We start from the raw sequence: 52,170 nt of genomic DNA on the forward strand, positions 1-52,170 counted from the left end.
GGCGGCGCGCTCGTACGGGAGGGGACGGCGGAGGGCCCGGCTCCCTTCGCGGCCTTCGCGTTCCCGGTCGGCGGCGGGAAGGCCGGTGGGGTGCTCGCGGCCGGATCGGCGTACGGACGCGGCCGGTTGGCGTCCCCGGCCGCTGACGTGGCGGACGGGTCGGGCGCGGTGGGCGCGGTGAGCACGGACGGCCGCTGTACGGGGACGCGCGGACGGTCCGCGGCGGCCGGCGGGGTGTGCGCCGCCGGGTGGGCGCACGAGGTCAGGACCGCGGTCAGCGCGGTGGCCGCGGTCAGCAGCGCGGGTACGCACGGGCGGCGCCGGGGGCTGCGGCGAGGTCGCACGGGGCGCCGCCGCTCAGCCGAACCGGCCGTTGACGTAGTCCGAAGTGCGTGGGTCCTGCGGGCGGTTGAACATGTCGTCGGTCGGGCCGTGCTCCACGATGACGCCGGGCGTGCCCTGTTCGGCGAGGAAGAAGGCGCAGGAGTCCGAGACGCGCGCGGCCTGCTGCATGTTGTGGGTGACGATGACGATGGTCACGTCGTCGGACAGCTCCCCGATGGTCTGCTCGATGCGCCGCGTGGAGGTCGGGTCGAGCGCGGAGCACGGCTCGTCCATCAGCAGCACGCGCGGCCGTACCGCCAACGACCGGGCGATGCACAGGCGTTGCTGCTGCCCGCCGGACAAGGCGCCGCCGGGCTGCCGCAGCCGGTCGCGTACTTCCTTCCAGAGTCCGGCCTTGGTCAGGCACTCCTCGACCAGGTCGTCGCGGTCGCCGCGCCCGGCCTTGACGCCGTTCATCTTCAGTCCGGCCAGCACGTTGTCGTAGATCGACATCGCGGGGAACGGGTTCGGCTTCTGGAAGACCATGCCGATCTCGCGGCGGGCGTGGGTGATCCGGCGGCCCCGGTCGTAGATGTCCTCGCCGTCGAGCAGGACCTGCCCGGCGAGCGAGGCGGTGCCGATCAGTTCGTGCATGCGGTTGAGGATGCGCAGGAAGGTGGACTTGCCGCAGCCGGAGGGGCCGATCAGCGCGGTGACGCGCTGCGCGGGCATGGTGAGCGACACCCGGTCGAGCACCTTGTGGTCGCCGAACCAGGCCGACACCTCACGGGCGTCGAGGGAGGCGGAACGGGAGACGGAACGGGAATCGGAGCGGGAGTCGGTGCGGGAATCGGTGCGGGAATCGGTGCGGGAGTCGCCGCCGGCCGGCGGGTCGCCGGGGACGGGCGGCAGTACGACGGTCTCGTCAGTCGCTGACATCGTGTTCCTCATATGCGTCGGGTATGCGTCGGGGCGGTTCGTGGCGGCCTCGGTCCGGAAGCGGCTCAAGCGGTCCGGTACCAGGCGGTCCGGTACAAAGCGGTCCGGTACCAGGCGGTCCGGTCGCCGCCACGCCGGTCCCGAGTACGCCGGTCTCACAGCAGGTTGGGCAGCAGGCGGGTGGCCTCGCCGGACAGGGCGACCACGACGGCGGCGAGCACGGGGACCGCGCAGATCCACGTCTGCCAGCGCCCCCAGCGGCGGTAGGCCCAGGTGACGGCGACCGCGACGAGCAGCAGCCCCTGCGTCCACAGCAGGATCGGCAGCCAGGCGGCCGGGTCACCGGCCAGCGGCTGCTCGGCCGACGAGATGCCGCCGCCCGCGGCCGGGCCCGGCTGGACGTCGCTGACCAGTTCCGCGTCCACCCGCAGCACGCCGTGCGGGGTGTAGAGGCCGCCGGTCGCGGTCATCAGGATCAGTCGGCCCTGCCCGGTGCCGGGCAGCGTCGGCGCCGGGTCGCCCGCGTGCCGCACTCCGGTCACCTGGTACCGCTGCTGACCCTGGCCCGTCGTGACGGTGATCGGGTCACCGGCCTTCAGCTCGTCGATGTGGTTGAACGGGCTGCCGTAGCCCCACTGCCGGCCCATCACGATGCTGGTGCCCGGCTGGCCCGGCAGCGGGGTGTCCCTGCGGTGCCCAGGACCCGACCTGAGCACACCGGACGTCGTGCCCTGGAAGACGACCTCCTTGAGGCCGATCGCCTTGATGTGCAGCACCGCGACCGGCGAACCCAGCGGCACGGGCTCGCCCTTGTCGTCCAGGCGTCCCACCGGGGCCGTGCCCTTGGCGAGTTGGGCGCGCAGGTCGGCGTAACCGGTCTGCTGGGCGCGGGCGTGCTCGACGTGGCCGAGCAGCGTGAGATTGACGACGAATCCGAGCAGCAGCGCGGCCAGCAGGGTCAGCGCCGCGCCCGGAATGACGAACCAGGCGGCGGGCCGCAGTTCGGCCGCCCGCCCTTGCTGCGGCTCGGCCGGTTCCGGCGGCGGCCCGGCGGCCTCGCGGGACGGTGACAGTACGGCCACGGGTGGCGCTCCTTCGCGTGCGTGCGTTTCGCTGACGTGCTCGGACTGGGGGTCGGCGCCGCGGTCTCGTACGCGACCCCAACGGCGGCCCCAACGGCGGTCGTGGGGGCCGGTCGTACGGCGGCAGTACGGCCGGTCGCCGGGCGGAGGACGGTCGGAACCGCCCGCCGCCCGGCGTACCGCGTACCGCGTACCGCGTACGGTCAGTCGCGCGGCGTGGGACCGAAGGTGAGCAACTTGCCGTCCCTGCGCACCCGGTACGCGGCATAGCCGCCGCCGGTCACCATCAGGAACGCCAGCACGCTCAGCGGGACGACACCGGTGGCTCCGGTGGCCGCCAGCGGACCGTTGTTGCCGCCGGAGCCGCCCGACGTACCGGACGAACCGCCGCTGGACAGACCGCCGTTGGACGCGCCGCCGTCGGTCGACGTACCTCCGCCGTCCGCGCCGCCGGTGTCGGTGGGCGTGTCCGTGGGGGTGTCGGTCGGGGTGTCCGTGGGCTCGTCGGTCGGCGTGCCGGTCGGATCGTCGGTCGGCGAGGCGCCCGCGCCGACCTTGAACGCGAACGTCTGCTTGATGCCGCTGGTCGCGCCGGTCAGTACCAGCGAGTGGCTGCCGTCGGCGAGGTCGGCGGGCAGGGTCACCGCGTAGTTGGTGATCTTGCCGTTGTTGTCGGCGGTCGCGTCGTCGGCCGCCGGGGACCCGTCGAGCGCGAAGGCGATCTTCTCGCCGTTCCCGCCCGTGGGGCCCGGCAGGAACCCCTCCGCGGTGACCTTGATCTGCTGGCCCTTGGTGAGCGCCGGGGTGTCGTGCAGTTCGGTCCCGGATTCGTCGAGCACGGTCAGGTCGGGCTCGGCCACCACGGGATACGACACCCCGTTCTGGCTGGCGGCGAACTTGAGCGGGTCGCTGGGCGTGAACTCCGCCGAGAGCGCGATGACGGAGGGGTTGCCGATCCCTGGGATGCTCGCCGTCGCCACGCCGTTGACCAGCGGAATCATGTTCCCGCCGGTGACGGGCACGGCGCCCTGCTTGAAGGTGACCGTGCCTTCCGCGGTGTCCGGCGTGACGGTCGCCTTGAGGGTGATCTTCTTGTCCGCCACGGCCCGGCCCGCCGGGTCGACGGTGAGAGCGACGGAGGTCGACGTCGGCGGGGTGACCGTCTTCACCGCCCAGTCGGAGCCGGTGATCTCGATGAACGTGGTGAAGGTCGGCAGGTCCGCGGCGGACTGGTCGGCGGACTTGCAGACCACGTCGATCGGATAGGTGCCGTCGGCGAGGTCCACGCTCGAGGCGTCGAACGCGGAGCTGACCGACCGGAGGATCGTGCCGTTGCCCCCAGAGGCCGGGAGCTGCGCGGTGATGGGGGCGGTCGAGAACGGGGCGCCGTTGGTCAAGTGGGTCGCCAGGAGCGACTCCGCGCCGTCGAGGACGATGTACACGCTCACGGCGTCCTGGTAGTTCGTGGGGCATGCCTGGTCGACCGAGACCGACGTGAAGGCCGGGGAGTCGTCGACGGTGCCGGCGGCGGGTGACAGCGTCACGTTCCCGGCCAGATCCGCGTTCGCGGTCCCCGCGGTGGTGAGGACCAGGGCCCCGGTGCCCAGGACCAGTGCGAGCACGCTCAGCAGCGCCGCGTGCATTCTTCGTTTCATGTCTCCTCGTCCCCTCGGGGATATGCGTCGGTCGTACGTGTCGTACGTGTCGTGTGTGTCCTGCGTGTCGTGCGTGTCCTGCGTGTCGTACGTGTCCTGCGGTGGTCACCTGCCGGTTCCGCCGTGTCACGGCGGCAGCCGGGCATCTGGACGATGCCCGGCCGGTGGTACGTCTGTGCTGGTCAGCGCTGTTTCGCGGTCACTTCGTGGTGAAGGTGAAGGAGACCTGGACGAAGCTGCACAGACCGGTGAGGGTCAGGGTGTGGGAGCCGCGGGCGATCAGCTTCGGCACCGTCAGGTCGTAGCCGGTGACCGAGCCCTGCGCGTCGGTCGCCACCGGGGCGAAGAGCGCGAGGGCGTTGGACACGAACGGCAGCACCTGCTCCTGGCTCTGCGGCAGGAAGCCCTGCGCGGAGACCTTGATGTGCTGTCCCGGGGTCAACTGCGGGCTGTTCCCCAGGGCGTTGCCGTCCGCGTCGGTCACCGTGACCGACGGCGCGTTGACGAACGAGTAGCTGAGGACCGAGTAGTCCTGCGCGTAGGCGAGTTGGTCGGCGGGGATGAAGACCGCGATGTAACTGCGGACGTTCGGCGCGGTGTTGGCCGGCGGCTGGAAGGTGGCCACGCCGTTGACGACCGGCACCGGGGTGTCGTACACGGTGACGCCGTTGTCCGCCTCGAACTGCACGGCTCCGGGCACGCCGCCCGCGACCTTCGCGGTGAGCGTGAAGGGCTTGCCGACCTGGACGTGGTTGGCCGGGGCGGCGCTGAGCCTGACGCTGGTGGCGACCGGGGCGGCGTGGCCCGACACCTGCCAGGTGTCACCGGTCACGTCGATGAAGCCGGTGAACGTCGGGTGCTCGGGGAAGTTCGCCCGGTCGGCGTTCGCGCAGGTCACGTGGATCGGGTACGTGCCGTCCGCCACCGGGACACTGGCGACGTCGAAGGCGGTGGCGATCGACCGGACGATGGTGCCGTTGCCCGACGCCTCCGGGACCTGAGCCGCGACCGGGGCCTTGGTGTACGGGGCGCCGCTGGTCAGGTGGGAGGCCAGGAGCGACTCCCGGCCGTCCGGGACCACGAGCGACACCGTGAGGGCGTCCTGGTAGTTCGCCGGGCACGCCTTGTCGACCGACACCCGCGCAAACGGCGAGTCGTCGTCGATGCCGGTGCCGCGCGCGGTGAGGGTGACCGTGCCCGAAGTCGCCTTCGCGGTACCGGTGGTGGCGCCGGCGGTGCCCGCCCCCGCGAGCAGCGCGCCCGTGCCCATGCCCAGTGCGAGCGCGCCGACCAGAACGCCGCGCAGTCTTCGTCTCGTCATTGTTTTCTCTCCCCCTGAAGGAGTCCGGTGTGTACGTGGCACCGCGTCGCGGTGCCGGGAGCGGCCGGGCGCCCACGAGGGACGCCCGGCCCGGCGGACGGTGGTCCGCCGCTGTGACGGGTCAGACGAGGTCGCGGCTGACCAGCGTGGTCGCGTTGCCGCAGTTGGCGTCGGTGCCGAAGCCGTACTTGTTGATCACCGTGGTGGTGGAGTCGTACTTGGCGGTGCAGACCTTGGAGGCGCTGCCGACGAAGGTGTTCTTGATGAGCGTCTCGCCGGTGACCCGGCTGTCCGGGATGACGTTGTAGACCTCACGCGTGACCGGGAACGCGGTGTTCAGGTTCCCGCTCGCGTTCAGCGGCGCGGTGGAGTTGACGGTCTTGAGCACCGCGCCGTTGCGACGGTCGGTCACGCCCGGCAGGGAGCGGCCCTGCGCGATGTGCTGGGCGATCGAGAACGGCATGAGGTCGTTCGGGCCCTGGAGGGCGCTGCCGTTGTGCTCCTGGACGGCGGCGCCGTTCGCGGCGGTGTCCTTGACGCAGGACGGCAGGGTGGTGGCGTTGAAGCCCAGCGTCGAGGCCCAGAACTTGCGGGTGCCGGAACCGGCCTGCGGCACCAGCGGGTGGACGGTGACGCCGCCGATGGTCGGGTACGTGCCGGCCGGCAGCGGGTTGCCCGCCGTGTCCAGGCAGTTGTAGGCCCGGGTGAGGTCGGAGGTGGCCTTCTGGGCGTTCGTCAGGGAGGAACCGCCGGCCAGGTAGGTGAAGTTGGCGGGCAGGCTGGTGGTGGTCGCCGTCGCCGCCGTCACCGCGTCCACGGCGAACGGGATGAAGGTGAACTGGCCCGTGGCGTTGGGCGTGGAGGAGGAACGGGCGAAGTCGATGCAGTGGCTGCCGGCCGCGATGTCGGCGCGCAGCGCGTTGACACCGGCGCCCGAGCCGTCGGGGCGGGTGACCGACGCACAGGTGGTGTCCCGCGTCGAGATCGTGGAGGAACCGGTGGCGTCGTAGGACGCGATCAGGTTGCCGTCCGAGGAACCGGTCGGGTTCGGGTCGGCGATCTTGTTGCCCAGGCCGTTGAGCACGTCCTGCGTGGTGTCGGAGCCGACCGCGACGAGCGTGCGGTGGACACCGGCCGCCGGGTCGGCCTGAGCCGTACCGGCCACGATGGTGACGCCGAGGGTCGCGGTACCGACCACGATCGCCGCCCGCTTGGCGAATTTCACGTTCACTGTATTTCCTCCGAGTTGATGCGGATGGAATTTCCAGACGTGTGACACGCAAGGAGAATTTATAATTCCCCCCAAAAGACCTGACCTGTCGGTCCGGCCATGAATTATCCTGCCGATCGCTTCAAGAAGTGGCAACCAAAATTACCGCCCCGTGAAAGTGAACAACGGGTATTCCAAATTCTCTTTTATTTTCCTTCCAAGGGGCGCCCAAGTACCCGTCACACCGGTTTCCTGCCGCGGACGACGCCCGCGCGCATCAGCAGGGGTCCGGCCAGGGAACCCGCGATGCCCGCGATGAGGACGATCAGCAGCACCCAGCGGATGGCGCCGAGAATCGCCTGGGGGGTGGTGCCGCCGGTCTGGGCGACGTTGCTGACGGGGGGTGAGGCGGCGGGTCCTGCGGTGGAGCCCTTGGTCGTACCGGCCGCGGGGGCCGACGACGAAGGGGACGCGGGCGGTGCGCCGCCCGGACCCGGTCCCCCGCCGGCCGCACCGTTGTTGGCGCCGCCGCCCGTACCGCCGCCGGCCGTTCCCATGCCGCCGGAACCGGAGCCGGAGCCGCCGCTGGAGGACGTGTCACCCGGTCCCGTGGCCGGGGGCACACCGGCGAGCAGCGCGGACGCGGCCGTGAGTGCCTGTTCGCGCAGGGTGGCGGTCAGGGGCGCGTAGCCGAGCGGCAACAGGCCGAAGCCGATGCCCTGTTGCTGGCCGGAGCCCGCCGCGTAACGGATCAGCGCGGCGTAGGTCTTGCGGTCGGCGGCGTCCAGCGAGGTGGAGGCGGCGGCGTAGGTGACGGTGGTGAGCGGGTAGGCGCCCGGTGTCTTCAGGGACGGGTCCGCGTTCAGGACGCCCGGGGCCTTGCCCGCCTTCATCCCGTTCACCGCCTTGGTCATCGAGTCGACCGTCGGGGCGACGAACTGGCCGTCGGCGTTGAGGAGTTCGGCGGTGCCGAGCCGGTAGCGGGCGGCGCTGGCCGCGTCGGTCAGACCCATGATGAAGTTCGAGCCGGCCGGCTGCGTCTCGGCCTTCGTCAGCGCCGGGGGCGTGGACGTGGGGTTGAAGCCGGTGATGCCGCCGTTGTTGGCCTTGCGGACCGTCCTGGCGTCATCGCTCAGACCGCTGCCGTACGGATTCACGCCGACGGCCGTCAGCCGGATGTCGGGGAAGCGGCTGTCGGGCGCCCACACCGTGGGGTCCGGCTTGTCGAAGCCGGACGGCGGGGTACTGACCGGTTCCAGCTCCAGGAAATACGGATTGATGACCGTGCCCCACGGGTCGGGCTTTCCGGAAAGGAAGCTCCGCGCGTCGGGGTCGGAGAGCAGCCATTTCCACAACTGCCCGGCCGAATCGCTCGCGCCCTGCGGGACCCCGATACCGAATCCGCAGGAACTGCCTACGGGGTAGGGGACACCGGCGTTGAGTTGCGCGAATTCGGGGTCGCGCTCGATACCGAACGGGTTCTTCGCGGGAAGTCTGCCGCGGGGGAAGTCGTTGCCCGGCAGGTCGCACTGGTAGGACTCGGTGAGCATCTTCGCCACGAGCCGCGCGTTCAGCCGTATCCGGGGCACCTGTTGGGACGATCCGGCCACCTGGACGCTGTAGCCGATGACGAGTCCGGAGACCGCCACCGGCGCGTGGACGACCGGTGCCGTGTCCGGCTGGGGCAGCACCGGGTTCTCGATGAAGGCGAGTCCGGCCGAGCCCGTGCCGGGGCTGGTGACCTGCGTACGGGAGAAGTCCTCGAGCTGCGGAACGTATCCGTAGGTGACCTTCTGCGAGGTGCACAGGGTCGGCGCCCAGGAGCTCATCGCCTCGAAGATCATCTCGGAGCCGATGGTGGGCTGTTCGTCCTGGCCGATCGGGCAGGGCGAGTCGGTCGGGGCGAAGTCGAGCCGGAACACGATGCGTTGGGCCCAGTTCCCCGCGGACAGCGGGGAGCTGATCAGCCCGTTGGGCGGCGGCGCCTCTGAGCCGTCGGGTTCGTGGGTGCCGCGGGGCACGACCACGAGCCAGCACGGCTCGGGCGCCTGACCGGTCTTCGCCACCGTGCCGCACCCCAGGATCGGCGAGGTGTCCGCGTCCTCGGCCTGGAAGATCGTCTGGCCGCTGCCGTCGACGCCCGTCGTGGCGAGATCCTGCTCATTGGTCGCGTACTGCGTGAAGAACTGGTTGACGTCGGTCGAACTGGCGCCCTTCACCGTGGTGAAGGGCACGGTGCGCCGCTCCGGTTCCAGCGGGTCCAGATTGCCCACGCTCCGCCCGACGTTGAGGACGCCCGTGTTCGGCGGCGGGTTCCCGTACTCGCACTGCTCCGGGGTCGGGCCGGTCGCCGCGTCACCCCAGCACTGCATGAGCTGGAGGTAGTTGCCCGCGTTGTTGGGTGAACTCTTCACCCCGCCCGCCCACGAGACCTTCAGCCCCTGCGTGCGCAGCTTGCTGGTCTGCTCGACCGTCACCTTCAGGTCCGAGAAGTCGTCGTAGGGTCCCTTGGTTCCGGACTTGGTGACGGCGGAGCCGGTGTCCGTGCCGGTGTCCGCCTGGGCCTGGCCGCCGCCCGCCGACGGCGGCAGCAGGGTCAGGCCGACGGCGGCGAGCGTCGCGGTGAGGAGCGCGCCGAGGCGGACCGACAGGACGCGGCCTCGGGCGGCTGTGGGGTGGTTACGCGCGGCCATCACGCCTCCCGTTCCTGGTCAGCCGCCTGGCGAGGGTGGGCGGGGCGAGGACGACCAGCAGCAGCGCCAGGGCGGAGAGCCCCATGAGCCAGGTCCGCATGCCCCAGAAGGTCTCGTTGCCGACGCCGACGCTGGAGGCGACGATGTCCTGGTTGCCGCCGGTGCCGCCGGAGTCGCCCGCGGGCAGTCCGGTGTCGGGGTCGACGTTCTGGCCGGTGCCGCCCGTGGCGGTCGTACCGCCGGTGGTGGCGCCGCCCGTACCGCCTGTGGTGCCGCCGGACGCGGTGCCCGTACCGCCGGTCGCGCCCGCCGCGGTGCCGGACGAGCCGCCGTTCGTACCGCCGGAACCGCCCTTGCCGCCACCGGAGTTGGAGCCGTTGGAGCCGCCGCCGTTGGAGCCGCCCGCCCGCGGCTTGACCGAGGTGGGCTGCTTGGACGCGCCGCCCGTGCCGTCGGAGCACTGCTGCGTGCCCTGCCGGTCGCACGCCTTGGGGAACGGCGCGTTCTTGGCCAGGGTGTTGGTGCCGTCACTGGAGAAGGTCGGATTGTGGCAGCCCGCCAGATTGATGGTCTGGGCCTGCACACCGGGGACGCGTTTGAGCTGGTCGAATCCGGCCTGTACGAGATTCTTCGGCAGTGGCGAGAAGCCCAACGGCTGTGCCTGCGACTGCCCTTGGCACAGGAAGTAGTAGCCGAACGCGCCGAGCGTTCTGCCCTTGTCCTCGGTCAGCGGCGAGTCCAGCGAGGTCGGCAGGATCATGTAGCTGTAGCTGGACAGCGGATACGTCCGCGCGTCCTGGTACGCGTAGACCTTGTCGAGGATCTGCGTCAGATACTGCGAGGAGTTCTCGTCCTGGTTGATCTGCGCCTGCGTCAGCGCCACGGCGACGTTGGAGGCGGTGGGCTCGGTGTAGTAGCCCTTGGCGTTGAGCACCTTGGCGACCGGGAAGCCGGTGGTGACCGCGTAGGAGTACTCGACGTAGGTGATGGCGCCCTCGGCGTAGTTCTGCCGGGTGTAGCCGGACACGCCGAGCGAGCCGGACTGGGCGATGAAGCCGGAGCCGGGGATCACCGGGTAGTACGACGTCAGGCCGCACGGGGTGGGCTTGTTGGCGCGCTTGCAGTAGTCGTTCCACACCGCGCCCTGCTGCTTGGACATCCACAGCGAGAACTGGGCGGTGGTGCCCGAGCCGTCGGAGCGCACCACCGGGATGATCTTGCGGGCCGGGAGGGTGAGGCCGGGGTTGTCGGCGGCGATCTGCCGGTCGGACCAGTTGGTGATCTTCCCGGTGAAGATCTTGGCGACCGTGCTGCCGCTCAGCCGCAGATTGGTGACCCGCTTGCCGCCGATCTTCAGGTTGTACATGAAGGCCGTGCCGCCCGCGACGATCGGCATGTACGCGTAGCCGCGCTTGGGCGGAGGTTCACGCACCCCGAACTCGGTCATGCCGTAAGGGATTTCGGACACGGCGAAGTCGACGGTGCCGTTGGTGAACTGCTGGCGGCCGTCGGACGAGCCGCTGCCCGTGTAGTCGACGGTCATCCCGTACTTCTTGACGCTCGCCCGCCACTGGTCGACGGCGTTCTGGCTCCAGGTCGAGCCGGCGCCGCTGATCCTCGCGTACGAGTCGGCCTTGGCCGGCGGTGCCTGGCCGAGGAACAGCAGCGAGATCAGCAGTGCGGCCATCGCCGCCGCTGCCGCCCTTGCCGCCCTGAGGCCCGTCCAGCCGATCCTCTTCACGATCCGTCAACTCCCTGTGCAGGTTGGATTGTTGTCGTGCGGAAGGCCGGGGCGGCCGACGCCGGCGAGTAGCCGTCGCGCGCCGCGGCGCGCTCGGTGAAGCGGCGCGTGTCCCGGCGGGAGGCGACGACCCTGCGGTGGGTGCCGCGCCTGCTCAACTGGCCCGCGTCGCGCCCGCCGAGGACCCGGGCGAGCGCGAAGAGCACCAGGACGAGCACCAGCAGCACCGACGCCGCGCCGAACCCGCGGGCGATCATGGTGGGTTGGGGGGACTTCACGAACTCGAAGGTCGCCAGGGGCAGCGAGACCATCGGGTTCTGCGAGGGGTCGTAGTTGGTGCTCGCGCCGAAGCCCGCCGTCAGCAGGACGGGTGAGGTCTCGCCGATGCCGCGGGCGGTGCCGAGGATGACCGCGGTGGTCAGCCCCGACCGGGCGGTGGGCAGCACCACATGCCACACGGTCCGCCAGCGCGGCGACCCCAGCGCGTACGACGCCTCGCGCAGGGTGCCGGGCACCAGCCGGATCACCACGTCGGAGGCGCGGATGATGATCGGCAGCATCATCACGGAGATGGCCAGCGACGCCGCGAAGCCCGACTTGGGGACGTTCAGCGCGAGGATCACGGTGGCGTAGATGAACAGACCGGCCACGATCGACGGCAGCGCGGTCATCGCCTCGACGACCGTGCGGACGAAACGCGCGTAGCGTCCGGGCACTTCGTTGAGGAACACCGCGCACAGCAGCCCCGCCGGGACGGTGAGGACCAGGGCGATGCCGATCTCGATCAGCGTGCCGACCACCGCGTGCTTGATGCCGCCCGCGCTCAGCGGGTCGAGCGGCCCGGTGACCGACATGTCCTGGGTGAAGAAGTTCAGGTGCGGTATCGCCCTGCGGCCGGACCACAGCGTGTAGACGACGACGAACAGCAGCGCGACCAGCAGCAGCACCGCGATGCTGTGGACCACGGCGGAGGCGATCTTGTCGCGCACCACCGGGCCGTCCTCGTCGAAGGAGACCAGCAGCGCGTACAGCGCGAGGAAGAGCGCGTACCAGAAGACGACGAAGCCGAGGGCCCCGCTGAAGGGGGCGATCCTGGCGAAGAACAGCCAGGTGAGGGAGAGGGAGGCGGCTGCCGAGCCGAACAGTCCGAGCAGGTCGGTCTGGCGGACGGTGGAGGTGGAGCGCCGCCGTTCCGCTGCCGCGGGGGCCGGGGCGGGGATGACGGTGCCGGTGCCGGTGCCGGTGCCGGGTGCCCTATTGGCCGGGTGCGCCGGGGCCGGGTGCGCCGGGGCCGTGGCGGGCGCCGTGGGATCGACGGCCTCCAGCTCTACGGTGTCCGGCCCGGCCGTACCGGTCCCGGCGGATTCCGGCGCCGTGGTGACGGAGTCCGGTGCGTCCGTGGTCATACGAGGGGGTCTCCTGGTTCCGCCGATCGCTCGGCCTACGGCGTGCGTGCGGCTGACGGCCGCGGGCTGACGGTGGGTCGGCGGCTCGGCTGGTGGGCGGCTACTCGGCGGTGGCGCCGGACCGGCTGCGGGCGACGATCGACGAAGCGGCGAAGTTGACCACCAGCGTCATGAGGAAGAGGGCCAGACCCGCGGCCATCAGCGCGGACATGCCCAGCGGGCTGGCCTCGCCGTACCGCAGCGCGATCAGCGACGAGACGGAGCTGGTGCCGCTCTGGAGGATGTGCGGCTGGATGACGAAGATCGGCGAGATGACCAGGTAGACGCCGATGGTCTCGCCGAGCGCGCGGCCCAGGCCGAGCATGGTGCCGCCGATCATGCCGCCCATGCCGTACGGCAGGACGACCGAGCGGATCATGCCCCAGCGGGTGGCGCCCAGCGCGTACGCGCCCTCCCGCTCCCCCACCGGGGCCTGCGAGAACACCTCGCGGATGATCGAGCAGATGATCGGGGTGACCATCATGGCCACGACGATTCCGGCGACGAAGGTGGACGCGGTGTAGACGGTCGCGGTGGCGAGCGGGTCGTGCGGGTCGGCGCCGTCCACGTGGAAGAGCGGGATCCAGCCGAAGTACGTCGACAGCCAGCGGGCCAGGCCGATCACCTTGCCCTGGAGGAAGAACAGCCCCCACAGGCCGTAGACCACCGACGGCACGGCGGCCATCAGGTCCACGGTGCTGACCAGCGTGCGGCGCAGCCTGGCGGGGGCGTACTCCGAGATGTACAGCGCCGTGCCGATCGCCATCGGCACCGCGATGACGATGGCGACCGCCGCGATCAGCACCGTGCCGATGATGACCGCCGCGATGCCGAAGTGCCCGGCGTCCGGGTCCCATTCGGCGGTGGTCAGGAACGCCGGAACGCCGACCTTGCGCAGCGCCTGCCACGCCCGGTACAGCAGGAATCCGCCGACCAGCAGCATCACGACGAGCACCAGGCTGCCGCCGCCGCGCGCCACTCCCCTGAACACCCGGTCGGGCAGTCCCGAGTCGGCGTGCAGCCGTCGGGCGCTGTCGGCCCCGGGCCCGTCACCCTTGTCCGGCTCGCCGGTTCTGGCCAGTGTTCGCATCGTCACGCATTGACGCTCATGGTCCGCGATGGCCGCATTCGCAAGCCGATGTGAACGACAGCACCCGTAGAGGCAACTTCGGTTTCCGTACGGAATCACGTGCGCCGTACAGCCGTACGGGGCGGGGGGTGGGGGCACGGGCGGCTCTGCCGGGAAACACGGCGGCCACGTCCCGCCGCGCGTCGGCGCGGCACGGAACGTGGCCGTTGAGTTCTTCGCTTGAGTTCTTCGATTGAGTTCTTCGATCAGCTCGCGTCGTCCCAGGGCACGGAATCGGCGGCGCCGAGCCCGAGCAGTGTCAGGCGGAACCGGTCGTACGCGGCCTGGCACGTCGAGTGCCGCTCGTACGCCCGCGCCGACACGGCCTGCACACGACCGTCACTGTCCCGTAACCGCCAGATCCAGCCATTGGACTCGGCGGCGTGCTGCACTCCCCCCGCCAGTCCCTCCGCGCTCTCGCACAGCCCCTCGAAGGACGCCCTGCACGCGGCGTCGTCCGGATACGCGTTCGCCCCGAGAGCGATCACCCGACCGTTGTTCGCCGTCAGTCGCCACGAGTGCCACCCGTTCTCGTCGATGTCGATCTGACACCGTGTCCCCACCACACTGGCCCCACCGATCTCTCCTGCCATCTGCCGCAACCCCACCCCTGATGACCACTTTGTCGCCCCACGTCGAGGAAGGCCGCACGCGCGGTAGATCGTGCGGCACGGGCAATGTATGTGGCCTCAGATAATTGAGGGTTGTCTCACAGGTTGCCCACGGCATCCTTCACCACGAAGTTGCCCCTTGTTCATGGACGGTCGCTAGGGGTGACGTTTCGAAGGATGCACTACGCCGCGCGGGTGCCTCGGGGTGCCTCGGGGGAAGGGTCAGCCGCCGATGGCGAGGAGGACGACGAGGACGACGAAGCCGGCGACGGCCGGGGCGATGACCTCGTAGGCCCAGCGGATCTCGGGCCGCGGGGGCTCGGAGCCGTCGTCGGCGCCGTGCCGCTCCTTGAGCTCGCGCAGTTCGTGAATGGCCTGGTCGGAGGGCGAACGGAAGGCGGCGTCGCCGTCGACCGGGAGGCCGGGGCGCGGCTTGCGGCGCGCGGGCGCGCCGAAGGGGTCGTCGCCCGCCGCCCTGGCGCGCATCTGCTGCTTGGTCGCGCGCTTGCGCGCGCGCAGCGAGACCGGAATCGCCCAGATCTGGTACTTCCTGCCGCCCGCGTACAGCTCGTTCGAGAACGACGCGCGCAGCGACTCGACGCCGGCCCACGCCACCGAGATCGTCCTGAACGGGTTGCGGACCTTGAGCCGCTGCTCGCCCGCATAGACGGCGGGGCGCAAGGTGAACGCCACGATCAGCGGGATCGCCAGCAGCAGTGACGCCAGTGCCAGCCACGGCGCGTGGCCCTTGCCGTGCACCACGGCGTCGCCGCCCAGCCACAGCGCGAGCACCAGCAGCAGCACACCGGCGCACAATCCGGCCACCGAGCGGTAGGCCCGGTCGGGGTACTGCGGCGTCTGGCCTGCCGGGTCGGGCGTGGTGGCCTGCGCGGCCGGGCGGTCGTGGTGGCTCGTCATAATCCCCGATTCTGCCCCACCGAGCCGCTGCCCTCAGCCCCGCCCCTATTGCGTTCCCGCATCTTTCCCAGGAGCTGACCCGCCCCGCCAGGGGCGCGAGGAACTGCGCGAGCAACCCACCACCGGCCGGTGCCCCGGCAACAACCGAACTGCCCCGCCGGGACGGGTGGTGACCCTGGGCACCCCCCCAGGAGCTGACACGCCCCGCCAGGGGCGCGAGGAACCGCGCGGCCCGCCCCCACCGGCCGGTGGCCCGGCAACAACCGAACCGCCCCGCCGGGACCGGCAGTGACCCGCGGGAGCACCGTGGCCGAGCGCGCAGTTCCCCGCGCCCCCAAAAAAACCGGCCCGCCCCGCCAGGGGCGCGAGGAACCGCGCGGCCAGCCCCCACCGGCCGGTGGCCGGGACACCACCGAACCGCCCCGCCGGGACCGGCGGTGACCCGCGCGGAGCGCCCCGGCCCCCGGAGGAGGCGGCCCGGGTCGCACCCGGAAGCGTCGGGGAACCCTCCCCCGGAGGGGGGGTGGCGGGTTGCTACGCGCGTAGATATGCTGAGGTGGTGACCATGTCTTCGCCGCCGCCCACGCCGGTAGTCCCCGCCTATGATCCCGATGCCGCGCGCCGTACGGCGACGATGTCGGACGTGACCGCTTCGGACAGCGCGCTGCGCCGCTTCCTGCACGGACTGCCGGGGGTGGACGCGGTGGGCCTGGAAGGGCGGGCGGCGTCGCTCGGCACGCGGTCGGTCAAGACGACGGCGAAGGCGTACGCCATCGACCTGGCGATCTCGATGATCGACCTGACGACGCTGGAGGGCGCGGACACGCGCGGCAAGGTCCGGGCGCTGTGCGCGAAGGGCGTGCGTCCGGACCCGACCGACCGGACGACCCCGCAGGTCGCGGCGATCTGCGTGTACCCGGACATGGTGGCGACGGCCAAAGAGGCCCTGGGCGACTCCGGCGTGCACGTCGCCTCGGTGGCGACGGCCTTCCCGGCCGGCCGGGTCGCGCGCGGCGTCAAGCTGGCCGACACCGCCGACGCGGTCGCGGCCGGCGCGGACGAGATCGACATGGTGATCGACCGCGGCGCGTTCCTGTCCGGCCGCTACATGGACGTCTTCGAGGAGATCCGTGCCGTCAAGGAGGCGTGCGCCCGCCCCGACGGCGAGAGCGCCGCCCACCTGAAGGTGATCTTCGAGAACGGCGAGCTGGCGACGTACGACAACATCCGCCGCTGCTCCTGGCTGGCGATGCTGGCGGGCGCGGACTTCATCAAGACCTCGACCGGCAAGGTCGCGGTCAACGCGACCCCCGCGAACACCCTGCTCATGCTGGAGGCGGTCCGCGACTTCCGCGCGGCCGTCGGCGTACAGGTCGGAGTGAAGCCCGCGGGCGGCATCAGGACCTCCAAGGACGCCGTCAAGTACCTGGTGATGGTCAACGAGACGCTCGGCGACGACTGGCTGTCCCCCGACTGGTTCCGCTTCGGCGCCTCCAGCCTGCTCAACGATCTGCTGATGCAGCGTCAAAAGCTCAGCACCGGCCGGTACTCCGGTCCCGATTACGTGACGGTGGACTAGTAACCATGACCGACCAGAAATTCGCGTACGCGCCCGCGCCCGAGTCGCGGGCGGTCGTCGACATCGCGCCCTCCTACGGCCTGTTCATCGACGGCGAGTTCACCGACGCCGCAGACGGCACCGTCTTCAAGTCCGTCTCGCCGTCCAGCGAGGAAGTCCTCGCCGAGGTCGCCCGCGCGGGCGAGGCGGACGTGGACCGCGCGGTGAAGGCGGCCCGCAAGGCGTTCGAGAAGTGGTCCGCGCTGCCGGGCGCCGAGCGCGGCAAGTACCTCTTCAGGATCGCCCGCATCATCCAGGAGCGCTCCCGCGAGCTGGCGGTGCTGGAGTCGCTGGACAACGGCAAGCCGATCCGCGAGACCCGCGACGTCGACCTCCCGCTGGTCGCCGCGCACTTCTTCTACTACGCGGGCTGGGCCGACAAGCTGGCGTACGCGGTCACCGGGCGGAGCCCGAAATCAGGCACGAGCGGCCCCGACCCGCGCCCGCTCGGCGTGGCCGGCCAGGTCATCCCGTGGAATTTCCCGCTGCTGATGCTGGCCTGGAAGATCGCCCCGGCGCTGGCCGCGGGCAACACGGTGGTGCTCAAGCCCGCCGAGACCACCCCGCTGTCCGCGCTGTTCTTCGCCGACGTCTGCCGCCAGGCGGGCCTCCCGCGCGGTGTCGTCAACATCCTGACGGGGTACGGGGACGCGGGCGCGGCCCTGGTCGCGCACGAGGGCGTGGACAAGGTCGCCTTCACCGGCTCCACCGGGGTCGGCAAGGCCATCGCCCGTACGGTCGCGGGCACGGACAAGAAGGTCACGCTGGAACTGGGCGGCAAGGCGGCGAACATCGTCTTCGACGACGCCCCGATCGACCAGGCCGTCGAGGGCATCGTCAACGGCATCTTCTTCAACCAGGGCCATGTCTGCTGCGCGGGCTCCCGGCTGCTGGTCCAGGAGTCGGTGCAGGACGAGGTGCTCGACGCGCTCAAGCGCCGGATGGCGACGCTGCGGGTCGGCGACCCGCTGGACAAGAACACCGACATCGGCGCGATCAACTCCGCCGAGCAGTTGGCCCGGATCACCGCGCTGGCGAAGGCCGGTGAGGAGGAGGGCGCCGAGCGCTGGGCCCCGGCGTGCGAACTGCCCGACGCCGGTTACTGGTTCGCGCCGACGCTGTTCACCGGCGTCACCCAGGCACACCGCATCGCCCGCGAGGAGATCTTCGGCCCGGTCCTGTCGGTGCTGACCTTCCGCACCCCGGCCGAGGCGGTCGAGAAGGCCAACAACACCCCGTACGGCCTGTCCGCGGGCATCTGGACCGAGAAGGGCTCGCGCATCCTGTCGATGGCGAACAAGCTCCGGGCCGGTGTGGTGTGGGCGAACACGTTCAACAAGTTCGATCCGGCCTCCCCCTTCGGCGGCTACAAGGAGTCCGGTTACGGCCGCGAGGGCGGCCGGCACGGCCTGGAGGGGTATCTCGATGTCTGACCAGCAGCAGCGTTTGAGCGTGTTCAAGACCTACAAACTGTACGTCGGGGGCAAATTCCCCCGCAGTGAGAGCGGTCGGGTGTACGAGGTGACGGACTCCAAGGGCGGCACCTGGCTGGCCAACGCGCCGCAGGCGTCCCGCAAGGACGCGCGGGACGCGGTCGTCGCCGCCCGCAAGGCCGTGTCCGGCTGGTCGGGCGCGACCGCGTACAACCGCGGACAGGTGCTCTACCGCGTCGCGGAGATGCTGGAGGGGCGGCGCGAGCAGTTCGTCCGCGAGGTCGCGGAGGCCGAGGGGCTCTCCAAGGCGAAGGCCGGGGCCGCCGTCGACGCCGCCGTCGACCGCTGGGTCTGGTACGCGGGCTGGACCGACAAGATCGCCCAGGTGGTAGGGGGCGCCAACCAGGTGGCCGGTCCTTACTTCAACCTCTCGACGCCCGAGCCGACCGGTGTGGTCGCCGTCCTGGCTCCCCAGGACTCGTCCCTCCTCGGCCTCGTCTCGGTCCTCGCCCCGGTGATCGCCACCGGCAACACCGCCGTGGTCATCGCCTCCGAGCGCGCGCCGCTGCCCGCGCTCTCCCTCGGCGAAGTCCTCGCCACCTCCGACGTGCCGGGCGGCGTCGTCAACATCCTCTCCGGCCGCACCTCCGAGATCGCCGCGCCCCTCGCCGCCCACCAGGACGTCAACGGCCTCGACCTCACCGGCGCCGGCCCGGACCTCGCCACCGAGTTGGAGCGGTCCGCGGCCGACAACTTGAAGCGGGTGCGCCGTCCGGCGCGGGAGGACTGGGCCGCGGACCCCGGCCTCTCCCGCCTCACCGCGTGGCTTGAGACCAAAACGGTCTGGCACCCCATCGGCGCCTGACGGTTCCACCGTAGGGGCGCTGCGCAAGGTGGACGCACAGGGGCCGCGCCCCCAAAAACACGCCCAGCGCAGCGCGTCAGTGCGGGAGGAGGCCCGTCACAGGTCCCACCAGGGGAAGCGTGCCGAGGGAGCCGCCGTTCGTGAGGGGAGACGTCACGGCCGAGGTGGAGACCGGGTGAAAATCGGCGACCTGGGAGCCGATGGCGTTGTCGAGCGGGTCGACACCGGTGTTGCTCAGCGGATCGATCGTGAGATCGCGGACGGGGGCGACGCCCGCGCCGAGGGCGCCGGTGACGTACTGGGTGGGGAGCGCGGAGGTGACGTCGGACGTCGGGAGGGCGTCGGTGGCGCTCTGGGCCGCCGCGAGGGGATCGGCGGCGGCGGCACCGGCCGGTACGACGACGGCTGCCGCGGCGGCGGTGAGGGTCAGGGCGAGGGCGGTACGGAGCGAGGGCATGGACCGGTTCCTGTCGACGGGGGTCTTCATGGCGCAGCGTAACGCAATGACCGCACAGGGTAGTTGTCCTACGGCGGGTCGTCCCCCGGCCGGGATACGGGACAATTGTTCTCCGTGAGTTCATCCCCGGTGTCGCTTCGCTCCCGCGTGATCCTGCTGACCGGCCCCTCGGGGTCCGGCAAATCGTCCCTGGCCACCCGTGCCGGACTGCCGGTGCTGGCCCTCGACGACTTCTACAAGGCGTGCGACGACCCGACGCTGCCCGCCCTGCCCAGCGGCGCGGGCACCGACTGGGACGCCCCGGGTTCGTGGAACGCGGACGCGGCGCTCGCGGCCGTGGCCGCGCTCTGCGCGGACGGCGCCGCCGACACCCCGGTCTACGACATCGCGACGAGTTCGGTCACCGGCCGTACCCGCCTCGATCTCGGCGGCGCGCCCCTCTTCGTCGCCGAAGGCATCTTCGCCGCCGAGATCGCCGGGCGCTGCCGGGAGCTGGGGCTGCTCGCGGACGCGCTGTGCCTGCGCGGACGCCCGTCGACGACCGCGCGCCGGCGGTTCGTACGGGATCTGCGCGAGGGGCGGAAGTCGGTGCCGTTCCTGGTCCGCAGGGGCTGGAACCTCATGCGCGCGGAACGCGCGATCGTGGCCCGCCAGACCGCTCTCGGCTGCCACCCCTGCGGCCGTGCCGAGGCGCTGGAACGTATCGCCGCGGCCGTCACCCCCGAACCCTCGCGGCCCCGCGTCCCGGCCGAGGCGTAGCGCCGAAGAGGCCGCCAGTACGGCAGCGGACGTACGACGGGGCCGGACGGCATTCCCCTGGCCGTCCGGCCCCGCTCCCCCGTACCCCCCGGTACCCCCCCCGTTTCCCCCCTGCTCCCCCGTGTCCCCCCCGACCGGCCCCCGTACCGGCGTGTGGAAATCCTTGGCCCGGGTCAGAGCCCGATCAGGCCCCGGTCAGACCCCGGACGGCCCTCAGGCGACCAGTTCGCCGAAGGCGTCCTCCTCGTCGCGGCCGAAGCTCAGGGCCTCGTCGTCGCGCATGCGGCGCAGGGAGCGCCAGATGCTGCTCTTGACGGTGCCGACGCTGATCCCCAGGATGTCGGCGATCTCGGGGTCGGTGCGGCCCTCGTAGTAACGGAGCACCAGCATGGTGCGCTGCTGCTCGGGCAGCCGGGCGAGCGCCTGCCACAGGACGGCGCGCAGTTCGGTGCCGCCCATCTCGTCGGTGTCGCCGACCGTCTCGGGCAGCTCCTCCGTCGGGTACTCGCTGAGCTTGCGCCGCCGCCAGGCGCTGATGTGCAGATTGGTCATGGTGCGCCGCAGGTAGCCGCCGACGGCCGCCTTGTCGCTGATCCGGTCCCAGGCCCGGTAGGTGGAGAACAGGGCGCTCTGGAGCAGGTCCTCGGCCGCGAAGCGGTCCCCGGTGAGGTGGTAAGCGGTCGCGTAGAGCGAGGCGCGGCGCTCCTGTACGTAGGCGGTGAAGGCCGCTTCGGCCTCGGCCTGCGCCGGGGTGCGGGCGGCGCCGCCGTCGAAGGTGCCGGACGGCTGGTCGGTGGTGGTCGCGGACTGTACGGGCTTCGCCTGGTGCTCGGCGCCGCCGTCGACCGCCGCCATGAACGGCGGGCGGTGCCGGGCGCTCGCCGGGTACGAGGTGGCGCGTACGGCGCCGCGGACGTACCCCCGTCCGTTCGCGGCGCCGGACTTCTCCGTGGTGCGGACGGCGCAGGTCCCCGTGGAGTGCGCCGAGTGCGTGTGCGTCGCATGAACCGCGGTGTCGGTGGTGATGTGCAGTGTGTTCATGTCCCGCCCCCGTCGTTGGAACCTGATGCGTGGTCTTCGGCGTCGCATCCGGTACGGCGTGCGCTCTTCCGATGTGACAACAGACTGCCGGGCCAGTTTCATGACGCTGTCCGCCGAGTGTCACAGGCCCGTCACAGAGGCCGCGCGCCGTGTGACCGGCCGGTCGGCCGAAGCGCCGCACCGCCGGTCAGCAGGTCACGGGCAGGTCACGCGGACAGGGTCATGTCAGGGCAGAAGGTCCCCGCACTTCATGCGGGCGCCGTGGTTAGGCAACAATGACCGGCGTGCCTTTCCTGTTGCTTATCGAGGATGACGACGCCATCCGTACGGGTCTCGAACTCGGCCTGTCCCGTCAGGGTCACCGCGTGGTGGCCGCTGCGACGGGCGAGGACGGCCTGAAGCTGCTCAAGGAGCAGCGCCCCGACCTGATCGTGCTGGACGTGATGCTGCCGGGGATCGACGGGTTCGAGGTGTGCCGGCGCATCCGCCGTACCGACCAGCTCCCGATCATCCTGCTCACCGCGCGCAGCGACGACATCGACGTGGTGGTGGGGCTGGAGTCCGGGGCCGACGACTATGTGATCAAGCCGGTGCAGCCGCGGGTGCTCGACGCCCGCATCCGGGCGGTGCTGCGCCGCGGCGAGCGGGACAGCACCGACTCCGCGGCCTTCGGCGCGATCGTCATCGACCGCAGTGCCATGACGGTGACGAAGGACGGCGAGGATCTTCAGCTCACGCCGACCGAGCTGCGCCTGCTGCTCGAACTGAGCCGCAGGCCGGGACAGGCGCTGTCCCGGCAGCAGTTGCTGCGTCTGGTGTGGGAGCACGACTACCTCGGTGACTCGCGTCTCGTCGACGCGTGTGTGCAGCGGCTGCGCGCCAAGATCGAGGACGTGCCGTCGTCACCGACCCTGATCCGTACGGTCAGAGGCGTGGGATACCGCCTGGACACGCCCCAGTGACATCGGAGTTCGGCGGCGGGCGGAGCGGGACCGAAGGGCACGACGGGGACCACGACCGGGGCCGGGACCACGACCGGGACCAAGACCGGGACCAGGACCGGGGCTGGAACTGGTCGCCGGGCATGGTGCGTTGGACGAGTCTGCGGCTGCGCCTGGTCGCGGTCTTCGCGGCCGTCGCGCTGACGGCCGCCGTCTCCGTCTCCGGCATCGCGTACTGGCTCAACCGCGACGCGGTGCTGACCCGCGCGCAGAACAGCGTGCTGAACGACTTCCGTGACTCCTTGCAGCGCAACGCGGCCTCGCTGCCGGTCTCGCCGACCTGCGAGTCGCTGAACACGGCGGCGGGCCGGATCGGCGGACCCGACACGTACCAGGTGGTGCTGATCGACACGACGCGGGACAACGCGCCGTGCGCCGCGCCCTCCAACCGGGACGTGTTCACGCTGGACGACGTGCCCGCGCAGTTGCAGCGGGCGGTCAACACCCCGGACACCAAGGACCACAACCGCTACCACCTGCGGTGGATGCGGATCTCGTTGCAGGGCCGCCCGTATCTGGTGGCGGGCGCGCGGATCAACGACGACGGCGCGACCGGCTACATGCTCAAGTCGCTGGACGCGGAGCGCAAGGACCTCAACTCCCTTGCCTGGTCGCTGGGGATCGCGACCCTGCTCGCGCTGGTCGGCGCCGCGCTGCTCGCCCAGGCGGCGGGCTCGACGGTGCTGCGTCCGGTGCGGCGGCTCGGTGAGGCGGCGCAACGGCTCGGCGAAGGCCATCTGGACACCCGGCTCAAGGTGTCGGGCACCGATGAACTCGCCGAGATGTCACGGACGTTCAACAGCGCGGCCGAGGCGTTGGAGAGCCGTGTCGAGGAGTTGAGCGCGCGGGAGGCGGCCAGCCGCCGTTTCGTGGCCGACATGTCCCACGAGCTGCGCACCCCGCTGACGGCCATCACGGCGGTCACCGATGTGCTGGAGGACGAGGCGGAGGCGCTGGACCCGATGATCGCCCCGGCGGTACGGCTGGTGGTCAGCGAGACGCGGCGGCTGAACGAGTTGGTGGAGACGTTGATGGAGGTCACCCGCTTCGACGCGGGGACCGCGAAGCTGCGGGTCGACGAGGTCGACGTCGCGGACATGGTGATGGCCTGCATGGACGCCAGGGCGTGGGTCGACTCGGTCGAACTGGACGCGCCGCGCGGCCTGCTGGCCACCCTGGACCCGCGACGGCTGGATGTGATCATGGCGAATCTGATCGGGAACGCGCTCAAGCACGGCGGTTCCCCGGTCCGGGTCAGCCTGCGCGTGGAAGGGGGGACGGCAGGCGATACGGGCGGCGACGTCGTCATCGCGGTCTCCGATCACGGCCCCGGCATCCCCGAGGACGTACTCCCGCACGTTTTCGACCGCTTCTACAAGGCCGACGCCTCGCGGGCCCGCTCCGAGGGCAGCGGCCTCGGCCTGTCGATCGCGATGGAGAACGCGCACATCCACGGCGGTGACATCACGGCGGCCAACGCCCCGGGCGGCGGCGCGGTCTTCACCCTGCGGCTGCCGGTCAGGCCGCGCACCGACGAGGACGATGACGACGCGGACGACGCGGACGACGCGGACGGCGACGGGGGCGCGAACGGCTCGGGCGCCACGGGTGCCACGGGCACCCCGCACGGGTCCGGCGGTGACGCGCGATGAGACACCGCCCGACGGGATACGGCCTGATGAACCACCGCTCGATGAACCGCGGCTCGATGAGACTCGGCCCGATGAGACATGCGCCACACAAGGTGCTGGCGGCCACCGTCCTGCTCGCCGCGCTGCCGCTGATCGGCGGCTGCGGCATCCGTACGACCACGGTCCCGGTGGACGCGGGGCCCGCGCCGTCGCGGGTGTCGTGCGCGGTGCCGCGCGACGGCAAGGCGCCGGAGACGGACACCGCCGTACGCCAGGTGTATCTGGTGTGCAGCATGCAGACCACGCCGGTCAAGCGGAGCGTGACGCTGCGGCCGGGCAGGATCGACCGGCTGACGCAGGTCAGGGAGCTGGTCGCGCAGTTGCAGCGCAGCCCGCTGTCGGCCGAGGCGCAGGCCGGTTTCTCCACCGAGGTGCCGGGCAGCCTGGAGATCCTGGGGCCGTTCAAGGGCGATCCCGAGAACGCGCTGCGGCTGAACCAGGCGGTGGACGAGCTGCCGTCGTTCGCGCTCGCGCAGATCGTCTGCACGCTCGCCGACGACCCCTCGGTCACCGGCGACGGCGGTGTGGTGCTCGGCGGCGACGACCCCGACAGCAAGCTGCGCCGCTACACCTGCACGCCCGACCTGCGGACCCGCCCGGACGCCGCGGACAGCGCGGGAACCGCGGTGGGGTGAAGCCGCGTCTTGGAGGGCGTGCGGCACGAAGGCTCCAGTTTCAGGGTGCGCGCGGCCGGGCTGCTGCTCACCGCCGCGTACCTCGCTTTCGTCTCCTGGCTGCTGCTGCGTCCGCATTACGTGACGTGGGTGCCCGCGCCGAATCTGCGGCCGTTCGGCACGATCCGCGCCGACCTGGCGATGAGCGCGGGCCAGGCGGCCCGGCGGATCGCCGAGGGCCTGGGGCTGCTCGCGCCGCTGGGCGTGCTGCTGCCGATGGCGGGCGGCCGGGTCCGCACCTCGGGCTTCGCGTCCTTCGCGCGGACGGTCTTCGCCTCGCTGATGGTGTCGCTGACCCTGGAGTTCCTTCAGACGATGGTGCCGGGCCAGCTCTTCGACGTGGACGCGCTGCTGCTCAACACGGCGGGCGTGGCGCTGGCGCACCTCCTGGTGGTGCCGCCTGCGCGGCGCGCGCTGCGCAGGCGCGAGGACGCGCGGGCGCGGGCCGCGGCCGGGCCGCCGCAGGGACCGGCGGCGACGGCTCCCAGGGTCCGCATCTCCCCCTGAGGATCTTCTCCCCTGGGTCTCGCTGGGGCTCGCTGAGGCTCGCTGAGGCCCCTGAGCCGAGGAATCCAGAGCGCGCGGACGGGCCGCGCCGCCGCGTCGAGCGATTCTCGACGGGCAGTGCGGCCCGTTGGGCGCGCGGCTGGCGGGGACGGGCGGCACGCCCGGTCACCCGTTCATGCACGGCTCACGGACGGCACGTCAGGCGCCTCGCGCTCCGCCGGTTCTTCCTGACAGGACTCCGCGCGGCACCAGCCACCGCCCGCACGGGCTGAACCGCCGGGACCACCGGGACCGTCCGGGCAGTCGGGACCGTCCGGGCAGCCGGGCCTCCAGGGCAGCCGGAGCCGCCCATGATCCGCCGGACAGGCGCTACTTGCCGTTGAGGCCGCCGATCGGGAGGCCGCCGAGGAGGCCGTTCGCCGGGCTGACCTGGTTGCCGGAGGGCAGCAGCTTGCCCGGGTTGCCGGGGAGCGCGGAGGTGCCGTTGGTCAGCGCCTGCTGCGCGCCGTTGGCGCTGTCGGTGGCGCCGGGCAGGAGCTTGGCGGCGGTGCCGACCGGAGTCCCGTCGAGCACGGTGGGCGAACCGGCCTGGCCGAGCAGCGAACCGGCCTGGTCGGTGATCGGCAGGGCCGGGAGGGAGGCCGCGGAGGCGGTGCCCGCCGCCGCGGCGGCGAAGGCGAGGCCGAGAGCGGAGACGGCGAGGGTCTTCTGGGTTCGGGTCTGCATGACTTCGGAACGTAGTCAGGTGTTGACCGGCCGTGCAAGCGGCGTGGCGCGGCCGTAACCTCTCGTACCGGCCGCGCCGTAAAGGTGTTCCGTCAGCCCTCGTCGGGCACGGAATCGCTGGCCAGGGTCGGTGCGGCGGCCGACTGCCGGAACAGCCACTCGGCCTTCAGCTCCGCGTACCCCGGCTTGATCACCTCATTGATCATGGCCAGACGTTCATCGAAAGGGATGAACGCTGATTTCATCGCATTGACGGTAAACCACTGCATGTCATCGAGGGTGTAGTCGAACGCCTCCACGAGGTGCTCGAACTCCTGACTCATGCTGGTGCCGGACATCAGCCGGTTGTCGGTGTTGACAGACTAGAGCAGACTGAGTGCATACCGCCAGAAGCAGTCTGACCTGCAAGAACGCGCTCCTCCGAGGGCAACGGAAGATCGAGCGCGATGCGAAGGGTGTCCGCCTCCAGTCCTTGCTGGCCCTCCAGCAAGCTGGCGAGGTACGTGGCCATGGCCGGAGTGACGCGCAGCACCCGATGGGTAACTGGTTCGTCAGGGACCAGCACCGGCGCCTCGGCTCCCGTTTCAATCCGCGCGTTCTGCATTCGCTCGGCGAAGCGTTGCGCCGCCGACTTGTCCGCGTCTGCTGCCATCAAGCGCTCAAGCGGTCGCAGCTCTGCCATCTCTGGTCTCCCACCCCTCATTACTCCGACTGGGTGATCGTACCGAGTATTTGGCACCGAGTGGCCCAACTTCCCTGCTGGATCAGGCAGTCGGCGCTACGCTCCCTGGCCATGACTGACCCCCGCGACGGGGCGGGCGTAGGTGCCCTTGAGGCCATCTACGACTCGTTGCCCCCGATGCGGTGCGCGCAGCAGTGCTGGGACTCGTGTACCACTTTTCCGGTAAATGCTCTTGAGCACCGCAACATCAGAGACCAGACCGGCGTGACGCTTACTGGCGGACGTGCCCGTCCAGGCCAATCGATCCCCCGGTGTCCGGCGTTGTCCTTCGCCAATACGTGCACGATTTATGCCGCCCGGCCCCTGATTTGCCGTATCTGGGGCATGGCGCGGGGCATGGCGTGCGGGTACGGCTGCGTGCCCGAGGGCGGGCATATCCCGGACGAGGAAGCGATCATTCTGATTAACCGCGTGCTGCTCCTCAGCAACGACCCGGCGGCAACACCTGAAACGGCACTGCATCAGCTTCTTCAATCTGGCGAGGTGTACCAGGCGGCCGTGGCGGGCGGCATGTTGATCGCGCTGGGAATTGATCCCCTGGCCCGCTACAAGGGGGAGCCGCGATGAGGGGCAGAATCATCGAGGTCACCAACGGGCCGTTCACGCCGATGAATTGGGGCAAATTCCTGGTGCAGGTCCCAGTCGAGGAGTGGGCGTACCGGAGTGCGGTGAGCGGGTCGTCCGGTCCGCTGCTCGGCGAGATCGGGTGGGGCACGAATCACATCATCGTTTTTGATCTCCAGACGATGGAGGGCGCCGCTTTTGAGCCCGGTGGGGTCGCGGCGGCCGATCTCAAGAAACACCGCATCCACGTGTGCCTGCTCTTTGAGCCGTTTCTGGAGTGGTTGTACGACCAGGTTGACGTGCGCGATCTGGATGCGTTGCCGGACCACGTGCATCTGCCGGACACCCCGATGGGTCTCTACGGCTATCGGCGGCCGGGGGTGTCCGCGTGATTTTTACGCTGGTGATGTCTCTGGCGGGCGCGGGGATCGGCGCGTACGTGGGCCTTACCGGAAATGCCCCGGCCGATTACCAGTTGGCGTCCGCTGTCGCGGTTACGGCCGGTTTCTTCCTTGGCAGGGTGCTCGACGGCCTGGTGAAAACCTGGCGCTCATGAGCGACGCCGACCCATTGTCGACGTTTTTCAGGGCGCACCGGTGGGGCTGCGTCGTGTATTGCGTCGATGTAGCCACTGATGGCGACTTTTGGTGGGCAGTGGCGTGGGGGGTTGGTGTGTCGCTCGTTTCGCCGTTGCTGTTCATCGCGCTCGACGCGCTTCTGCTGGAGCTGCGCTGTGGGCGTGAGGTAAGGAGGTTTCGGAGGAATCCCGGCTACATTCTGCCGCCGGATGATCCCTCGGGCTTATTAGCTCAGCAGTAGGAACTGCGAAGAGGCGCCCTCAGTTCGTTGGGGGCGCCTCTTCTGGTCGCGCTGCTGTCCATTCGTCAATGAGTTCAACGGCGCGTTCCGGTGTCATGATGAAGGCCGTTCCGGGTTTCGGGAAGTAGTCGCTGGGCGTTCGGGTGTTGACGGCGATACGCCACTGCCCTTTCTGGTAGAGAAGATTCGCGTCCGTGATCCCAGCAGCCTCGGCTCCGGGGATCACGGCGCGCCAGCGTACGTCCGGCTTCAGCTCGTACAGGTCGCCGTTACGAATGACGGCTCGGATGCGCTTGCGTGCGGTCGCAGCGGATACACCTACGACCGCGCACAGGCGGCTCACAGCGCGACTCAGCGGCACCAGGGCGGGGGCGCTTTCGGTGACTAACTCCTGCGCGATACTGAGGGCTTGGTCGATCTTCGGGTCAGGCACTTATTCGTCTCCGGTGGGCAGCGGAGAGGCACCGGCCAGGGGCGCCGGTGCCTCTCCGTTTGCGGGGGTCAGACGGCCGCTTCTCGCTTGGCCCCAAGCGTCCGCATGACGCGTTTGTGCATCTCCAGGCTCTCGGGTGTGGGGAAGCCGAGGCCGTTGCCGTGCGGTCCCAGACACTCCGTGTGCTCGGTGCAGCGGTGGTCGAGGGTGACCGTGTCGCCTTCTTTGGTGAACCAGTCGATCTCGGCTACGCGTAGATCGTGCGCGGTGGAAGCGTGGTTGTTCCGGTGCGCGAAGGCGACCCAGTATGGCGTGGGTGCACCGGGCTTCGCGTGCGGCAGGGGGCAGCCGATCTGGTCGACGTCTTTAACCCACCGGCCGTTGGACGGCTTTTTCGGGGTGCTTTTCTTGTCTGCCTGCTTGGTGGGAGCTGTTGCCGCTTGTGGTGGCTCTGGCGTGGCGGGAGTCGGACTCCACGCAAAATGCGCCGTGGCTTCGTGGGCGGTGAGCTGGTCTTTGGTTGCCAGGGCGTAGCCGGTGTCTGCGCAGACAGTGTGCACTGCGCAGGCGAAGCCGAGGTGCACAGTGCCGTCTGCCCAGATGATTTCGGGTGCTGTGCAGTCGTGTGCGGCGCTGGCGTGGTCGTCTCTGTGTGAGGCGGCTACGCGTCGGGGGGGCTTGCATTCGATGCAGAAAATGAATGGGGAGTCCAGCCTGACGTCAGACGTGTCGTGGTCGGCTGTCAGGCTACGTGGGAGTGGTAGTTGGTCGCTGACTGTCTCGGGCGCTCCACGGCCTGCTAGGGCGGTTCGGATTGCTGGTGGTGCGGTCCGGTGCTTTCGTGGCCTGGCACGGCGGAGCATCGCGTCGAGAGTGTCCAGGCGTTCGCTGATGAAGTCTCTGCGCGGGCCGATCAGGTCGAGGAGGATTCCGCATGCGTCGCAGAGGTCCACGACGTCGTCTGTCGGTTCGCCGTCGGCGGACGCCTGATGCTCCTGAGTGGCCACCGTCTCTACGCCGTGCTCTGCGCACCAGTCGCAGTCACGGGCGATGATGACTTTTTCGGCCATCACGCCACCGCTTTACGGCGCGTGGGACCGGACTTGGTTGCCTTGCCCGACTTGCCTGACTTGGCCGCCGCTTTCCTGCCCATCCGGGCCAACAGCTTGGTGACGGCCTGTTTGTCGGCATTCCGCTGGATCTCGGCGCGGACGCTGACGCCGGTGCTGTAGACGCCTCGCGGGGCGATGAGGTCAGGATTTCGGTCGGTGTACCAGTAGTCGCTGCGGTCGTCGCCACGGATCACGTAGAGGTGGTGACGCCGCAGGCCGCACGAGGGGCAGACGTCAACGTATTCGACCTGCGTTACGCGGCTCGCTGTCGTTGTGCGCTCGCCTGTTGAAGTGAGCGGCACCGCCTGTGCCTTGAGATCGAAGTGGTGCCTGTCGCCTCGGCACTGTTCCAGGTTTTCCGGGATGTTCTTCGCGAAGTCACGAACGTCTTCGGGCGTTGCCTGGTCACGCTGTTGTTGCTGAGTCTGGGGCATCTTCGGTCATCCCTTAGTGAGAGACGGTTGATTGCCAGACACGATAGGTGCGTTGGGTGGCGTTAGAGGCAGGGCGTGCGTTGATACGTCGTCCGGTCGGGTATTGATTCACCCGTACGGGTGACTGTGGTATGGGTGCTGGATACAGCGACGCCCGCCCTCGCCGGGTACAGGTTCCGGCAGGGGCGGGCGTTCGCCGCTGTGCGCAGGGTTACTTGGCAGCGGCAGCGGTCTTCCTGGCGGCGGTCTTCTTCGCTGTCGTCGGCCTCTTGGCGGGCTCGGCGGATGCGGTGGCCGGTGCGGCCGGTTCGGCTGCCTTGCGCATGGCCACTCCGTACGCCTCCTGGATCTGTGCCGGAACGCGGCCACGGTCGTTGATGTCGTAGCCCTGCTCCTTTGCCCACGCGCGGATTTTCGCGGTGTCGCCGCTGCCTGCGGTCCTGATCGGCGCCTTGCCGCGCGCGGCCCGGCCTCCGGTTCGCCGTCCGGCGTCGGTGTACGGGGTGAGCAGGTTCCGCAGCTTGTCGGCGCTCGCCGTTTTGAGATCGATTTCGTAGGTGACGCCGTCCACCGCGAACGTGACGGTCTCGTCGGCTTCGCCGCCGTCCATGTCGTCAACGAGGAGAACCTGAACCTTCTGTGCCATGCTGTGCTCCGAATCATAAACGAGTAAGCCCCGAACTCCCGGCAGTGTAGCGGGGATTTCGGGGCCGTCCAGTGTGAAATGTGTATGTGCCAGACGTGTTCGACCTTGGGCCGCGCGCAGTAAGCGTTTTGGCGTAGGGTTTCTGCCGCGCCGCGCGATTGTGTGTCAGGACGCGGTGTCCTCCGTGCCCGCCTCCGCCTTGTCGGTGCCGAGGGCCGTGAGGGTGTCGAGGGCGTTGCCGATCTCGATGAGCTGCTCCTGCAATGCCTCCCAGGTCTCCTCGCGGTCCTCGGCGCTCACGCGGGTTTCTTCGAGGGAGAGTTCGTACTGCTCGGCGAGCGTGATGGCGTTGCTGATGGGCTCGCTGATGCCCATCACGGGGTCCTCGTCGTGGGGCAGCAGGATGTAGAGGGCGTTGAGTGCGTCGAGAAGCTTCGCGGCGTACTGCGGTGGCATGAGGCTGGCGTCCACCGACGTGACGTCCTTGCGGACGGTGCTGATCGCCTCGTTGAGACTGACGATCTCCGTGGTGAGATCGCTGAGCGGCCCGGCGTCATCCTTGAGGACATCAAGGATGGTCTGGATTTTCTCCAGGTTGGCGCGGGAGCGGGTGCTGCGGGCGAGTTTGTGGATCTGGTCGGCGGTCGTGGGCTGGGCCTTGGTCCGGGTCATGTGGTACCTCCGTCTTTCTCGCGAGCGATTGCTGTCGCTTCGTCATTTACCATCTGCTGGAGCCGCTTGTTCGCGAGCTTTTCCGCCCCCTTCCAGATACCTTCCATCGTGGTTACGGCGTTGGTCACGTAGGCACGGTAACGGCTGGGAGAGAATTTGAAACGAGGGACAATTCGCGAGCACTCATAGGCCATGGCGATGAGCTGCTGGCGACGCTCTTCCTCGGGAAGAGTCCGGTCCATGAGCATTTTGTGGAACCGGGCGGCCAGTGCGGTCAATTCCTGGTCGTCAATTTTTGGAGAGATATCCCGCCTGCCACGCCAGTGCCAGCCGGGAAGCTGTTCCAGAAGCGCTCTACGCGAGGGCGGCAGCGTCCCTTTGTTGTTGGCCGTTTGCTGTGTCGCGGCGAAAGCCCCGATCGCGTCGCGTTGCGGAGAAACATAGGCACTGCGAGGCATCTCTCCGGTGTATTCCATGTACGCCTTCAACTTCCCGTACCTGACAAGCCAGCTCTCGGTGACGTTCGTCAAGACGTGCAGCGTGAGGGCCTCGTGCATTTTGCTGTGCAGATCGGCGTCGAGGCCCAGGATGTCGATGGCATCGGGAAGGCGCGGGTTGACCTCTCCCGCGAATTCCCCGACTCCAGCGTCCACCGCAGCCGTGGTGAAGCCCGAGTCCATCCGCTCGTCGAAGTCGCGCAATGCGGACAGCACCGCGTAAACGTGCCGGAACTCGCTGTCGGCCAGCACCTGCTCCGGGCTCTCCCCCGGCGCCAACACAACCGGCAGCACGATAACGGACTTCCGGCTTTTACCTGGGGACAGGCGCAGCGCCCGTCCGACTGCCTGAGTAATTGCCACGATCGACGTCCTCGGGTCAGCGAAGACCACGCAGTCGACGGCTGGCACGTCCACGCCGACCGTCAAAACGGCGACGTTGCTCAGGACCGTGGCACCTTCGTTGGCGGGGTGCGCAAGCTGCTCCAGTGCCGCTTCGCGCGCCGCTGGAGAGCTGTTGGCGTCGATGTGCAGGGCCTTGACCGGGACCGAAGTGACCCGCCGGGCGGTGCGGGCGAGGGTGTCGGTGAAACCGCGTGACCGCTCGACACGACTGTGAAATCCCAGCGCACGGCGCGTGCCGTATTCTTCGATTGCTCGGCCCACCGCGATCTGCGCGGCGACCTGAGAAGCGGTCACTTCCCTGCCACGCGGGTAGGCGTTCTGGTCGGAAAGGGCCTGGTGGATTTCCTTATCGGTGACCAGCACCATAGCCACCATGTAGTCGCTCAGAAGCTCTTGGGCGATGGCCTGCCCGAAAGTGAGGTCAGGAATTCGCTCTCCGTAGAGCGCGACGTCTTCCATGGACACCGCGTCCTGGGTGCCGTCACCATTGTGGTTGCGGGCTGTCGCGGTCAGACCGACGCGGTACTTCGTCGGGATGCGAGTGTCGTCCAGGACAATCGAGAATTTCTTCCCGGCCTGTCCTGCCGTAACGTGGACCTCGTCAAGGATCATGGCGTCCAGTGGCGGCAGCGACGGCTCAGCGGCATAGGCATTGGCGATGCGCTCGGCCGACTGGTAAGTGCTCACGATCAGCCGCGTGCGCGAGGTACGGGTGCGGATGAAGGCAGCGATGTCCTCGGGGGCTGTCGTAGCGGCTGCCTGCCCCACTGCCGGGTCGGAGTACACCAGCAGGACGTCGAGGGCGGCGCCCCACTCTTCTTCCCAGTCTCGGTACATCTGCCGCACCAGGGCCTTGCTCGGCACCGTCACGAGGATGACGCCGCCTGCCGGTGTCTTGCGGCGGGCCACCTCGCGGCCCACGAGGGTTTTGCCGGTGCCGCAGGCCCGCACGGACAAGGCCCGTTCCTCGGCCGCAACAAGCTGGTCGATAGCCGTGGTCTGGTCGGGACGCGGGGGTTTCATTTCCTGCCTTACTTGCCCTTACGGGGGGCCTTCGGAGTGGTCAGGGCCTGCTCAATGGACCAACCGCTTTGCTTCACACGCGTACGCAGCAGAAGGGCGGTTACCGAGGGATGACGTCGGGCGTCGTTGAACCACTCGCCGAGCGGCTGGGACACGCCGTCCCACTCGTACTCGGTCTTGTCCCAGAAGTCGCCCTTCTTACGGCCCTTGTAGGTGCCGGGGGGAATGTAGCGACCGTCGAATCCCTTCTTCGACATCGCCGGGGCTTCACCGATCTCGTGCACGCGCTGATCGATCCCGCCGTCGGGCCAGAAAATGATCTCGACGGAAGCCGGGCCGTAAATCTTCCGGCCCTTGGTGGAATCGAACCGGTCCACAGAGTCGCCAACACCAAGGTCAACGACAGCACGCTTACGGACGTTGTTACCCGAGCCGTCCTTGGCTGCCATCTCCCTGACCGTCGCGGCGGTGTAGTGCGTGCCCTTGGCGTATGCCGCCTCCAGCGCCTCATCGATAATGCTGTCGGCGGTCTCTTCGTCGTCCACGTTCCTCCTTCGGTAACACCGATGACAAAAGCCCCCGGCGGGGGCGCTACTTTCGGCGGCGGTGACATGGTACGGCGGTGCCCAGCCACGCGGGCTGGCCACCACCGAGACGCGTCATGCCAAAGTTGCGGCGGCGTCCTGTTGATCGCGGGGTGCGACGTCGAACAGGCCGCGACGGTCGTCCGGGTGCAGGTGGTTCAAGTTCTGCCCCCGTCCGCTGCGGTCCACCGTCCACACCGTCAGCCCGGAAGGATTGGTGAACGCGGCGAGCATCACCTCCGGCCGCTGCTCCATGATCTCCTGCGCGGCCCGGCACACGCGGGCCAGCGACCTGTCCTCCGGCCCCTTCTCCGGCTGCGCCGGGGCTGTCGCCGCGTACAGCGTCGTCGTCCAGGCGCTCACTCGCCGTCCTCGTCGTCGTCCTCGTCGGGGCGCGGGAAGGCGTACGAGGGGTCGAACGTCTCCACCGCGTACTCCAGCTCCTGGATCTTGCCGCCGAAGATCCGCGCCATCCACGCGTCGCGCTCCTCGTTGGCGCTCTGGATCATCAGGCCGACGTGATCGCGCGCCATCTCGGGGGTGATCGGTACGTCAGCGCCGGTGCGGCCGTCCCGCAGGAACGCACCCCCCAGCTTGATCTCCATCAGCGAGATGCGGATGAAGAACTCACCCCAGTTCGTGGCGGTGACCTCCCACATGCCGATGGCCTTGGCGGGCAGGTCCAGCGGGTACTTCACGTTGATCTTCGGCGTGATGTCGAAGGTCGTGCGCCGCTCCTGGAGCGCCGTCTCGTACGCCTCCAGGGCGAGCACGTAGGTGCGCCAGCGGTTCACCGTCTCCTCGTCCTGGTCGTAGTCGGTGAACACCTTCCAGCCACCGACCGTCAGTCTGCGGACGGCGTGCGCGGGAGCGCTCAGGTCCTTGGCGAGCTGACAGGCCCTGGTGATGTGCTCGGCGTCGTATCCCTGGTCGACGCCGTGGGCGACGATCCAGAGGTAGCCGTGGTGCTGCCCGCGCTGGTACACGTGCTGCTCGGGATTGCCGTACGGCGCCTGGAACACGGTTTCGGTGGGGGTCTTGGTCATGGTGCGTTTTCTCCTCTTGGGTATGAAAAGGCCCGGCCCCTGAATCTAGCGGGCCGGGCTGACAGCGGGCGGGCGGATGAGTCAGACGGTTGTGCGCGCCTTGTCAAGCTCGGCGAGGTAGGTGGTGACGAGCTTGTCGGCCTCGGCGCGGACGGCCTGGAGGAGTTTGCGGGCGAGTTCGACGCCGGACGGTTCCCATGGCTCGATGCGGTGCTTCTCCGCCCACTCCGTCACACCCTCGCCCTCGTTGACGAGCCGGATGCCGGAGCGCATCTGCACGACGATGAAAACGTCGCCGTCGTCCTGGTAGGCGAGCAGTTCGGTGATGAGCGCGTGCCCGTTCAGCCCCGCGTCCCATGCCTCGGCGACGAGATACGTGACTGCCACAGCGGGCTCGTGCGGGCCGGGGTGCTCCAAGGTGAAGTCTTCCGGGATGCGGTTCTCCGAGAGGCATTCGGCCAGGGCCTCATCGGTCAGATTGTCAGGCCAGATCATGGTTCCCATTGCGGTTTCCTTCCATCGCGCTGTTATTCAGACTGCGGCACAAGGCCGTGCTGGCGGAAGAGCGTGGTGTCAGCCTGGATGGAGGCGCGCTCGGAGTAACTGGAAGTGGGTCGGCTGTTGCCCTTGCGGGTGCGCTTCTCTGCGGCGGCTCTGATCGGGTCCAGGAGAGCCGCCCACTCTTCGTCGGTGCCGTCTGCACCGTGGGCGTCTCGCAGGCGATTGGCGAGCCTGTACGCGGCCACAAGCTGCTGGGCCTCGTCGGAGACCTCGCCAGGCACGAACCTCTCAGCCGACCACGGGCCGGAACGCAACTCAGCCGAGGAGACGGTGACGGTCCTCAAGAGGCTTCATCCTCACGCAGCACGTGCGCCGCACTGATCCGCATGAGAATCCGGGTCCGGGTGACGTTGGTGAGGTTGGCGTACTTCCTCGGCGGCTTGCCAGCGCGCAGACTTGCTGCCAGTTCTTCCGCCTCCTTCAGCGTCTTCGGGTCGTTCCCGAACGCCACGTCGTACCAGTCATCCAGGTTCTCCTGCCCCGTGGTCTGGTAGAAGACGGGAAACTCCACGTGAGAGTCAGTCAGCGGGTTTTTCGGCGGTTCGGTATTCGGCACAATTCCCCCTTCATTCGATGGCGCGGTTCAGCGCCTTCTTGGTGCGCTGGGCGTCCCAGTCGAGCAGGTGCCGCTCCGCGAGTTCGGATGACGGCAGCCCGTCGATGAGGACGTCTGCTGCCGCCCCGGTGGCGAGGACGGCCGCCAGTACCGACAGTGCCCCCTCGAAAGCGGCATCGGCTGTCGTAAACACTTTCGATCGCCGCTCGCTCTTGCCCTGGACACGGAGGCGCATACGCAGGGTATCCCTGCGTTCCATCAGGTGGGCGGTGCGCAGCAGCGCGCCCTGGACGATGGCGTCGATCTTGTCATCCTGCACGGCATATTCTTTCTAGTAGTCGTCGTCCCAGCTCTCACCGGCTGCCGCCGGGTCGAACCAGCTCGGGGGCGTCTCGGAGTCCGGGTAGTCTTGGCGAATTCTCCGTTGCTTTTCCATCCGCGCCGCCCAGTGGCTATCGCATCTCGGGTATGATTTCCCGCTGCCGCTGAGGGCCGTCCGGTATTTCACAGACCCTTCGCACGGCGCTTTCCTGCTGTGCCTGTCCAGGCATTCCGTCTCTTCGGTCATTGATTTTCCTCGGCGTTTTTGATGGCTGGACTGACGAATGACGCGGCCAGGCTGATAGGGACGGGCTCGCCCTGGGCGTCCACGTAGTTGTCGGGGGCGGGCTGGTAGCTCATCACCATGCGCTTCCGTTCAGGTGGCGGCGACCAGGCGGCGCCAGTGGGCGTTGAGATAGCCGACGTCGTCGGGTAGGCGGATACCGTCGTCACCGAAGAATCCGAGCCGGACGCAGTCCTCCGCCGACAGGTCCAGCGCGCTCATCGCGACCTCGAAGCTTTGCATGCCGCCGAGTTGGCCGAGCGGGCAGCGGGTGTCGTGGTCGACGTCCAGAATGCTGCGGTCCACCCTAGTGCGCCAGTCCTCGCCGTACGCGCCGCTCAAGAAACGCGCCCCCGAAAGGGCACGGCAGTACGCCTGAACGTCCTGGTAGGTGACTTTGTGCCGGTGGTGGTCGCACCACCCGAGACGGGCCGGGTCGACGGTCTCCAGGAGCTGCCGGGCGGCCTGATCGGCTGACTCCAGGCTGGCCGTCTCCGCGCCGACGGAGGCGTGGATCATGTCGCTGGTGACCTCGGTACCGCCGGGGTCGTCCAAGTCCGTGCAGACGGTGTAGCTGATCTGTACGCCGACGACCAGGCGGGCGGGGTCAGGCTCCGGCTCGACCCATTCCACCAGGGCCGGGTAGACGTACACGTCGATGACCGCGAACGCGTCGTCGGCTGCCGGTCGCCACCAGCGCCGGTTGTAGCTGCGTCCCGCCTGCGCGTCACCTCCGACGTCCCCTGCGTCGATGAAAATGCTGTCCTTTTCGGCCCAGCCGGACATGATCCCTCCCCTGTTGTGGAAAACAAAAAGGCCCGCCAAATGGCGGACCTTTATATGAAGTACCCCGTGCCGGGATCGAACCGGCGGTATTGCTGCCTGCGGGGCCCGATATTTCTACCGACTGTCGTTTTGAGTACGGATGGCCGGAGTGCCCGCTAGTCGGCGAGTAGGACCTTGCGGATTTGGGTCCAGTCGACGTTTTCGAACTGCTCACGGCTCAACTCGCCATAGCTCGTAACGTCGACAGAGGGGAACAGAGCCTTCTGCGCAACCTCTTTCCACTCCTCGGGCGCCGCCTCGGTGCGCGTGAGGCGCTCGTACTGGCCGTACCAGCCGAGGTTATTCTCCATCTCGGAGATGACGAACCAGGTAGCCCAGTTTGTCCAGCCGTTGTACGTCTCGTCGCTCACTTGAATCCTCTTTCTAACCTGCTGCAATTACTTCGTGTGCACTCCGTCGGAATTGAACCGGCGACGCGCTTACCTACGGGGCCCCAGTGCTATGGCCGAATGCGATGGAACCGATAGGTCATGTCCAGGTCCGTATCCCAGATCTCAATGTAATCCGGTTGATCGGGACCTGGCCCGTAGGGCCGGGAGTCGATGTATGACTCCACCACCTCCTGGAACTGCTCGGCGCTCCACCCGGTTTTCGGGAACTGTCGCCCGGCAGCGTCAATCGCTGCCTGAACTACTTCGTCGTCCGTTTCCACCTTCTCGTGGGTGTAAATGGAGGCGAGGAACCCGGCCAACTCGCTGCCCTGCTCCTTGGCGTCGATCTCGTCCCAGTAGTAGAGCTGGGCCGTCTCGAAGGCGTTCTGCCATTCCTCGACGTCGTACATGATCCCCCTTAGTTGTTGCCCACCTCGTGGATCTCCTGGCGCCAGTCGGCGTCTCCCTCCACGACCACGGCGGGTTCTCCGCGCCTGCGGTGCTCTTCCAAGTGGTCGTGGAACACCTGCTTCTGGTTCTGGTCGCGCTCGACCTCGCTCCCCCTCACGACGCGATTCGGGTCGTACGCGGCTGAGCTGGGGTCGGCGGCCCGGTGCCACTCCGGGATGAACGGCGGAACGTGGTTACCGTCGGCGTCGTGCTTGGCCGTGACGGGCAGGGGAAAACCTTCGAGCGTTGTCATGCTGAGTAGCCTCCTACAGGCTGTTGCCGCTAATGCGGATCTCGTCGAGGTCGGCGTGCTCGACGCCGAGCTGGCCGGAGGACGGGTCACCGGCGACCACCTCGATCTCCGTCCCGTCGACCAGGCGCATCGGGTACGGCCGGTCCTCCCGCAGCTCCTGGTAGAGGTCGCGGAACTCGCCCGCGTTGAAGATCAGCCTGGGCTTGCGCGAGGGGGTGACGTGGTCCGGGACGTACTCCTCGGCCTGCGCCTCCTCCCACACACCCTTGACCGTCTCGCGCAGGCTCTCGTCGGTGATGTCGTCCGGGCTGGCGAAGACGCCTTCCAGGCCACTGTCGTGGATGCTCTCACCGAGTCCGGCAACGTACTCCCAGCGGCCGGGTACCGCGCGCTGGACATCGATCTGGTACGCGGTCCACGCGCCGCTATCCAGCCGCGCACGGGTCTCCTCGCGCAGGGACTCGTCCCAGTCCTTGAGGGAGTTGTCGAAGTCCGCGTCCTCGGTGACCCTGATCCGCAGCTCACCCTCTACCGGGTTGCCCATTTTGTACTTCACTTCTCGTTCTTGCGGTCGCAGTCGATGACCTTGTATGTCGCGTTGTCGCCGGTATCGGTGACTTCCACTTTCAGCCACTCGTGGACGCCCAGGTCGTCGCCCTCCAAGCCGCACGGCGCGATGTCGAAGAACCAGAAGTCCTCCGTCGCCGCCTTATCGATCTGCGCCTCGTCCAGTTCTACGATCCGCACCGGCGGTGCAGCGGCGTCAGCCATTGCTCGGCTTCCAGTCCAGTGGCCGGAAGCAGTGTGTGTGGCCATAGGCGTCCTCGATGAACTCCTCGCCGTTGTCCATCTGGAGCATGGCGACCACGCGGTCCAGGCTGATCGCGTCGGGAAATGCCCTGTAGACGTTGTCGTGGTTCTCGTCCAGGTGGTCGCGGGCGATTTCTTCCCACGCCTCGTCGGGTGATCCCGCGTACGCGCACTGATGGGCCATGTGCGCGTCCCGGATCTGCTCCAGCGTGACCCGGTCGCCGTGCTTGCGCCCGGCATAGTCGATGCTGGTCTCGACCACCCCACGGTTGTCGTTCTCCTGCTTGAGGATCAGCCAGAGCAACTTCTCCAGATCGGAGCTGGGCTCCTCCAGGTCAGCGAAAGTCTGCTTTACCTGTTCGATCTCGAACTGTTCGTTCATGTGATCAGCCCTTACCCCGGATCTCAGGGTCGGCGTCGAACACGTACACCGGGCCGTGCTGGTCCTCACCCACGCCCTCAGGCTTGAGGAACGTGAAGTCGGACATGTTCGGGCTGTCGGCGTAGCCCTCCCAGTCGACCCAGCCGGAGACCTCGTCGAGAGTCTTGGCGTCCCAGGCGCCGCCCTCGTGTCCACGCATGTGGTGCTGGGCGAACTCGCCAGGGCTGTCGAACCGCTGCCTGTAGTTGTCCTTGATGAACGCGTCCAGGCCGGAGACGTGGATCGGCTCGACCTTCTGCTCGCGGATGAGCTGCGCGGTCATGCGGACGACGTCCTCGCCGTGCTCCTCGATCGCCTCGTACACCGCGTCGCCGTTCTCCTGAAGGGCGACCATGGCGAGGTAGTCGACGCCGTCCTGCTCGTCCCTCTGCGGCCAGGCGCCCTCCTCGACCTCTTCGTAGGCTTCGAAGGCGGGAAGGGTTCCGATCGATACGCCGCTGCCGTCCACGATGTTCGGGTCGAGCGAGTAGTCACCGCCGGTGACCCACCCGACCAGCTTCACCAGCTCGGCCGAGGTCAACCGCTGTTTGACGTCCATGTATTTCCTCTCGAATTCTGTGATGAAAATCCGCGTCAGCGCTGCGAGCACCACGCGCCTTCTACTGGTGCTGGGCCTGCCGTTGTGGTGCTGTCCTGTTGTTAGCCCTGTTCTAGTACGAGGCAGGTGCCGCTGCGCCGGATTCGAACCGGGAGTGCGCACCCGTGTTGCTGTGCGCTTCGCAGGGCGGTGGAACGGATCAGCGCGTCCACTCCGTCTCGAACAGGTAGACGTGAAACTTGGAGCCGAGGAAGTCACGGAGCTGCGAGGTGTTCGCCAGCATCGTGCGCCACTGACGGGAGCGCTGGGCCAGCTCTTCCCTCCCGAGGGTCATCCCGTGCTTCAGGTAGTCGTCCACCCATTCATCGAACCGTCCGTCGGAGTTCTCGACGTTCACCGCGTCCATGCAGAGCATCTGGACGACGTCCTCGATCTCCGGGTGCTTGTCCTGCCCCTGGTCCTTGGCCGAGCCGCCGAAGATCACGCCGGAGATCGTCCGCACGCACTGGCCGGTGTTGATCCAGAAAAGCTCCGAATCGTCGTCGGGGAAGCCCAGCGTGCACGACCACAGGTCGGAGTACACACCGTCCTCGGCCCGCAGGCGCCCGATGTTCTGGACGATCATGCGAATGCCGTCCTCGAACACACGCTCATCGATCGTCTTGACGTTGGCCATGCTCAGTTCTCCTTCTGCGTTGCGGTGATCTTGCCGTAGGCGTTGACGCGGACCTCGTACGAACGGCCGCCGACGGACATCTCGGCGGCCGTGCCGCCCTCGGGGCCGACCTGGATTCCCTCAGCCGTCCAGACGCTCATCTTGACGCCGACCTTGTCGGCGAAGCGCAGGTACTGAGCGGCGGCCCGCTTGGCGAGGTCGTTGTCCGTGTGGAACCAGCGCGGCACGGTCTCGATGGAGAGGTTGTTGCTGGCCGTGTACTCCCGCCACTGCGAGCTGTTCTGGTCCGGGTGTCCTTCGCACCTGGCACCGCCGGGGCATACCGAGAGGTTGTCGATCGACTCGGGCCGGGCCGGGCAGCCCCGCGCCGGACCTACGGAGAAGGCGTTGCGGGACGCTCTCTGTTGGCAGTCCAGGCACTCCCACACGATCTGGTCGCCGTCCGGCATGCCCTTGTCGACCTTGCCGGTGTCGACGCACCGGTGTCCGTTGAGGTCGCTGGTCCGCTGCTCGCTCATGAATAGGTTCCTCGGTTCGTCTCGTTATGTCGTCTGTGAGCGTAGGGGAACGCGCTGACAGAGCCGTCAGTCCAGCAGCTCCGACTCCGTGTACACGTCCCGCTGGAACAGCTTGAGCTTCTGGAGATCCTTCGCCAGCTCAGTGGCACGCGTCGCCAGTGCGTCACCGGCGGGCCGGAGATCGTCGGACGTTCGCCAGCCCTCGACGGAGTCCTTCACGGCCCGCGCGTGGTTCGCCAGGATGTTGCCGTGCCCCGGACGCACGAGGACCGAGTGCGGCGGCCCCACGACGAGGCCGTAGTCGTCGGCAATCCGCTGGACGTAGTCCAGTTGAGCTGCCTCGGCGGTCTGGAAGTATTTTCCGCTGCCGCCGGGGACGATACCGGTGGCGTAGGAGTCGGGGTGCTTGTGCGGCGCGTGGCCCAATACGATCCACCGACCGTCACGGGATTTCGCGGATGCGATGACGCCGTAGTTGATCGCGTATCTCGTGGGTGGAGTTGTGGTGTCATCCTGATTGTTGCTCATTGGTTTTCTCGACTTCTTCGAAATAGACGGGTTCAACGGCTTTTACATACCAGGTGGCACCTCGGTACACAGCACGACTGTTACTCAAAAGTGTCTCCATGAAGCCGTGTGCGGCCACCTGATCCCGCTGCAAGCGGAGCGGCTGACCGGCGGTTGCGATTCGGTATGCGGAAAGTACCGCGTCACCACGCGAGCCATACAGTCTCTTGCTGTCGACGGTGACGCCTGGAATAGGTTGGCTGGTCGAAATAACCCAGCGGGTGAACTGCCCCATGTAAGTCCTCTCGTCTGCGACAGGTGGGGCTACGTGCCCGGCGCGGGAGTCGAACCCGCCGCCCCGGCCGTAGCCGGGGCCCACGTTAGCCGGACCGGTGTGCTAGGTGGTCCTCTACCCGTAGAGGACCACCCCCGTGACATCCTCAGGCAGCTCGCCGTGGCGCATCAGACATCCGGGGCACGTGAGCCGGTGCCGGGACTCAGGGGTGATGTAGGAGCTGTGTCCCTGCTTGTTGGGGCTGATGCCGCCCGTCGTCTCGATCAGGACACCACACTCCGTTGACTGCCAGCCCTGGCCCGTCTCTCGGTTCTCGAAGCTGGTCGCCGACATGGAGTGCCGGGCGTCGTCCGGCATGGACCACACGGCCAGTCGCTTGCGCCCCATGTCCAGCTCGCACGCGCACAGGTTGGAGATGAAGCCGGTGTGCAGCCAGACCCGCATGTAGATCTTGAAGTGATCGCGGACGTAGCAGATCGGGTTGTAGGGGAGCGTGGGTTGCTCTCCTTCCAGCACCCATTCCGCCTGCCACGTGCCAGGGTGGTTCACGGCCAGCGGGTCGAACAGCGATACGCGTTGTCCCGGCTGGATACCGCGAAGGAAATCCGTTGCTCTCTCGATGTTCGATTGCATTGTCAGCCCTCCGGGCAGCATAAAGGGAGCCATCCGCACCGAAATGCGGGTGGCTCCCTGTGAGTGGTGTGGGTCAGACGTCGGTGCGTGTGACCTTGAGGTGGTAGGCGGTGCGCGGACCGAGCACCCAGGTGTCATAGTCGATAACCCGGCCATTATCCGGGCGCGTCACGCGTGCTTGAACGTCTTCTCCGCGTCCGGGATCTCGATCGTCTCGTCACCATCCTGGTCGCCGCCGACCCAGCGCCAGAGCTTGGCCGTGCCGGTCCCTTCGCTGCGGGCCGGTTCGTGATTGTCCAGGACGGTCCAGAACCGGTAATTACCGATGACCTGGTTTTCGGGCATGCGTGGAAATCCCTTCGCTATTCGCCGGAGCCGAGAGCGGACAGAAGCGCGCGCCCCTCCGCCACCGTGACCGAGTCCTCGATCCGAGTGCCGTCCTCGCGGAACGCGTCCCAGACCTCGTGCATCGTTCCGGGGTGCGCGGCGAGGTATCCGCCGGGCAGGATGAGGCGGTCGTCGTGGTTGGCGTAGGTGTCCATCCCCGAGTTCCCGAGTGGCTCCATGGCGACGATGGCCACGACGTCATCCGGGCGGTAGAAGTGGTTCAGCGTGTTCGGCTTGGACTTGTTCTCCGGGTAGTGGTGAGTCTTGATGTTTACCGAGCCGTCGGCCTCGAATTTCACCTCTTGCGCGGTGTCGGTAGCATCCTCTGCCCGTCGATCTGCACAAAATGCCGGTGCACCTCGGCGGCACCGACAGCTGCCTTGCACGTCGAGCAGGTGACCTTGTGGTCCTCGTACGCGCCGTCGCAATAGGCGCATTCGTGGTCGTTGTACTGCGGGATGTCGTACTCCCGCAGTTCGCGGACCTTCGGATAGCCCGGTGCGAGCGCCACCGCGAGGAAGTCGTGCCGCACCCGCCGGGCCGCCAGCCGCACATCGTCCTCGCTGACGTGCTCGGGATGCGTGTACCCCCACTCCTGCAATTCCGCCTGGACGCCCTTGGCGAGCTTGATCGGAAGGTCGTACTTCTTCGCGAGCAGCTTCGCGACGGTGCGGGCGGGCGGGGACTTCTCGCCCTCGATCAGCCACTTGCCGCAGGAGCCGCAGCGCTCGTCCTGGATGATCGCGGTCTCACCGTCCGGCCGCTCGGTGATCTCCGTCAGGACATTCTGCCTGGTGGCAATCTTCGGGAAGTCACCGGGGTCGTAAGATCCCTCGTCCGAGAAATTGATGCCCATATTCTCGGCAGCCTTCCGGATGGCGTCCTCGTGCGCCTTTCCCGCCTGAACCTTGATCCCGCTCGCACGCAGTGCGGCAATGGTGTGCGTCGGGCACAGGATTTCCGCGTCGAACTGGTAGCCAACCACGAAATCATTCATTCGTCTGCACCACCCTTCACCGGTTCCTGCGAGAAGAAAACCGGCATGTAGTTGATGGTTTCGCAGTACCCGAACACGCCGTTGGGGTACCTGATACCGATCTCCTCCTCTGATCCGATCAGCTCACTGATCTTGGCGTCCGCCTCTTCCCGACTGCTCGCCTTGACACGCAGAACAGTGTCCTTCGTCGCGTCATACGCAAACTCAAACATCTCAGACACGCTGACACTCCTCACATTCCGAATTTGTCGATGCCAAGCTTGATGTGATCAGAGAACCGGCCCTCGGGCATCTTGAGTGCCTTGCCGCTCGCCATGGTCATCCCACCTGCCGCTCCCGGATCTTCCGCGCGCGCTCTTCCCCGGCGAGAATCCGCTTCTCCGGCACCCCCCAGTGCTCGTCCAGGGCGCGCATTTCCTTGTCCGTGTTGAACGGGCCAGGCCGGTTGGCTGCCGTCGCGTATGCCGCATGCAAGCGCTGCGACTCAGCGCACTCGACCGTGTTCGGCGTCTCGCTGTTCACCACCCAGCAGCGGGTCACGAACACCACGCAGCCGCATTTGAGGAAATTCCAGCCTTTCGGCTCGACGGCATCAGAGCCGTTCGGGTAGGGAGTTGTTGTGGCGTCCGGGATTTCCCGGTACGTGTACCAGGGCTGGTCCCTCGGCGCATAGATGCCCGCCTCGCCGTGCGTGATCGGGAAGGAGAACGGGCGGCCGTCCTTGTAGAGCTGCGCGCCGTGCTCCAGCACTTCGACCCACAAATGCTGGCCGACGATGCGCATGTGCATGCACACTCCCGACGCGCCCATTTCTACCAGCACCACGTCGCCTGTCTTCAATTCGACTCTCGACTGCATTAATCCCCCTTGTGGTTATCGAATGGTTGACAGATGGTGGCAACGCCCGGCCGTAGCCAGACGCTCCCGTCATTCGTCGGCCGAATTCGGATCTACCTACTCGCCGGGTTCAAGTTCCCAGCCGACCGGCACACGGTAGGTCGACAGGCGGACACGGGTGTCCTGGTCACCGACGATGTTGTAGAGAATGTGGCGATTCTTCTCCGCCCACTCCGCTGCGAATTCGGCAGTCGGGAAGACGAGAAGGCTCGGCTTGCCGTTGAAGTACCCACGGCTAGTCGAGAGGCTCCCTGCAACCGGCATGATCCGGAAGCGCGCACCCTCCGGTGGCATCGCCCCCTCGCACAGGTAACCCATGAGTCGTTCCCAGCCGAGCGTCTTGGCGTACTCCTTGTCCGCCGCCTCGCGCGTTTGATGCACCGTGACCGTGAGCACGCGTTTCTCGGCGTGCATGCACCGGGGCGGCCACCCGCCGGGAATCCGGTTCCATACAGGACGCGGGCCGGGATCATAGTCGGGTGCTGATTTCTCGCAGCACGGCTCCATGATCACAACCGTAAAGATGCCAGGCATTTTGCCCCCTATCCGTTGCTTGAAAAACGGCGAGAGCGCACCCGCCACCAATGGCGGATACGCTCTCGTTGTTCATCAGGCTGGGATGTTGTGGTCCCGCCCTTTCACGCCTTGGAGATCCAGTCGGAGTGCCAGCGGCCCTCGCGCGTCCGGCCGTCGGGGAACGTCACCTCGACGCACCACTCCCACGCCCACAGCGGCGGCGCCGCGTAGTGACTCTGCATAACGCGCTGCTTCCACTCGACCGAGGTGACCTCGGCCTTCCCGAGGCTGTAGCCGTCCGGCATGGCGGAGACCGTGTCGCCGACCTTGACCGGCTGGCGCTTCGGCCTGGGCGGCTCGTATTCACCCCGCTCCAGCCAGTCCAGTTCCGGCACCGGGCTGCCGGTCGCGGCCTGCTCGTACACCTCCCGGACCGTACGCGGGCCCATGTCCGTGAACTCCGATCCCTGACGGGTTCGTGCCACGACCCGGAGCGGGTTGCCGTCCCGGTCGGGCACCTCGTAGGTCCACACCTCGTCGCTCATGCTGTCGACGACTGTGCCTCGGATGCTGATGTTGGCCTCGGTTCCGGGCATCTCCTCGCCCGACTCCGCGCCCTTGACCATCGGCAGCTTGTAGCGGGTCACCTCGTAATTCATGCGCTTTCCCTCCTCACGAAAAAGAGCCCGCACGGGTTGCCGTACGGGCCTTTCGGTATGTCCGGGGTCGGCCGGGTAATGCGGGCCGGTCCGGTGTTCCTCACAGTAGGCGGTGGAAAGCCAACGCTTAATCGCCCAGCGCTCCCAGTCTTCCCACCAGAGCGCGAGCTTTCCGCAAACCATTCGGTGGCAGACGATTTCCCCGTTCGGGCCCTTGTTCGCCCACACCACATGGCTTTTCGAGGGCCGAGCCATCCGGCCTCCTTTCGAGCGTTCCGGCAGGGCCCCCTGCGTGATCTACGCAGAGGCCCTGCCGGAACGCTATGCCGTTATGCGCCCCACCCGTTGGCTCGGTTTTGGCTGCATCCGCGCACCGTGGTTCTGACCTACGCAACCACTCCGGCCGCCAGAGACCGCGTAGGCTCTGGCGGCCGTGATGGTCGCACAGCTCAGCGCAGGCCCGGCGGCTTGACCGTGGACATGCGCTCTCCGTCGTAGAGCCGGATGTCGCTGGACGGCTGCCCGTCGATGTCGACCGCGACCCGGAAGAACCCGTCGAAGTATTTGCCGCCGGGGGCGATGATCGAATCCGACTCGAATTGAGTCGACTCGACCGTGCCCCACACGCAGTCATTGGTGAAGACGCGCAGACCGGCGATGATCTCCACACCGTCACTCGTGAGCCGCTTAACCGACATAGCCATGCCCTCTCTTGTACTGAATGGTCCGGCCCTCGTACTCCGGCTCGGGCTCTCTTCCGCACACGTGCCGCCGAGCAAATTCGGTGGCAGCATAGGCCGAATAGCCGTTATTCGCCGTCGGACAGTTCCTGCAACCGCTCACCCACTGATCCGTCAGTGGATTGTGCAGAACGTGAATGTTCTGACGTCCAGCCAGAACTTGAGATTTCCAGCCGTCCGACCCAACGACCCGCAAACCGAGCGGGTAGGCGAAACGCCCTTCCCGCCCGCTCCCCAACGCGACCGCGTCACGCATGGCCGTCGCGGCGTAGGCGTACCCCTGATACGCACCGAGCGTCTGCCACACACCGGCATCGTGGAAATGCTGAATCGAGTAGCCGAGCATATGAACTCCCGGTCAGGTCCCTACCGGGCAGCCGTACACCCGGCTGTGGCGGAGCAGGAAGGAGATGATGTCCCCGTCGCGCCGCGCGTAGATCTTGCAGCCGGTGTCGCACCAGTCGCGCGGGGCGGTGGCCACCTCGGCCCACCGGTCGATCCGCATACCGGCCGCCTCTGCCCGCAGCTCGTCACTGACGTACTGCGTCACACGCTTGATCCCGAACGGCGACGTAATCGTGAAACCGGCCCGTATCGCCTCGCGGGCGTGAATCCCGCAAATCGCGATACGCACGAATTCGGTTCCCTGGCGCTGGCTCATGTGCACCGGGACGGCGGGTGCCGCGCACTTGGTGTAGCCGTAGCACCCGGAGTCGGGCACCACGATTCTGGGCCGCATTTGCTCTCCATTCGTAGACGGTAGGGATGAGCGACCCATGACGGATTCGAACCGTGTGCGCGCGCCGTGAGAATTCGCGCGGCGCATGGGCCGGTAAATCAATGCTGCGGTTGCAGAGGCGCGATATCGAATGGCGTCATGTCCCACGTGCAGCCATAGCGGCGCACGTTGCGGTAAAGTCCCCGCCCCATGCGCCACTGGAATCGGGGTGATCCCTCACGGTCTACCAAGGTGCAGACCTCTGCCACATGGCCGGGGCACAACACGCGACACAACACGTCCGGCCCGTCATAGCGACCGAAAACCGTGGGCAGCCCCATACGAGAACACATGCTGCACGTACGCGTGAACGTCACGCGGTCCACGTCGTAGACGATCAGCGATTCACCGTCAAGACCGTCCGTGAGCATGTCGAAAGCCCACCATGGAGCCCACCGAACGCGCCACGTCCGATGCACCGGACTACCAAGACCGTGTCGCTCAAGATCCAGAGTCCGGTCAGTCCACCCGGTGATTACCGGATAGTCCTGCGCGTCACTGAGAAGAAGCGCGATACGGTCGCCCACCCTTACATCGGGCGTCGGAATCCACTGCAAATCCACGCCACACCCCCTTTCCGGCATGGAAAAGGCCCCCGGAATTTCCGGGGGCCCGGTAGAACTACTCAGACGTGCTCGCCACGCATACGCGCGAGTACGCTGCTGCGGGTGTCGCTACGCTCCGCGAAAAGCGTTGTCCACAACTCGGGGTGGTTGGAACGCTGGACGAGAACCGGACGCTGATCCACGAAATACCTGCCGGATGTGAGCCGTGTCAGGTATCGAACTTCGTGCTCACCCTCTCGGAAAGCGAATTCCGTACGCTCGGCCCGACGCGCCGCAGCGCGCTTCAACGCGATGTGCATTTTCCGTGTCCCCTTTTCAGGCCGCGACCGCGTAGCGGACCGACGCTCCGTGCTTGCGCGCGTAGTAGCGCGTCTCGTCGGGGTCGTCGGTGAATCCGACCATGAGCCACTCGGCGGAGAGGTCGCCCGCGTCCCTGTGCACCTTGGTGACCGCCCTGACGTCGGCCGGGACGTCCTTGGCCATGACCGGCGTGTAGGTGAGCGGGCGCGTGCTGGTGGCCGCACGCGTCACACGCTTGCGCTCCGGCCGTGCGGCCTTGAACACGAGCGGCACGGACGCGGCGGCCGGGCCGGGCACGAACGCACCGGCGGCCGGGCGGTAAGCGGCAGCGCGCGCCTTTGCCTGCCACGTAACGGCCGACCGCTTGCGCTTGTCGGCGAGGTTACGGGCGGCGAGGGCGCGCAGTGCGGGCACCATGCGCCCGCTGTTCGCGGTTTCGATCGACGACACGAGAGTGATCAGCACGGGCTTACTCCCCCTGATAGCGAGCGGATTTGCGGAACTTTCGGATATCCGCGCGTGCGGATTCAGCGGCCTGGACGTCACCCCGTGCGAGCGCGTTACGCTCCCGCGCGATGGCGTCCGAAAGGCTGGTCTGTGCGCGCTTTCGCGCGCTTGAGGCCCGCTCCGTGCGCGCTTCCCCACGTGCACGGAATGCGGCGACGGTTTCAACCGCAAGAGCATTCTTCGCACGCGCCGTGTCGTCCCGTGTCAGCGCGCGTCGTGCGGTCATGCCGACGCGGCTGTTGTAGACGATTTTCTCCGCACTCTTGTCGCGAGAGGCGGAAGCGGCGCGGCCCTTGCGGCGTCCGTCCGCCGATTTCGGGCGCACTTGCTCTGTCGCCGTTCTCCGCAGACCAGCGGGAACATTCGGCGTACCGACGGACGGCACGACTCCCTTGCGCGAACGGGTCGTGAGATCGGCGATACGCGCCTGATTATCGGCGCGACCCCCCGGAAGGGGTCGGCGACTCGGCGGGATTGGTGGGGTCTTGAGTAGCGTCGCATTGTCCTTTGCGGACTGCTCCGCCTTGAAACGTGCGGCGTACATCTGCGGTCCGGTCGGAAGATCGATCGACAGACCAGCGAACAATGGCTTACGCGGTTTACGGGCCATGACGGACCCCCTTTGGACTGCGAGACTGAAAGGGACTTGGGTGCCCACGTCTGTTCCGATGGGAAGCTACGGGCGGGGGAAGAAAATCACGGAGATCACTCCCCCCGCCCCGTAGGCGCACCGTTCCCGCTAAGCGGTACTAGGCGGTTGAGTGCCGTGCGCTTGCTAGACGCGCGGTACCCCTTGAACTTTTCGCCTAGCTGAACCCTCGCCAGTCGCTTAATGGTGCGCGACAGGATCATTCGGTATCGGGCGAGAGGTTAAGCACGCCGGACGGATGTCCTTTACGTGCACCGCCTAGCGATCACCCCACACCCCTACCAAGGGTATGGACGTGCAATGTTCGGCGTCCGCTTTCCCGCTTGACGTCACTCACGTAACGCAAGGGTTCAGCTATCAATATTCGATGCGTCCACAGCTAACAGGGCCACCCCACGTTAAACGCGAGGGATCAATGCGCCGCTACCTGTTTCCGCCTCCCCGTATCAGCCGCTCTCGCGGGGATACGGCAAGTTCGCTCGGCCCCGTGCGTTTTCAGGCGCATGGGCACTTATGCGCTCCGGTGAGGAATTCCGGGCGGAGAGTCGGCGCGCCCCATTAGAACGGGCGTACCTATCTCAGGATCACGCGCTCACGACCGTTTGCCGTCGCGCTGAGCGGGTCGTCGTTGCCCGCTTGCCTCCCGCGCCCCCTCCCTGCGTGCTGTCGGGGGTGTGTGCGCCGTGCCCCGATGGGGTGTGGCGACAGTGAGGACTCTCCTCGGAGTTCACGCTCCGGTCTACTGGGGCAAGACTGGCGAACTAGGACATTGATGTCTGTCACCGCTGGTCAGAGCGTCGCAAATTTCCCGAAAAAAAGTTGTGGATCTTGAAAACGTGTCCCATTATGCCCGTATATGCGAGGTGTTCGAAGATCATCGTTACCAATTCTCAACAATCCGTTTTGCCCGGATAGGTCATGACAATAAGGACATGCTGACGAGTCGTCAGATGATGTTTGGGTGCCGAAATGCGCCCGTATTGCCCCGATGTAAACTGTCGACAAAAGACGTTTGTCTCGCGATGTGAGATTCCCTGACGCACCATCAGCGGAGATCTGACGCTGTGTCACTTCTGGAAAATCGCCGAGCGCCCACGTGTGCCCCGGAAATGACACGGGGGGTACTGACCGACTCAGGAGGGGGGTACAGGCTGCCTACGGTGCCATTTCTCGCCGTTTCGCCGCTTCCGTGCCGCACCACTCCCCCGACGCTCCGGCCGGTCGGGACGACCCCGCGCCGCGTGCAACGCACGTGATCGCAGGGTCTCAGGTGACCAAAAATGCGCGAGAAATTTTGGGGGCCCTTGTGCCTGATGTCTCTACTGCCATAGAGGAGAGTGAAGAGAGGGACGAGGCGAGAAGGTCAGCAGCGCCAGTGTGGGCATGTGCGCTGTCTGCGGCCCATGCGGTGTGCGCGCCATGGGAGAGAGTAGGTACCCCGCGCGCTGGCTGATGCGCTTGCTAGGGGTGGGGGCTAAATCAGACATAATGGATTAAAGGCAGTGTCTCCACTTATGTCCGCTTAGTCGCTTGTCAATTTGGTCTATACCACGTAGCTACTCACGCTACGCGTACGTAAGTTGACGCTCTGCGCATATTACTTACGGTAATGATTGTTGCCGAAAGTAACTGACACTAAATGCGAGGTTTGCCCGTATTGCAAGATCAAGTCACGATAGCGTCACAATAATACGGACATACGTGATTAAAGGCAAAAATGACCCCCCCACCCTTAAATCGGACATTTTGCAGCAAGGGGGCCTGGTGCTCCAGCTATCCGCCGGTGACTCTACAGGGGGCAGTGGCCTCGGAGCATGATGCCGATACGGGGTGGTACGTGCGAAATGCTCGCTACATGATTGTTTGCTTCTATTGCGTCCGCGTGTCGCCTGCGACCTAAGCGTTGTGACTGCCACCGACGCGCGGACTCCCAGAATCTCAGGCGGCTCTGTCAAATTTCGGGGTCGTGCGGACCCTGAAGAGTAGGACGTAAGACGGCAGCGGGAGATGACCATGGGACAGAACCGATCCGACAGCACTGCGCAACAGGCAGCGAAGCGGCGCCGGGCTGAGCGGGACCGGTGTCCCAAGTGCGGACGCCGTGCCGCTCTCAGACGGGAGTCGGATCGCACGGACGGCGTCGTGACGGGCTTCGCTGTCGAGTGCCGGTGGCGGACGCGGGGTCTCTGTACGTACGCGGCGTACACCGATCTGACGACCAGTCCGCCAGTGACCATGGAGTCGTAGCCGACACAGGTTCGGCTCCTGCCTGTCGGCCTCACCCGTGGCTCATTGAC

At 67.7% G+C, this 52,170-nt stretch carries 65 protein-coding genes and 3 pseudogenes; 12 read left to right on the forward strand and 56 right to left on the reverse strand.

What is annotated here, in order from left to right:
• From BGM09_RS00020 to BGM09_RS00075, 12 genes and pseudogenes are all read right to left on the reverse strand, one after another.
• Window positions 1-344 (reverse strand): annotated as a pseudogene (locus BGM09_RS00020) (hypothetical protein); the annotation flags it as partial.
• A gap of 13 nt (window positions 345-357) precedes the next feature.
• Window positions 358-1,263 (reverse strand): phosphate ABC transporter ATP-binding protein, encoded by a 906-nt coding sequence (locus tag BGM09_RS00025; RefSeq protein WP_188279217.1) that lies wholly within the window; start codon window positions 1,261-1,263, stop codon window positions 358-360.
• A gap of 155 nt (window positions 1,264-1,418) precedes the next feature.
• Window positions 1,419-2,345 carry a sortase gene (locus BGM09_RS00030; RefSeq protein ID WP_188279218.1) on the reverse strand — a complete coding sequence of 309 codons (927 nt, stop codon included), beginning with the start codon at window positions 2,343-2,345 and terminating at the stop codon, window positions 1,419-1,421.
• A 203-nt stretch (window positions 2,346-2,548) separates the two neighbouring features.
• A complete protein-coding gene (locus BGM09_RS00035) occupies window positions 2,549-4,000 on the reverse strand; it encodes a hypothetical protein (protein WP_188279219.1) in 1,452 nt (483 codons plus the stop codon).
• Between the two features lie 199 nt (window positions 4,001-4,199).
• Window positions 4,200-5,321 (reverse strand): hypothetical protein, encoded by a 1,122-nt coding sequence (locus BGM09_RS00040; protein ID WP_188279220.1) that lies wholly within the window; start codon window positions 5,319-5,321, stop codon window positions 4,200-4,202.
• A 121-nt stretch (window positions 5,322-5,442) separates the two neighbouring features.
• Window positions 5,443-6,552, reverse strand: a complete 1,110-nt coding sequence (locus BGM09_RS00045) for a hypothetical protein (RefSeq protein ID WP_223186102.1) — start codon at window positions 6,550-6,552, stop codon at window positions 5,443-5,445.
• A 218-nt stretch (window positions 6,553-6,770) separates the two neighbouring features.
• Window positions 6,771-9,224, reverse strand: a complete 2,454-nt coding sequence (locus BGM09_RS00050) for a hypothetical protein (protein ID WP_188279222.1) — start codon at window positions 9,222-9,224, stop codon at window positions 6,771-6,773.
• Window positions 9,211-10,965, reverse strand: coding sequence for a phosphate ABC transporter substrate-binding protein PstS (locus BGM09_RS00055; RefSeq protein WP_317452463.1), 1,755 nt, complete (start codon window positions 10,963-10,965; stop codon window positions 9,211-9,213). The genes BGM09_RS00050 and BGM09_RS00055 overlap by 14 nt, the downstream gene beginning before the upstream one ends.
• Complete coding sequence (pstA, locus tag BGM09_RS00060) at window positions 10,962-12,371, reverse strand: phosphate ABC transporter permease PstA (protein ID WP_188279223.1); 1,410 nt, start codon at window positions 12,369-12,371, stop codon at window positions 10,962-10,964. Before pstA ends, BGM09_RS00055 begins: the two co-directional genes overlap by 4 nt.
• Before the next feature lie 100 nt (window positions 12,372-12,471).
• Window positions 12,472-13,500 carry a phosphate ABC transporter permease subunit PstC gene (gene pstC / locus BGM09_RS00065; protein ID WP_188279418.1) on the reverse strand — a complete coding sequence of 343 codons (1,029 nt, stop codon included), beginning with the start codon at window positions 13,498-13,500 and terminating at the stop codon, window positions 12,472-12,474.
• A gap of 245 nt (window positions 13,501-13,745) precedes the next feature.
• Window positions 13,746-14,027: a hypothetical protein gene (locus BGM09_RS00070; RefSeq protein ID WP_188279224.1), complete on the reverse strand. Its 282-nt coding sequence runs from the start codon at window positions 14,025-14,027 to the stop codon at window positions 13,746-13,748.
• A 345-nt stretch (window positions 14,028-14,372) separates the two neighbouring features.
• A complete protein-coding gene (locus BGM09_RS00075; RefSeq protein ID WP_188279225.1) occupies window positions 14,373-15,068 on the reverse strand; it encodes a PH domain-containing protein in 696 nt (231 codons plus the stop codon).
• Between the two features lie 634 nt (window positions 15,069-15,702).
• Between BGM09_RS00075 and deoC the strand changes: the two genes are divergently transcribed.
• The 3 genes from deoC to BGM09_RS00090 are packed head-to-tail and all read left to right on the forward strand — an operon-like array spanning window position 15,703 to window position 18,984.
• Window positions 15,703-16,647, forward strand: coding sequence for a deoxyribose-phosphate aldolase (gene deoC / locus BGM09_RS00080; protein WP_223186104.1), 945 nt, complete (start codon window positions 15,703-15,705; stop codon window positions 16,645-16,647).
• 5 nt (window positions 16,648-16,652) lie between these two features.
• A complete protein-coding gene (locus BGM09_RS00085) occupies window positions 16,653-18,119 on the forward strand; it encodes an aldehyde dehydrogenase family protein (RefSeq protein ID WP_188279226.1) in 1,467 nt (488 codons plus the stop codon).
• Window positions 18,112-18,984 carry an aldehyde dehydrogenase family protein gene (locus tag BGM09_RS00090; RefSeq protein WP_188279227.1) on the forward strand — a complete coding sequence of 291 codons (873 nt, stop codon included), beginning with the start codon at window positions 18,112-18,114 and terminating at the stop codon, window positions 18,982-18,984. The genes BGM09_RS00085 and BGM09_RS00090 overlap by 8 nt, the downstream gene beginning before the upstream one ends.
• A gap of 76 nt (window positions 18,985-19,060) precedes the next feature.
• Here the strand turns inward: BGM09_RS00090 and BGM09_RS00095 are convergent, their stop codons facing one another.
• A complete protein-coding gene (locus tag BGM09_RS00095) occupies window positions 19,061-19,441 on the reverse strand; it encodes a hypothetical protein (protein ID WP_223186105.1) in 381 nt (126 codons plus the stop codon).
• A 114-nt stretch (window positions 19,442-19,555) separates the two neighbouring features.
• Between BGM09_RS00095 and BGM09_RS00100 the strand changes: the two genes are divergently transcribed.
• On the forward strand, window positions 19,556-20,200 hold the full coding sequence (locus BGM09_RS00100) for an ATP-binding protein (RefSeq protein ID WP_317452464.1): 645 nt from the start codon (window positions 19,556-19,558) through the stop codon (window positions 20,198-20,200).
• Window positions 20,201-20,413: 213 nt separating this feature from the next.
• Here BGM09_RS00100 and BGM09_RS00105 read toward each other — a convergent pair whose 3' ends face one another.
• Window positions 20,414-21,241, reverse strand: a complete 828-nt coding sequence (locus BGM09_RS00105) for a SigE family RNA polymerase sigma factor (protein WP_188279230.1) — start codon at window positions 21,239-21,241, stop codon at window positions 20,414-20,416.
• A 284-nt stretch (window positions 21,242-21,525) separates the two neighbouring features.
• Between BGM09_RS00105 and BGM09_RS00110 the strand changes: the two genes are divergently transcribed.
• The 4 genes from BGM09_RS00110 (at window position 21,526) to BGM09_RS00125 (ending at window position 25,114) form a co-directional block, all read left to right on the forward strand.
• Window positions 21,526-22,203, forward strand: a complete 678-nt coding sequence (locus BGM09_RS00110) for a response regulator (RefSeq protein ID WP_188279231.1) — start codon at window positions 21,526-21,528, stop codon at window positions 22,201-22,203.
• Window positions 22,204-22,325: 122 nt separating this feature from the next.
• A complete protein-coding gene (locus tag BGM09_RS00115; RefSeq protein ID WP_188279420.1) occupies window positions 22,326-23,894 on the forward strand; it encodes a sensor histidine kinase in 1,569 nt (522 codons plus the stop codon).
• A gap of 71 nt (window positions 23,895-23,965) precedes the next feature.
• Complete coding sequence (locus BGM09_RS00120; RefSeq protein WP_188279232.1) at window positions 23,966-24,568, forward strand: hypothetical protein; 603 nt, start codon at window positions 23,966-23,968, stop codon at window positions 24,566-24,568.
• Window positions 24,569-24,613: 45 nt separating this feature from the next.
• Window positions 24,614-25,114, forward strand: a complete 501-nt coding sequence (locus BGM09_RS00125; protein WP_317452465.1) for a VanZ family protein — start codon at window positions 24,614-24,616, stop codon at window positions 25,112-25,114.
• A gap of 369 nt (window positions 25,115-25,483) precedes the next feature.
• On the opposite strand, the gene BGM09_RS00130 is transcribed toward BGM09_RS00125, so the two are convergent.
• From BGM09_RS00130 to BGM09_RS00140, 3 genes and pseudogenes are all read right to left on the reverse strand, one after another.
• A complete protein-coding gene (locus tag BGM09_RS00130) occupies window positions 25,484-25,840 on the reverse strand; it encodes an ATP-binding protein (protein WP_188279234.1) in 357 nt (118 codons plus the stop codon).
• A gap of 92 nt (window positions 25,841-25,932) precedes the next feature.
• A pseudogene (locus tag BGM09_RS00135) lies at window positions 25,933-26,202 on the reverse strand (adenosine deaminase); the annotation flags it as partial.
• On the reverse strand, window positions 26,178-26,522 hold the full coding sequence (locus tag BGM09_RS00140) for a hypothetical protein (protein WP_188279235.1): 345 nt from the start codon (window positions 26,520-26,522) through the stop codon (window positions 26,178-26,180). The gene BGM09_RS00140 and the pseudogene BGM09_RS00135, both read right to left, overlap by 25 nt.
• Window positions 26,523-26,633: 111 nt before the next feature.
• On the opposite strand from BGM09_RS00140, the gene BGM09_RS00145 reads away from it, so the two are divergent.
• From BGM09_RS00145 to BGM09_RS00160, 4 genes are read left to right on the forward strand one after another with little or no spacing between them, the layout of a single operon-like run.
• Window positions 26,634-27,149, forward strand: coding sequence for a YkgJ family cysteine cluster protein (locus BGM09_RS00145; RefSeq protein WP_188279236.1), 516 nt, complete (start codon window positions 26,634-26,636; stop codon window positions 27,147-27,149).
• On the forward strand, window positions 27,146-27,538 hold the full coding sequence (locus tag BGM09_RS00150) for a hypothetical protein (RefSeq protein WP_188279237.1): 393 nt from the start codon (window positions 27,146-27,148) through the stop codon (window positions 27,536-27,538). The genes BGM09_RS00145 and BGM09_RS00150 overlap by 4 nt, the downstream gene beginning before the upstream one ends.
• Entirely contained in the window at window positions 27,535-27,702 is a 168-nt protein-coding gene (locus BGM09_RS00155; protein ID WP_188279238.1) for a hypothetical protein, read from the forward strand. The genes BGM09_RS00150 and BGM09_RS00155 overlap by 4 nt, the downstream gene beginning before the upstream one ends.
• Complete coding sequence (locus BGM09_RS00160) at window positions 27,699-27,965, forward strand: hypothetical protein (protein ID WP_188279239.1); 267 nt, start codon at window positions 27,699-27,701, stop codon at window positions 27,963-27,965. The genes BGM09_RS00155 and BGM09_RS00160 overlap by 4 nt, the downstream gene beginning before the upstream one ends.
• A gap of 19 nt (window positions 27,966-27,984) precedes the next feature.
• On the opposite strand, the gene BGM09_RS00165 is transcribed toward BGM09_RS00160, so the two are convergent.
• From BGM09_RS00165 to BGM09_RS00355, 39 genes and pseudogenes are all read right to left on the reverse strand, one after another.
• Window positions 27,985-28,398, reverse strand: a complete 414-nt coding sequence (locus BGM09_RS00165) for a hypothetical protein (RefSeq protein WP_188279240.1) — start codon at window positions 28,396-28,398, stop codon at window positions 27,985-27,987.
• 68 nt (window positions 28,399-28,466) lie between these two features.
• Window positions 28,467-29,468, reverse strand: coding sequence for a hypothetical protein (locus BGM09_RS00170; protein ID WP_188279241.1), 1,002 nt, complete (start codon window positions 29,466-29,468; stop codon window positions 28,467-28,469).
• Window positions 29,468-29,944 carry a hypothetical protein gene (locus BGM09_RS00175; RefSeq protein WP_188279242.1) on the reverse strand — a complete coding sequence of 159 codons (477 nt, stop codon included), beginning with the start codon at window positions 29,942-29,944 and terminating at the stop codon, window positions 29,468-29,470. Before BGM09_RS00175 ends, BGM09_RS00170 begins: the two co-directional genes overlap by 1 nt.
• 334 nt (window positions 29,945-30,278) lie before the next feature.
• Window positions 30,279-30,590 (reverse strand): annotated as a pseudogene (locus tag BGM09_RS00180) (histone-like nucleoid-structuring protein Lsr2); the annotation flags it as partial.
• 165 nt (window positions 30,591-30,755) lie between these two features.
• Window positions 30,756-31,262: a hypothetical protein gene (locus BGM09_RS00185; protein WP_188279244.1), complete on the reverse strand. Its 507-nt coding sequence runs from the start codon at window positions 31,260-31,262 to the stop codon at window positions 30,756-30,758.
• On the reverse strand, window positions 31,259-33,187 hold the full coding sequence (locus BGM09_RS00190; RefSeq protein ID WP_188279245.1) for a DEAD/DEAH box helicase: 1,929 nt from the start codon (window positions 33,185-33,187) through the stop codon (window positions 31,259-31,261). The genes BGM09_RS00185 and BGM09_RS00190 overlap by 4 nt, the downstream gene beginning before the upstream one ends.
• An 8-nt stretch (window positions 33,188-33,195) precedes the next feature.
• A complete protein-coding gene (locus BGM09_RS00195) occupies window positions 33,196-33,732 on the reverse strand; it encodes a hypothetical protein (protein ID WP_188279246.1) in 537 nt (178 codons plus the stop codon).
• A 114-nt stretch (window positions 33,733-33,846) separates the two neighbouring features.
• Window positions 33,847-34,134, reverse strand: a complete 288-nt coding sequence (locus tag BGM09_RS00200) for a hypothetical protein (protein WP_188279247.1) — start codon at window positions 34,132-34,134, stop codon at window positions 33,847-33,849.
• A complete protein-coding gene (locus BGM09_RS00205; RefSeq protein WP_188279248.1) occupies window positions 34,131-34,817 on the reverse strand; it encodes a hypothetical protein in 687 nt (228 codons plus the stop codon). The genes BGM09_RS00200 and BGM09_RS00205 overlap by 4 nt, the downstream gene beginning before the upstream one ends.
• Before the next feature lie 81 nt (window positions 34,818-34,898).
• Window positions 34,899-35,321: a hypothetical protein gene (locus BGM09_RS00210; protein WP_188279249.1), complete on the reverse strand. Its 423-nt coding sequence runs from the start codon at window positions 35,319-35,321 to the stop codon at window positions 34,899-34,901.
• Between the two features lie 23 nt (window positions 35,322-35,344).
• Complete coding sequence (locus tag BGM09_RS00215; protein WP_188279250.1) at window positions 35,345-35,662, reverse strand: hypothetical protein; 318 nt, start codon at window positions 35,660-35,662, stop codon at window positions 35,345-35,347.
• A complete protein-coding gene (locus BGM09_RS00220) occupies window positions 35,659-35,934 on the reverse strand; it encodes a hypothetical protein (RefSeq protein ID WP_188279251.1) in 276 nt (91 codons plus the stop codon). The genes BGM09_RS00215 and BGM09_RS00220 overlap by 4 nt, the downstream gene beginning before the upstream one ends.
• A 10-nt stretch (window positions 35,935-35,944) precedes the next feature.
• Window positions 35,945-36,253 (reverse strand): hypothetical protein, encoded by a 309-nt coding sequence (locus tag BGM09_RS00225; protein ID WP_188279252.1) that lies wholly within the window; start codon window positions 36,251-36,253, stop codon window positions 35,945-35,947.
• A gap of 378 nt (window positions 36,254-36,631) precedes the next feature.
• A complete protein-coding gene (locus BGM09_RS00230; RefSeq protein WP_188279253.1) occupies window positions 36,632-37,324 on the reverse strand; it encodes a hypothetical protein in 693 nt (230 codons plus the stop codon).
• A gap of 155 nt (window positions 37,325-37,479) precedes the next feature.
• On the reverse strand, window positions 37,480-37,734 hold the full coding sequence (locus BGM09_RS00235) for a hypothetical protein (protein WP_188279254.1): 255 nt from the start codon (window positions 37,732-37,734) through the stop codon (window positions 37,480-37,482).
• Window positions 37,735-37,823: 89 nt separating this feature from the next.
• Complete coding sequence (locus BGM09_RS00240; RefSeq protein ID WP_188279255.1) at window positions 37,824-38,165, reverse strand: hypothetical protein; 342 nt, start codon at window positions 38,163-38,165, stop codon at window positions 37,824-37,826.
• An 8-nt stretch (window positions 38,166-38,173) separates the two neighbouring features.
• The gene (locus BGM09_RS00245) at window positions 38,174-38,458 is read right to left on the reverse strand and encodes a hypothetical protein (protein ID WP_188279256.1); all 285 of its coding nucleotides are present in this window, start codon (window positions 38,456-38,458) and stop codon (window positions 38,174-38,176) included.
• Between the two features lie 13 nt (window positions 38,459-38,471).
• Complete coding sequence (locus tag BGM09_RS00250) at window positions 38,472-39,002, reverse strand: hypothetical protein (RefSeq protein WP_188279257.1); 531 nt, start codon at window positions 39,000-39,002, stop codon at window positions 38,472-38,474.
• Window positions 39,003-39,010: 8 nt separating this feature from the next.
• Complete coding sequence (locus BGM09_RS00255) at window positions 39,011-39,229, reverse strand: hypothetical protein (protein ID WP_188279258.1); 219 nt, start codon at window positions 39,227-39,229, stop codon at window positions 39,011-39,013.
• Window positions 39,222-39,650, reverse strand: a complete 429-nt coding sequence (locus BGM09_RS00260; protein WP_188279259.1) for a hypothetical protein — start codon at window positions 39,648-39,650, stop codon at window positions 39,222-39,224. Before BGM09_RS00260 ends, BGM09_RS00255 begins: the two co-directional genes overlap by 8 nt.
• A 4-nt stretch (window positions 39,651-39,654) precedes the next feature.
• Entirely contained in the window at window positions 39,655-40,248 is a 594-nt protein-coding gene (locus BGM09_RS00265) for a hypothetical protein (RefSeq protein ID WP_188279260.1), read from the reverse strand.
• A gap of 199 nt (window positions 40,249-40,447) precedes the next feature.
• On the reverse strand, window positions 40,448-40,924 hold the full coding sequence (locus BGM09_RS00270) for a hypothetical protein (RefSeq protein WP_188279261.1): 477 nt from the start codon (window positions 40,922-40,924) through the stop codon (window positions 40,448-40,450).
• A gap of 2 nt (window positions 40,925-40,926) precedes the next feature.
• Window positions 40,927-41,442: a hypothetical protein gene (locus BGM09_RS00275; RefSeq protein WP_188279262.1), complete on the reverse strand. Its 516-nt coding sequence runs from the start codon at window positions 41,440-41,442 to the stop codon at window positions 40,927-40,929.
• A gap of 66 nt (window positions 41,443-41,508) precedes the next feature.
• Entirely contained in the window at window positions 41,509-41,970 is a 462-nt protein-coding gene (locus BGM09_RS00280) for a hypothetical protein (RefSeq protein ID WP_188279263.1), read from the reverse strand.
• On the reverse strand, window positions 41,951-42,244 hold the full coding sequence (locus BGM09_RS00285; protein WP_188279264.1) for a hypothetical protein: 294 nt from the start codon (window positions 42,242-42,244) through the stop codon (window positions 41,951-41,953). Before BGM09_RS00285 ends, BGM09_RS00280 begins: the two co-directional genes overlap by 20 nt.
• 114 nt (window positions 42,245-42,358) lie before the next feature.
• Window positions 42,359-42,877 carry a hypothetical protein gene (locus BGM09_RS00290; RefSeq protein WP_188279265.1) on the reverse strand — a complete coding sequence of 173 codons (519 nt, stop codon included), beginning with the start codon at window positions 42,875-42,877 and terminating at the stop codon, window positions 42,359-42,361.
• A gap of 168 nt (window positions 42,878-43,045) precedes the next feature.
• Entirely contained in the window at window positions 43,046-43,222 is a 177-nt protein-coding gene (locus BGM09_RS00295) for a hypothetical protein (protein WP_188279266.1), read from the reverse strand.
• A 17-nt stretch (window positions 43,223-43,239) separates the two neighbouring features.
• Complete coding sequence (locus BGM09_RS00300; RefSeq protein ID WP_188279267.1) at window positions 43,240-43,563, reverse strand: hypothetical protein; 324 nt, start codon at window positions 43,561-43,563, stop codon at window positions 43,240-43,242.
• Entirely contained in the window at window positions 43,560-44,261 is a 702-nt protein-coding gene (locus BGM09_RS00305) for a hypothetical protein (RefSeq protein ID WP_188279268.1), read from the reverse strand. Before BGM09_RS00305 ends, BGM09_RS00300 begins: the two co-directional genes overlap by 4 nt.
• Window positions 44,258-44,482 carry a hypothetical protein gene (locus BGM09_RS00310; protein WP_188279269.1) on the reverse strand — a complete coding sequence of 75 codons (225 nt, stop codon included), beginning with the start codon at window positions 44,480-44,482 and terminating at the stop codon, window positions 44,258-44,260. The genes BGM09_RS00305 and BGM09_RS00310 overlap by 4 nt, the downstream gene beginning before the upstream one ends.
• 97 nt (window positions 44,483-44,579) lie before the next feature.
• Window positions 44,580-45,050 (reverse strand): hypothetical protein, encoded by a 471-nt coding sequence (locus BGM09_RS00315; protein ID WP_188279270.1) that lies wholly within the window; start codon window positions 45,048-45,050, stop codon window positions 44,580-44,582.
• 165 nt (window positions 45,051-45,215) lie between these two features.
• Entirely contained in the window at window positions 45,216-45,572 is a 357-nt protein-coding gene (locus BGM09_RS00320; RefSeq protein WP_188279271.1) for a hypothetical protein, read from the reverse strand.
• A gap of 224 nt (window positions 45,573-45,796) precedes the next feature.
• Window positions 45,797-46,333 carry a hypothetical protein gene (locus BGM09_RS00325; RefSeq protein ID WP_188279272.1) on the reverse strand — a complete coding sequence of 179 codons (537 nt, stop codon included), beginning with the start codon at window positions 46,331-46,333 and terminating at the stop codon, window positions 45,797-45,799.
• Between the two features lie 449 nt (window positions 46,334-46,782).
• Entirely contained in the window at window positions 46,783-47,037 is a 255-nt protein-coding gene (locus BGM09_RS00330) for a hypothetical protein (protein WP_188279273.1), read from the reverse strand.
• Window positions 47,021-47,419, reverse strand: coding sequence for a hypothetical protein (locus BGM09_RS00335; protein WP_188279274.1), 399 nt, complete (start codon window positions 47,417-47,419; stop codon window positions 47,021-47,023). The genes BGM09_RS00330 and BGM09_RS00335 overlap by 17 nt, the downstream gene beginning before the upstream one ends.
• 12 nt (window positions 47,420-47,431) lie before the next feature.
• Window positions 47,432-47,812, reverse strand: a complete 381-nt coding sequence (locus BGM09_RS00340) for a hypothetical protein (RefSeq protein ID WP_188279275.1) — start codon at window positions 47,810-47,812, stop codon at window positions 47,432-47,434.
• A gap of 98 nt (window positions 47,813-47,910) precedes the next feature.
• Window positions 47,911-48,414 (reverse strand): hypothetical protein, encoded by a 504-nt coding sequence (locus BGM09_RS00345; protein ID WP_188279276.1) that lies wholly within the window; start codon window positions 48,412-48,414, stop codon window positions 47,911-47,913.
• Between the two features lie 318 nt (window positions 48,415-48,732).
• A complete protein-coding gene (locus tag BGM09_RS00350) occupies window positions 48,733-49,182 on the reverse strand; it encodes a hypothetical protein (RefSeq protein WP_188279277.1) in 450 nt (149 codons plus the stop codon).
• Between the two features lie 4 nt (window positions 49,183-49,186).
• Window positions 49,187-49,834: a hypothetical protein gene (locus BGM09_RS00355; RefSeq protein WP_188279278.1), complete on the reverse strand. Its 648-nt coding sequence runs from the start codon at window positions 49,832-49,834 to the stop codon at window positions 49,187-49,189.
• Window positions 49,835-52,170 lie beyond the last annotated feature (2,336 nt).

It is taken from the genome of Streptomyces sp. CBMA29 (assembly GCF_014596445.1).
Classification (GTDB): Bacteria; Actinomycetota; Actinomycetes; order Streptomycetales; family Streptomycetaceae; genus Actinacidiphila.

What these genes read in the sequence shown, in the direction of transcription:
- BGM09_RS00115 (WP_188279420.1), top strand. Translation starts at nt 22,326, where the DNA reads ATGGTGCGTTGGACGAGTCTGCGGCTGCGCCTGGTCGCGGTCTTCGCG.
- BGM09_RS00190 (WP_188279245.1), bottom strand. Translation starts at nt 33,187, where the DNA reads ATGAAACCCCCGCGTCCCGACCAGACCACGGCTATCGACCAGCTTGTT.
- BGM09_RS00265 (WP_188279260.1), bottom strand. Translation starts at nt 40,248, where the DNA reads ATGGACGTCAAACAGCGGTTGACCTCGGCCGAGCTGGTGAAGCTGGTC.
- BGM09_RS00255 (WP_188279258.1), bottom strand. Translation starts at nt 39,229, where the DNA reads ATGGCTGACGCCGCTGCACCGCCGGTGCGGATCGTAGAACTGGACGAG.
- BGM09_RS00230 (WP_188279253.1), bottom strand. Translation starts at nt 37,324, where the DNA reads ATGTCCGGCTGGGCCGAAAAGGACAGCATTTTCATCGACGCAGGGGAC.
- BGM09_RS00205 (WP_188279248.1), bottom strand. Translation starts at nt 34,817, where the DNA reads ATGACCAAGACCCCCACCGAAACCGTGTTCCAGGCGCCGTACGGCAAT.
- BGM09_RS00355 (WP_188279278.1), bottom strand. Translation starts at nt 49,834, where the DNA reads ATGGCCCGTAAACCGCGTAAGCCATTGTTCGCTGGTCTGTCGATCGAT.
- BGM09_RS00285 (WP_188279264.1), bottom strand. Translation starts at nt 42,244, where the DNA reads ATGGGGCAGTTCACCCGCTGGGTTATTTCGACCAGCCAACCTATTCCA.
- BGM09_RS00085 (WP_188279226.1), top strand. Translation starts at nt 16,653, where the DNA reads ATGACCGACCAGAAATTCGCGTACGCGCCCGCGCCCGAGTCGCGGGCG.
- BGM09_RS00185 (WP_188279244.1), bottom strand. Translation starts at nt 31,262, where the DNA reads ATGACCCGGACCAAGGCCCAGCCCACGACCGCCGACCAGATCCACAAA.
- BGM09_RS00295 (WP_188279266.1), bottom strand. Translation starts at nt 43,222, where the DNA reads ATGCCCGAAAACCAGGTCATCGGTAATTACCGGTTCTGGACCGTCCTG.
- BGM09_RS00175 (WP_188279242.1), bottom strand. Translation starts at nt 29,944, where the DNA reads ATGCCCCAGACTCAGCAACAACAGCGTGACCAGGCAACGCCCGAAGAC.
- BGM09_RS00130 (WP_188279234.1), bottom strand. Translation starts at nt 25,840, where the DNA reads ATGCAGACCCGAACCCAGAAGACCCTCGCCGTCTCCGCTCTCGGCCTC.
- BGM09_RS00320 (WP_188279271.1), bottom strand. Translation starts at nt 45,572, where the DNA reads ATGCACGCCGAGAAACGCGTGCTCACGGTCACGGTGCATCAAACGCGC.
- BGM09_RS00330 (WP_188279273.1), bottom strand. Translation starts at nt 47,037, where the DNA reads ATGGCTATGTCGGTTAAGCGGCTCACGAGTGACGGTGTGGAGATCATC.
- BGM09_RS00270 (WP_188279261.1), bottom strand. Translation starts at nt 40,924, where the DNA reads ATGGCCAACGTCAAGACGATCGATGAGCGTGTGTTCGAGGACGGCATT.
- BGM09_RS00040 (WP_188279220.1), bottom strand. Translation starts at nt 5,321, where the DNA reads ATGACGAGACGAAGACTGCGCGGCGTTCTGGTCGGCGCGCTCGCACTG.
- pstA (WP_188279223.1), bottom strand. Translation starts at nt 12,371, where the DNA reads ATGACCACGGACGCACCGGACTCCGTCACCACGGCGCCGGAATCCGCC.
- BGM09_RS00260 (WP_188279259.1), bottom strand. Translation starts at nt 39,650, where the DNA reads ATGAACGAACAGTTCGAGATCGAACAGGTAAAGCAGACTTTCGCTGAC.
- BGM09_RS00140 (WP_188279235.1), bottom strand. Translation starts at nt 26,522, where the DNA reads ATGGCAGAGCTGCGACCGCTTGAGCGCTTGATGGCAGCAGACGCGGAC.
- BGM09_RS00305 (WP_188279268.1), bottom strand. Translation starts at nt 44,261, where the DNA reads ATGAATGATTTCGTGGTTGGCTACCAGTTCGACGCGGAAATCCTGTGC.
- deoC (WP_223186104.1), top strand. Translation starts at nt 15,703, where the DNA reads ATGTCGGACGTGACCGCTTCGGACAGCGCGCTGCGCCGCTTCCTGCAC.
- BGM09_RS00075 (WP_188279225.1), bottom strand. Translation starts at nt 15,068, where the DNA reads ATGACGAGCCACCACGACCGCCCGGCCGCGCAGGCCACCACGCCCGAC.
- BGM09_RS00245 (WP_188279256.1), bottom strand. Translation starts at nt 38,458, where the DNA reads ATGACAACGCTCGAAGGTTTTCCCCTGCCCGTCACGGCCAAGCACGAC.
- BGM09_RS00035 (WP_188279219.1), bottom strand. Translation starts at nt 4,000, where the DNA reads ATGAAACGAAGAATGCACGCGGCGCTGCTGAGCGTGCTCGCACTGGTC.
- BGM09_RS00290 (WP_188279265.1), bottom strand. Translation starts at nt 42,877, where the DNA reads ATGCAATCGAACATCGAGAGAGCAACGGATTTCCTTCGCGGTATCCAG.
- BGM09_RS00250 (WP_188279257.1), bottom strand. Translation starts at nt 39,002, where the DNA reads ATGGGCAACCCGGTAGAGGGTGAGCTGCGGATCAGGGTCACCGAGGAC.
- BGM09_RS00120 (WP_188279232.1), top strand. Translation starts at nt 23,966, where the DNA reads ATGAGACATGCGCCACACAAGGTGCTGGCGGCCACCGTCCTGCTCGCC.
- BGM09_RS00145 (WP_188279236.1), top strand. Translation starts at nt 26,634, where the DNA reads ATGACTGACCCCCGCGACGGGGCGGGCGTAGGTGCCCTTGAGGCCATC.
- BGM09_RS00105 (WP_188279230.1), bottom strand. Translation starts at nt 21,241, where the DNA reads ATGAACACACTGCACATCACCACCGACACCGCGGTTCATGCGACGCAC.
- BGM09_RS00335 (WP_188279274.1), bottom strand. Translation starts at nt 47,419, where the DNA reads ATGCTCGGCTACTCGATTCAGCATTTCCACGATGCCGGTGTGTGGCAG.
- BGM09_RS00090 (WP_188279227.1), top strand. Translation starts at nt 18,112, where the DNA reads ATGTCTGACCAGCAGCAGCGTTTGAGCGTGTTCAAGACCTACAAACTG.
- BGM09_RS00315 (WP_188279270.1), bottom strand. Translation starts at nt 45,050, where the DNA reads ATGCACATGCGCATCGTCGGCCAGCATTTGTGGGTCGAAGTGCTGGAG.
- BGM09_RS00170 (WP_188279241.1), bottom strand. Translation starts at nt 29,468, where the DNA reads ATGGCCGAAAAAGTCATCATCGCCCGTGACTGCGACTGGTGCGCAGAG.
- BGM09_RS00210 (WP_188279249.1), bottom strand. Translation starts at nt 35,321, where the DNA reads ATGGGAACCATGATCTGGCCTGACAATCTGACCGATGAGGCCCTGGCC.
- BGM09_RS00095 (WP_223186105.1), bottom strand. Translation starts at nt 19,441, where the DNA reads ATGCCCTCGCTCCGTACCGCCCTCGCCCTGACCCTCACCGCCGCCGCG.
- BGM09_RS00280 (WP_188279263.1), bottom strand. Translation starts at nt 41,970, where the DNA reads ATGAGCAACAATCAGGATGACACCACAACTCCACCCACGAGATACGCG.
- BGM09_RS00240 (WP_188279255.1), bottom strand. Translation starts at nt 38,165, where the DNA reads ATGTACGACGTCGAGGAATGGCAGAACGCCTTCGAGACGGCCCAGCTC.
- BGM09_RS00050 (WP_188279222.1), bottom strand. Translation starts at nt 9,224, where the DNA reads ATGGCCGCGCGTAACCACCCCACAGCCGCCCGAGGCCGCGTCCTGTCG.
- BGM09_RS00025 (WP_188279217.1), bottom strand. Translation starts at nt 1,263, where the DNA reads ATGTCAGCGACTGACGAGACCGTCGTACTGCCGCCCGTCCCCGGCGAC.
- BGM09_RS00150 (WP_188279237.1), top strand. Translation starts at nt 27,146, where the DNA reads ATGAGGGGCAGAATCATCGAGGTCACCAACGGGCCGTTCACGCCGATG.
- BGM09_RS00275 (WP_188279262.1), bottom strand. Translation starts at nt 41,442, where the DNA reads ATGAGCGAGCAGCGGACCAGCGACCTCAACGGACACCGGTGCGTCGAC.
- BGM09_RS00160 (WP_188279239.1), top strand. Translation starts at nt 27,699, where the DNA reads ATGAGCGACGCCGACCCATTGTCGACGTTTTTCAGGGCGCACCGGTGG.
- BGM09_RS00325 (WP_188279272.1), bottom strand. Translation starts at nt 46,333, where the DNA reads ATGAATTACGAGGTGACCCGCTACAAGCTGCCGATGGTCAAGGGCGCG.
- pstC (WP_188279418.1), bottom strand. Translation starts at nt 13,500, where the DNA reads ATGCGAACACTGGCCAGAACCGGCGAGCCGGACAAGGGTGACGGGCCC.
- BGM09_RS00340 (WP_188279275.1), bottom strand. Translation starts at nt 47,812, where the DNA reads ATGCGGCCCAGAATCGTGGTGCCCGACTCCGGGTGCTACGGCTACACC.